Annotated in this window: 51 protein-coding genes (1 of these 51 only partly in view); 27 read left to right on the top strand and 24 right to left on the bottom strand. The window is 67.8% G+C overall.

What is annotated here, in order from left to right; translation table 11 throughout:
• Positions 1-72: 72 nt before the first annotated feature.
• The 10 genes from JW958_13165 to JW958_13120 form a co-directional block, all read right to left on the bottom strand.
• A complete protein-coding gene (locus tag JW958_13165) occupies positions 73-1,467 on the bottom strand; it encodes an AMP-binding protein (GenBank protein ID MBN1827201.1) in 1,395 nt (464 codons plus the stop codon).
• On the bottom strand, positions 1,464-2,564 hold the full coding sequence (locus JW958_13160; protein MBN1827200.1) for an O-succinylbenzoate synthase: 1,101 nt from the start codon (positions 2,562-2,564) through the stop codon (positions 1,464-1,466). Before JW958_13160 ends, JW958_13165 begins: the two co-directional genes overlap by 4 nt.
• Before the next feature lie 4 nt (positions 2,565-2,568).
• A complete protein-coding gene (locus JW958_13155; GenBank protein ID MBN1827199.1) occupies positions 2,569-3,480 on the bottom strand; it encodes a 1,4-dihydroxy-2-naphthoate polyprenyltransferase in 912 nt (303 codons plus the stop codon).
• On the bottom strand, positions 3,477-4,307 hold the full coding sequence (gene menB, locus JW958_13150) for a 1,4-dihydroxy-2-naphthoyl-CoA synthase (GenBank protein ID MBN1827198.1): 831 nt from the start codon (positions 4,305-4,307) through the stop codon (positions 3,477-3,479). Before menB ends, JW958_13155 begins: the two co-directional genes overlap by 4 nt.
• Positions 4,308-4,404: 97 nt before the next feature.
• Positions 4,405-6,579, bottom strand: coding sequence for a PAS domain S-box protein (locus JW958_13145; protein MBN1827197.1), 2,175 nt, complete (start codon positions 6,577-6,579; stop codon positions 4,405-4,407).
• On the bottom strand, positions 6,576-9,209 hold the full coding sequence (locus JW958_13140) for a PAS domain S-box protein (GenBank protein MBN1827196.1): 2,634 nt from the start codon (positions 9,207-9,209) through the stop codon (positions 6,576-6,578). The genes JW958_13145 and JW958_13140 overlap by 4 nt, the downstream gene beginning before the upstream one ends.
• A gap of 277 nt (positions 9,210-9,486) precedes the next feature.
• Positions 9,487-10,278, bottom strand: coding sequence for an alpha/beta fold hydrolase (locus JW958_13135; GenBank protein MBN1827195.1), 792 nt, complete (start codon positions 10,276-10,278; stop codon positions 9,487-9,489).
• Positions 10,279-10,408: 130 nt separating this feature from the next.
• Positions 10,409-12,169, bottom strand: coding sequence for a 2-succinyl-5-enolpyruvyl-6-hydroxy-3-cyclohexene-1-carboxylic-acid synthase (gene menD, locus JW958_13130; protein MBN1827194.1), 1,761 nt, complete (start codon positions 12,167-12,169; stop codon positions 10,409-10,411).
• Positions 12,166-13,569: an isochorismate synthase gene (locus JW958_13125; protein ID MBN1827193.1), complete on the bottom strand. Its 1,404-nt coding sequence runs from the start codon at positions 13,567-13,569 to the stop codon at positions 12,166-12,168. The genes menD and JW958_13125 overlap by 4 nt, the downstream gene beginning before the upstream one ends.
• Before the next feature lie 187 nt (positions 13,570-13,756).
• Positions 13,757-16,543, bottom strand: a complete 2,787-nt coding sequence (locus tag JW958_13120) for a fused MFS/spermidine synthase (GenBank protein MBN1827192.1) — start codon at positions 16,541-16,543, stop codon at positions 13,757-13,759.
• Positions 16,544-16,736: 193 nt separating this feature from the next.
• Between JW958_13120 and JW958_13115 the strand changes: the two genes are divergently transcribed.
• Together JW958_13115 and JW958_13110 are read left to right on the top strand one after the other, a co-directional pair.
• Entirely contained in the window at positions 16,737-18,029 is a 1,293-nt protein-coding gene (locus JW958_13115) for an NTP transferase domain-containing protein (GenBank protein MBN1827191.1), read from the top strand.
• 46 nt (positions 18,030-18,075) lie between these two features.
• Positions 18,076-19,215, top strand: coding sequence for a glycosyltransferase family 4 protein (locus JW958_13110; GenBank protein MBN1827190.1), 1,140 nt, complete (start codon positions 18,076-18,078; stop codon positions 19,213-19,215).
• 104 nt (positions 19,216-19,319) lie between these two features.
• Here the strand turns inward: JW958_13110 and JW958_13105 are convergent, their stop codons facing one another.
• Positions 19,320-20,417, bottom strand: a complete 1,098-nt coding sequence (locus JW958_13105; GenBank protein ID MBN1827189.1) for a hypothetical protein — start codon at positions 20,415-20,417, stop codon at positions 19,320-19,322.
• Between the two features lie 204 nt (positions 20,418-20,621).
• Between JW958_13105 and JW958_13100 the strand changes: the two genes are divergently transcribed.
• The 3 genes from JW958_13100 (at position 20,622) to JW958_13090 (ending at position 24,599) form a co-directional block, all read left to right on the top strand.
• Positions 20,622-22,427, top strand: coding sequence for a tetratricopeptide repeat protein (locus tag JW958_13100; protein MBN1827188.1), 1,806 nt, complete (start codon positions 20,622-20,624; stop codon positions 22,425-22,427).
• Between the two features lie 269 nt (positions 22,428-22,696).
• On the top strand, positions 22,697-23,635 hold the full coding sequence (locus JW958_13095) for an HNH endonuclease (protein ID MBN1827187.1): 939 nt from the start codon (positions 22,697-22,699) through the stop codon (positions 23,633-23,635).
• 49 nt (positions 23,636-23,684) lie between these two features.
• On the top strand, positions 23,685-24,599 hold the full coding sequence (locus JW958_13090) for an HNH endonuclease (protein ID MBN1827186.1): 915 nt from the start codon (positions 23,685-23,687) through the stop codon (positions 24,597-24,599).
• 303 nt (positions 24,600-24,902) lie between these two features.
• On the opposite strand, the gene JW958_13085 is transcribed toward JW958_13090, so the two are convergent.
• Positions 24,903-25,427 (bottom strand): phospholipase D family protein, encoded by a 525-nt coding sequence (locus JW958_13085; GenBank protein MBN1827185.1) that lies wholly within the window; start codon positions 25,425-25,427, stop codon positions 24,903-24,905.
• A 9-nt stretch (positions 25,428-25,436) separates the two neighbouring features.
• Entirely contained in the window at positions 25,437-26,645 is a 1,209-nt protein-coding gene (locus JW958_13080) for a PP2C family protein-serine/threonine phosphatase (GenBank protein ID MBN1827184.1), read from the bottom strand.
• Positions 26,646-26,890: 245 nt separating this feature from the next.
• Between JW958_13080 and JW958_13075 the strand changes: the two genes are divergently transcribed.
• From JW958_13075 to atpC, 11 genes are all read left to right on the top strand, one after another.
• Positions 26,891-28,069, top strand: coding sequence for a hypothetical protein (locus JW958_13075; GenBank protein MBN1827183.1), 1,179 nt, complete (start codon positions 26,891-26,893; stop codon positions 28,067-28,069).
• Positions 28,070-28,218: 149 nt separating this feature from the next.
• On the top strand, positions 28,219-28,521 hold the full coding sequence (locus tag JW958_13070) for an AtpZ/AtpI family protein (GenBank protein MBN1827182.1): 303 nt from the start codon (positions 28,219-28,221) through the stop codon (positions 28,519-28,521).
• Between the two features lie 84 nt (positions 28,522-28,605).
• The gene (locus tag JW958_13065; GenBank protein ID MBN1827181.1) at positions 28,606-29,058 is read left to right on the top strand and encodes a hypothetical protein; all 453 of its coding nucleotides are present in this window, start codon (positions 28,606-28,608) and stop codon (positions 29,056-29,058) included.
• A gap of 3 nt (positions 29,059-29,061) precedes the next feature.
• On the top strand, positions 29,062-29,931 hold the full coding sequence (gene atpB, locus JW958_13060) for a F0F1 ATP synthase subunit A (protein MBN1827180.1): 870 nt from the start codon (positions 29,062-29,064) through the stop codon (positions 29,929-29,931).
• Positions 29,932-30,014: 83 nt separating this feature from the next.
• On the top strand, positions 30,015-30,239 hold the full coding sequence (gene atpE / locus JW958_13055) for an ATP synthase F0 subunit C (GenBank protein MBN1827179.1): 225 nt from the start codon (positions 30,015-30,017) through the stop codon (positions 30,237-30,239).
• Between the two features lie 22 nt (positions 30,240-30,261).
• Positions 30,262-30,774: a F0F1 ATP synthase subunit B gene (atpF, locus tag JW958_13050; GenBank protein ID MBN1827178.1), complete on the top strand. Its 513-nt coding sequence runs from the start codon at positions 30,262-30,264 to the stop codon at positions 30,772-30,774.
• Positions 30,771-31,334: an ATP synthase F1 subunit delta gene (gene atpH, locus JW958_13045; GenBank protein MBN1827177.1), complete on the top strand. Its 564-nt coding sequence runs from the start codon at positions 30,771-30,773 to the stop codon at positions 31,332-31,334. Before atpF ends, atpH begins: the two co-directional genes overlap by 4 nt.
• Before the next feature lie 6 nt (positions 31,335-31,340).
• Positions 31,341-32,855, top strand: coding sequence for a F0F1 ATP synthase subunit alpha (locus JW958_13040; GenBank protein ID MBN1827176.1), 1,515 nt, complete (start codon positions 31,341-31,343; stop codon positions 32,853-32,855).
• 10 nt (positions 32,856-32,865) lie between these two features.
• Complete coding sequence (atpG, locus tag JW958_13035; protein ID MBN1827175.1) at positions 32,866-33,738, top strand: ATP synthase F1 subunit gamma; 873 nt, start codon at positions 32,866-32,868, stop codon at positions 33,736-33,738.
• Positions 33,739-33,756: 18 nt separating this feature from the next.
• Complete coding sequence (atpD, locus tag JW958_13030; GenBank protein ID MBN1827174.1) at positions 33,757-35,166, top strand: F0F1 ATP synthase subunit beta; 1,410 nt, start codon at positions 33,757-33,759, stop codon at positions 35,164-35,166.
• A complete protein-coding gene (gene atpC / locus JW958_13025; protein ID MBN1827173.1) occupies positions 35,167-35,442 on the top strand; it encodes an ATP synthase F1 subunit epsilon in 276 nt (91 codons plus the stop codon). It begins immediately after the preceding gene.
• Between the two features lie 94 nt (positions 35,443-35,536).
• On the opposite strand, the gene JW958_13020 is transcribed toward atpC, so the two are convergent.
• Positions 35,537-36,025 carry a hypothetical protein gene (locus tag JW958_13020; protein ID MBN1827172.1) on the bottom strand — a complete coding sequence of 163 codons (489 nt, stop codon included), beginning with the start codon at positions 36,023-36,025 and terminating at the stop codon, positions 35,537-35,539.
• A 76-nt stretch (positions 36,026-36,101) separates the two neighbouring features.
• The gene (locus JW958_13015; protein MBN1827171.1) at positions 36,102-36,569 is read right to left on the bottom strand and encodes a hypothetical protein; all 468 of its coding nucleotides are present in this window, start codon (positions 36,567-36,569) and stop codon (positions 36,102-36,104) included.
• A 577-nt stretch (positions 36,570-37,146) separates the two neighbouring features.
• Between JW958_13015 and JW958_13010 the strand changes: the two genes are divergently transcribed.
• Positions 37,147-39,561 carry a hypothetical protein gene (locus JW958_13010; GenBank protein ID MBN1827170.1) on the top strand — a complete coding sequence of 805 codons (2,415 nt, stop codon included), beginning with the start codon at positions 37,147-37,149 and terminating at the stop codon, positions 39,559-39,561.
• Positions 39,551-40,249, top strand: coding sequence for an HAD family hydrolase (locus tag JW958_13005; GenBank protein ID MBN1827169.1), 699 nt, complete (start codon positions 39,551-39,553; stop codon positions 40,247-40,249). The genes JW958_13010 and JW958_13005 overlap by 11 nt, the downstream gene beginning before the upstream one ends.
• A 121-nt stretch (positions 40,250-40,370) precedes the next feature.
• On the opposite strand, the gene JW958_13000 is transcribed toward JW958_13005, so the two are convergent.
• From JW958_13000 to JW958_12985, 4 genes are all read right to left on the bottom strand, one after another.
• Positions 40,371-40,583, bottom strand: coding sequence for a hypothetical protein (locus JW958_13000; protein ID MBN1827168.1), 213 nt, complete (start codon positions 40,581-40,583; stop codon positions 40,371-40,373).
• A gap of 97 nt (positions 40,584-40,680) precedes the next feature.
• Entirely contained in the window at positions 40,681-41,241 is a 561-nt protein-coding gene (locus JW958_12995) for a DUF2179 domain-containing protein (protein ID MBN1827167.1), read from the bottom strand.
• A 72-nt stretch (positions 41,242-41,313) separates the two neighbouring features.
• A complete protein-coding gene (locus JW958_12990) occupies positions 41,314-41,532 on the bottom strand; it encodes a hypothetical protein (GenBank protein MBN1827166.1) in 219 nt (72 codons plus the stop codon).
• 47 nt (positions 41,533-41,579) lie between these two features.
• Entirely contained in the window at positions 41,580-43,010 is a 1,431-nt protein-coding gene (locus JW958_12985; protein MBN1827165.1) for a proline--tRNA ligase, read from the bottom strand.
• Between the two features lie 384 nt (positions 43,011-43,394).
• On the opposite strand from JW958_12985, the gene JW958_12980 reads away from it, so the two are divergent.
• Complete coding sequence (locus JW958_12980) at positions 43,395-43,760, top strand: hypothetical protein (protein MBN1827164.1); 366 nt, start codon at positions 43,395-43,397, stop codon at positions 43,758-43,760.
• 81 nt (positions 43,761-43,841) lie between these two features.
• Positions 43,842-44,411, top strand: a complete 570-nt coding sequence (locus JW958_12975; GenBank protein ID MBN1827163.1) for a hypothetical protein — start codon at positions 43,842-43,844, stop codon at positions 44,409-44,411.
• 44 nt (positions 44,412-44,455) lie between these two features.
• On the opposite strand, the gene JW958_12970 is transcribed toward JW958_12975, so the two are convergent.
• Complete coding sequence (locus JW958_12970; GenBank protein MBN1827162.1) at positions 44,456-45,730, bottom strand: PDZ domain-containing protein; 1,275 nt, start codon at positions 45,728-45,730, stop codon at positions 44,456-44,458.
• Positions 45,731-46,002: 272 nt separating this feature from the next.
• On the opposite strand from JW958_12970, the gene JW958_12965 reads away from it, so the two are divergent.
• Complete coding sequence (locus JW958_12965; protein MBN1827161.1) at positions 46,003-47,148, top strand: hypothetical protein; 1,146 nt, start codon at positions 46,003-46,005, stop codon at positions 47,146-47,148.
• A 19-nt stretch (positions 47,149-47,167) separates the two neighbouring features.
• Here the strand turns inward: JW958_12965 and JW958_12960 are convergent, their stop codons facing one another.
• Positions 47,168-47,740: a helix-turn-helix transcriptional regulator gene (locus JW958_12960; protein ID MBN1827160.1), complete on the bottom strand. Its 573-nt coding sequence runs from the start codon at positions 47,738-47,740 to the stop codon at positions 47,168-47,170.
• A 155-nt stretch (positions 47,741-47,895) separates the two neighbouring features.
• On the opposite strand from JW958_12960, the gene JW958_12955 reads away from it, so the two are divergent.
• The 4 genes from JW958_12955 (at position 47,896) to JW958_12940 (ending at position 52,365) form a co-directional block, all read left to right on the top strand.
• A complete protein-coding gene (locus JW958_12955) occupies positions 47,896-49,188 on the top strand; it encodes an aspartyl protease family protein (protein MBN1827159.1) in 1,293 nt (430 codons plus the stop codon).
• Between the two features lie 146 nt (positions 49,189-49,334).
• Positions 49,335-50,180: a hypothetical protein gene (locus JW958_12950; GenBank protein ID MBN1827158.1), complete on the top strand. Its 846-nt coding sequence runs from the start codon at positions 49,335-49,337 to the stop codon at positions 50,178-50,180.
• 166 nt (positions 50,181-50,346) lie between these two features.
• Positions 50,347-51,537, top strand: a complete 1,191-nt coding sequence (locus JW958_12945; protein MBN1827157.1) for a class I SAM-dependent methyltransferase — start codon at positions 50,347-50,349, stop codon at positions 51,535-51,537.
• 81 nt (positions 51,538-51,618) lie between these two features.
• Positions 51,619-52,365, top strand: coding sequence for a CPBP family intramembrane metalloprotease (locus JW958_12940; protein MBN1827156.1), 747 nt, complete (start codon positions 51,619-51,621; stop codon positions 52,363-52,365).
• Positions 52,366-52,421: 56 nt separating this feature from the next.
• On the opposite strand, the gene feoB is transcribed toward JW958_12940, so the two are convergent.
• Genes feoB through JW958_12925 form a run of 3 tightly spaced genes read right to left on the bottom strand, consistent with a single transcriptional unit; the run spans position 52,422 to position 55,016 of the window.
• Positions 52,422-54,614 (bottom strand): ferrous iron transport protein B, encoded by a 2,193-nt coding sequence (feoB, locus tag JW958_12935; GenBank protein ID MBN1827155.1) that lies wholly within the window; start codon positions 54,612-54,614, stop codon positions 52,422-52,424.
• Positions 54,581-54,802, bottom strand: coding sequence for a ferrous iron transport protein A (locus JW958_12930; protein ID MBN1827154.1), 222 nt, complete (start codon positions 54,800-54,802; stop codon positions 54,581-54,583). The genes feoB and JW958_12930 overlap by 34 nt, the downstream gene beginning before the upstream one ends.
• A gap of 1 nt (position 54,803) precedes the next feature.
• Positions 54,804-55,016, bottom strand: coding sequence for a FeoB-associated Cys-rich membrane protein (locus tag JW958_12925; GenBank protein MBN1827153.1), 213 nt, complete (start codon positions 55,014-55,016; stop codon positions 54,804-54,806).
• 328 nt (positions 55,017-55,344) lie between these two features.
• Here JW958_12925 and JW958_12920 point away from each other — a divergent pair, with 328 nt between their 5' ends.
• The gene (locus tag JW958_12920; protein MBN1827152.1) at positions 55,345-56,289 is read left to right on the top strand and encodes a hypothetical protein; all 945 of its coding nucleotides are present in this window, start codon (positions 55,345-55,347) and stop codon (positions 56,287-56,289) included.
• Positions 56,290-56,397: 108 nt separating this feature from the next.
• Positions 56,398-57,671 carry the beginning of a T9SS type A sorting domain-containing protein gene (locus JW958_12915; GenBank protein MBN1827151.1) on the top strand. The gene runs 6,511 nt beyond the window's last position, so 1,274 of the gene's 7,785 nt are visible here — the first part of the coding sequence; its start codon is at positions 56,398-56,400; its stop codon lies off the right edge, out of view.

The following is a 57,671-nucleotide window of genomic DNA, read 5'->3' as shown; positions in this document are numbered from 1 at the left end:
CGTGGGTTTCGCGATAGCCCGATCCTGCGATTTTACGGTAAGGGGGGCGCGGAAACCACAGGAAAGGCCGTCTCAGAGAGGGCGGAGACGGGAGAGGGCGGCGCGCGCCGCTTCGCCGCGGTCGGTCTTGCCGGCGGCGGTGCGCGGCAGCGCGGGGAGAACGGCGAGGAGGCGCGGGCGCTTGTGCGGGGCGAGGCGCGCCTCGACGTGGTCGCGGAGCGCGCCGTCGTCAAGAATCGCCCCCTCGCGGAGGACAACCGCCGCCGCGATTCTCTCCCCCCATTCCCGGTCCGGCGCGCCGAAGACGAGCGCCTCCTCCACGTCCGGGTGCTCCAGAAGCGCCGCTTCGACCTCGGGGGCCGAGACGTTCTCGCCGCCGCTGATCAGGACCTCCTCCCGCCTGCCGAGAACGTGGAGCCGGCCGCCGTCGTCGAGGAATCCCCGGTCCCCCGTGTCGAACCAACCCTCGTCGTCGAAGGGATCCGCGTGCGCGCCGGCGGGGAAGTAGCCGCTGAAAAGGGTCGGCCCGCGGACCTCGACGCGACCGCCGGGCGCTCGCAACTCCACGCCGGGGAGCGGTGGAGCGGCGGCTTCCGCGTGCGGGACTCCGTCCGGGCGAGCGGTCGCCGCCTGGGCGCATGTCTCGGTCATCCCCCAGGTGGGAAGGACCGGCGCGTGGATTCGCGCGCATCGCTTGAGGAGCGAAGGAAAGATCGGCGCGCCGCCGAGCAGGATCGCCCGGAGATGTTTCGGCGGTCGCCAGGGCGGTTCCCGGTCGAGAAGGCGGGTCATCATGGTCGGCACCAGAGAGAGAATGGTGATCCGGTCCCGCGCCGCGGCGCGGATCAGCGTGTCTGCGCGGAAGGGGGCGGCGACGGCCACGGCGCGCCTGGCGAAGAGGGAGCGGGTGACGATGGAGAGCCCTCCCACGTGGGCGAGAGGCATGCAGAGCCCCCAGCGATCCTCCTCTTTCACGCCGAGAACGCGCGCGCTCGCGGCGGCGGCGGCGGCGAAGGCGCGGCGGGAGAGGAGCACCCCCTTGGGCCGCCCCGAAACGCCGGAGGTGTAAAGGATTGCCGCCGGGCGCTCGTCGTCCGGAAGGGGCGCGGGCGGGATTTCCGGCTCGTCCGGCGCGCGATCGCAGTCGACGTCGCGGGGGAGTGCGATGAGCCGGACCGGCGCCGCCTCTTCCAGCACGAGGCGGCGCTCCGCATCGGTCCATCCGGGATGAAGGAGAAGGGCCGGGACGCCCATCTCGAAGAGCGCCCAGAGCGAGACGATCGAGACGGCGCTCGGAGCGACCTCGATCGCCGCCGGACGGTCGGGTGCGACGCCCGCGGCGCGAAAAGAGCGGATCGCCGCCTCGACCCGGGGAAGAAGCTCTTCATAGGTGAAGACATTTCCGTGCTCCACGAGGGCGGCGCTTGCGGGGCGCTCCCGCGCCGCGGCGTGGAAGGAGAGGTTCATCGCCGGTCCCTCCGCGGATCGACGCCGAGCCCGGTCCGGCCGGAGGGGCGGATGACCGCGGGGCCGATCTGGGGGGGCGGGCCGGCGGGCCACGCCTCCAGCCCCGGGTGCGGGTCGAGCCCGCAGGGGAGGGGCTCGCCGGGGAGGGCGAGGGCGAGTTCCGCCGCCGCGGCGAGGGCGACGGGACCTTCCAGCGCGTGTCCCACCGTCACCCGCGTCCCCGCCCGCTCCGCCGACCGGGCGATCCGGAGCGCCGCCGTGAATCCGCCGAGGAGGGTCGGCTTGAGGACGAGGACGCGCACGCGCTCCCGCGCGCTTCCTCGCAGCAGTCTTCCGGCGGCGCCGGGGAGGAGAAGGGTCTCGTCCGCCGCGACCGGGACCGGCGCGCCGGCGAAGCGGAGCAACTCCTCGGCGCCCACCGGCTGCTCCACGTACTCCGGCGCCGTCTCCGCGAGGACCGCCATCTTTCGCCGCGCCTCGGCCGGCGACCAGGCGCCGTTCGCGTCGGCGCGGAGAAGGATCGCGCCTCCGGCCGCTTCCCGCGCCCGCCGGAACGCCTCCGCCTCCTCATCGAATCGGCCCGGCACGCCCACTTTCATTTTCAGGGCGGCCACGCCGCGCGCCGCCGCCCCCCGCGCCTCCGTGGCGACGCGATCGGGATCCCTCTCCCGAAGGAGCGCGGAGAGGGGGATCGTTCTCTCGGCGCGATCGCCGGCGAGCAGGCGGGAGACGGAAACACCCGCCCGGCGCGCCGCGAGATCGAGCAGCGCGCTCTCGATGGCGAAACGCGCGGCGGGCGCCCCCGGGTCGATGTCACGGAGCGCGGTAACGAGCTGCGGCTCCACCGGCCGATCGGGGCGGAGGGGCGACGGTGGACTGGCGCACGCGCCTCGAAGCGCGCGCGCCGAGCGGGCGATGTCGTCCGGCGAATAGCCGGGGAGCGGGGATGCCTCGCCGGTCCCGACCATACCCCCGTCGTCCTCGATCGTGACGAGGAATCCCTCGCGCCGCCCCCAAGAACGACGCGCGTTCGACGCGGCGCCGATCGCCCCGGAGAATCTTTCGATGCGAACGATCGCGGTCCGCCGGGAGCCCATCGCCCTACCCTCCCGCCGCCAGCCCGATCGCCAGAAGCGCGCCGAACAGGAAATGGAGCCGCGCCGTTCCGCGAAGGGAACGGTTGAGCGCGGGGCCGTCCACGGCGGTCCAGACCGTCCGCGTCTCCCGCGCCGCGAGGGGGAGGGTGAGGAGCGGGAGGAACGCCCACGCCGCGGCGAGCCCCGCGGCGACCGGCACGGCGAGGGAGGCGTAGGCGAAGAGGATGAGTATCGTCAGCTCGATTCTCCCTGCCCGGCGGCCGAAGCGGGCCGGCAAGGTGCGCTTGCCGCTCCGCCTGTCCGTCTCGCAGTCGCGGGTGTTGTTCACCACGAGGATCGCCGTGGCGAGCGCCCCCACGGGCGCGGCGGCGATCCAGGCGAGCGCCGGCACCCGCCCCGCCTGCACGAAGGCCGTGCCGCAGACCGCCGCGTATCCGAAGAAGAGGAAGACGAAGAGATCGCCCAGGCCGTGGTAGCCGAGAGGAAAAGGACCGCCGGTGTAGGCGATCGCCGCGGCGATGGAAAGGAGGCCGATCACGATCACCGGCCAGCCGGCGACGGCGGCGAGATAAACGCCGAACGCCGCGGCGAGGCCGAAGACGATCGCCATCCCCGCCCGCAGCCCGCGCGGGGTGATGAGCCCGTGCTGAGCCGCCCGCGCCGGGCCGAGACGGTCCTCGCGGTCGGTCCCGCGTTCGTAGTCGAAGAGGTCGTTCGCCAGGTTGGAGCCGATCTGCAGCAGCACCGCGCCGGCGAGCGCCGCCGCCGCCGGCCCCGCCCGGAAGCCGCCGGCGTGAAAGGCGCAGGCGGTCCCGACCAGCACCGGCGCGATCGCCGCGAAAAGGGTCGCCGGCCGGGAAGCCAGGACCCAGGCCCGGAGCGATCCGGGCGCCGCCTCGGGAGGGGATGCGTTCATGGGAGCCGCGGAAACCCGCCGAAGTCGGGCGGCCGTTTTTCGAGGAAGGCGTTTCGTCCCTCCCGCCCTTCTTCGGTCTGGTAGAAAAGAAGCGTCGCGTTCCCCGCCAGCTCCTGCAATCCCGCCTGGCCGTCGCAGTCCGCGTTCATCGCGGCCTTGACGCATCGGATCGCCGTCGGGCTGTTCCGCAGGATCTCGCGGCACCAGCGTACCGTCTCTTCCTCCAGTTCCTCCAAGGGAACCACCGCGTTCACGAGCCCCCACTCGAGCGCCCGCCGCGCGTCGTATTGACGGCAGAGGAACCAGATCTCGCGGGCGCGCTTCTGGCCGATCACGCGGGCGAGGTAGGAGGAGCCGTACCCGCCGTCGAAGCTCCCCACGCGCGGGCCGGTCTGGCCGAAGCGGGCGTTCTCGGCGGCGATGGTCAGGTCGCACATCAGATGGAGCACGTGGCCGCCGCCGATGGCGTAGCCCGCCACCATGGCGATCACCGGCTTGGGGAGCGTGCGGATGCGGCGTTGCAGGTCGAGCACGTTGAGACGGGGGACGCCGTCATCGCCGACGTAACCCCCCTCGCCGCGCACCCTCTGATCGCCGCCGGAACAGAAGGCGTCGGGCCCCTCGCCGGTCAGGATCACCACGCCGACGGAGCCGTCGGCGCGGGAGTGGGCGAAGGCGCGATCCATCTCGTCCACGGTTTGCGGGCGGAAGGCGTTCCGCACCTCCGGGCGGCAGATCGTGATCTTAGCGATTCCCTCCGGCGAGCGCTCGTAGCGGATGTCCTCGAAGGCGAAATCCGGAACCGGTTTCCAGACGACCGTCGACACGGCTTCCTCCTTTGTTCTCCGTTCGGGGCGGTGCGGCGCGGCGCGCCTGCGGCTTTCAGGTTAGCACAAGCGGGGTGAGGTTTCGGAGCGGAACGGGTCAGAGGTCGGGGATCGACGGCACTTCGCGCGCCTCCGACTCGGCGCGCGCCTCTTCGGCGGGCGTCTCTTTCGGGGGCGCGCCCTCGCGCGGACCGGGGAGGGTGAAGGTGAAGGTGCTCCCCTCGCCGGGACCGCTCTCCACCCAGACATTGCCGCCGTAGCGGCTGATGATCTTCCGGCAGATCGGCAGGCCGAGACCGGAGCCGCGCGGCTTGTCGGTGAGCACGTTCGACATGATTTGGAAGAAGCGGTCGAAGATCGCCTCGTGGTGTTTCGGGTCGATGCCGGGGCCTCGGTCGGCGATGGAGACCTTCAACCAGCTCTCCGGCTCGGAGGAGCGGCGCGATTGGAAGGGGGCGGCGTGGACCGCGATCGTACCGCCGTCGGGGGAGAACTTGATCGCGTTGTCGAGGAGGTTGTCCACCACCTGCCGGATCCTCTGGATGTCGGCGACCGTTGTGGGAAGGTTCTCTTCCAGTTTCAGGTCGATGGCGATGGAGCGCCCGCGGCACTCCTCCTCGCGGGCGCGGACCGACTCGCGCAGCACGAGACCGACGGAGAAGGGCTCATCACACCACCCGGCGGTTCCCGATTCGATCTGGGAAAGCTCGAGCACATGATCCACGAGGCTCGCGAGTCTTTCGGTTTCGGTGTGAATGATTTCGAGAAAATGCTGTCGCGTCTCGGAGTCTTCCTCGTTCTGGAGTAGGAACTCGGAGAAGGAACGGATCGACGTGAGCGGCGTGCGCAGCTCGTGGGAGACGGATGAAACGAAGGCGTCTTTCATCCGGTCCAACTCCTTCAGTTCCTCGCAGGCCTTCTCCAGCTCGGCGGTCCTCTCCAGCACGCGCTGTTCGAGCCGCTCGTTCAGGCGCCGGATCCGCTCCTGGGCGTCTTTCCGCACCCCGATCTCCTGTTGCAGCCGCCGATTGGTATCCCGCAGGCTGGTCGTGCGCTCGTGGACGATCTTTTCCAGGCGGTCTCTGTGACGGCGCAGATCCTCTTCCGCCTCCTTCCGATCCCGGATATCGATGGCGGTGGTGGCCAGGCGGAAGGCGCACCCCTGCTCGTCCGGCAGGGCGGCGCCGTTCATCAACATCGGGAAGCAAGCGCCGTCCTTTTTGCAGTGCAAAACCTCGGTCGACTCGAAAGCGCCCGTCTCTCGGAGAACTTCCAGGAGGCGGTCCACCTCGGCGTGTTGATCCTCGCAGTGGAAGACGCGCAGGTGACGGCCGACCAAGTCCTCGGACCGGTAGCCGTGCACGGCGGCCATGTAGGGATTGACGTAGGTGAGATAGCCGTCCAGGTCCGCCTCGGCGATTCCGAAATTGGACCGTTCCGCCAACATCTGAAGACGCCGCATCTCCGCTTCGGCCTTTTTTCTCTCGGTGATATCGATCGCGGCGACCTGGTAGGCGGCGTTCCCGAAGAAGTCGATCGGCCAAACGAAGGTGGAGGCCCAGCGAACGCTGTCGTCCTTGCGGACCACGCGGAATTCGTTTGCGTTCGCCACGGCCCGTCCGCCGGCCCGCGCCTGAAAATGCTCGCGGACCCACTCCTTATCGTTCGGGTGCACCATGTCGAAAAGGGTTCCCGGCGGAGCGGCGAGCAGTTCCTCGACCCGCCGGCCGAGCAGTTCCGCGACGGCCGGGTTGGCGAAGAGGATTCGGGGCGTTTCCACGCGCTCGACGATCAGCACCCCCTGGAGGGAACGTTCCATCAGCGCCGCGTATTCCTCGACGTTTTTCCGAAGCGCGCGCTCGGCCCCCCGGCGGGCCGTCACGTTCCGTGCCGCGCCGACCAGGTGCGCGCGGTCGGGTCCGGCGCGGAAAGCGCGTATCCGGAGCCAGCGGTTCGCGTCGGCCGCCCCGTCCCGGCGGCACTCGACGGCGACGGAGTCCCGCCCGGCGTGGAAGTCTTGAAGCGCCTGCGCCGCGACGGGCCGATCGTCGGCATGGATCGCGTCGAGCCAGCCCGGGTGGTTCCCGAAGGGGTCTTCACAGGGGACGCCGAAGAGCTCCTCGAAAAGGGGCGAGACATAAACAAGTTGTTCGGGGGCGTCCGCCGAGGCGATCCAGACCGCCTCCTCCAGACCGTCCAGCAGTTCCGGCGGAAGCGACGCGAAATCGCGACCTCCTTCCGCCCCGTCCCGGTTCCGTAGTCGCCGCGTCATCGTTCTTCCCGTCCCTTCGCGCCGCCCCGGAGCGCGGTTTCCCCTACGGAGGAAGAGGCCGCCGCGGGCAGGGAGAAGAAGAAAGTGCTTCCCGCGCCGCCGCCGCTCTCCACCCAGATCTCGCCGCCGTAGTGTTGGACGATCTCTTTGCAGATCGGCAGGCCGAGGCCGGTCCCCTTCGGCCGGTCGCGCAGGTGTTCCTTGTCCCGGGACACCTGGCGGAACTTGTCGAAGATGATCTGGAAGTCCTCTTCGTCGATTCCGATTCCCTGGTCGGTCACGGAGACGCGGAGCCATTCCGGCGCCTCGCCGTCCCGTTTCCCGGCGAAACGGCGGATGTCGATGCGGATCTCGCCGTTCGGTTCGGAGAACTTGATCGCGTTGCCGACCAGGTTGGTGAAGACCTGCTGGATTCGGTCGCGGTCGGCGAGGACCGACGGCAGTTCCGCGTCGGTTTCGAGGCGGAAACGGAGCGATTTCTCGCGCAGCAGGTGCTCGTGGACCTGCATGGTGCGCCGCGCCACCTCGTCCAGTCGGAGGAGGTCGTCGTGCCAGGGCATCCCGCCCGCCTCGATGCGGGACAGATCGAGCACGTCCTCGATCAGGCGCATCAGGCGCCGGCTCTCGGAGCGGATGATCTGGAGGAATTCCTCGCGTGATTCCGGGCCGTCGTCGCCGTCGAGCAGCAACTCCGAGGAGGAGAGGATACAGGAGAGTGGGGTGCGCAGCTCGTGGGAGACGAGAGAGACGAAGGCATCCTTCATTTTGTCGAGGGCGCGCAGGTCTTCGAGCGCCCGGCTCCGTTCCGTGATGTCTCGCGCGATGGAGATGACTCGGTCGCCCGAGAGGGGGGCGATGCGCGCCTCGAAGGAGCGCCGCCCGACCGGAAGGTCCAGATCGTATTCGACGCACCGGGGCTCGCCCGTCCGGATCGCCGAGTCGATCGCCTCGATCGCCGAGCGGAGTTGGTCCGGGGGGAGGCCGGCGTCGCGGATGTTCGAGCCGATCAGTTTCTCTCGGGGGATCGCCAGGGCCCGCTCGTCCCGCGCTCGGAAGTCGAGATAGTTCCCGTTTCGGTCGAGCACGAAAATCAGGTCGGGGATCGCCGCGATCAGCGCTTCGTTCCGCCGGTGGCTTTCCTGTAGGTTCTCCTCCGCCCGCATGTTTCCGATCAGCGCGGCCGCTTGGCGGCCGAGGGCGAGCAACGTGCGGATCTCGTGCTCCGTGAATTGGTGGCGGCGGGGGGAAACGAGGTTGAGCGAGCCGATGACGCGGTCTTTCTGCCGGAAAGGGAGAATGGCGAGGGTGGCGAGGCCGAACCGCCCGGCCAGCTCCGGATTGAAATCCTCATAGGCGTCGGTCAGAATCGGCTGCCCGCTTCCGAAGACGGCGGAGTAAGGGGGCTGGTCGAGAGAACGGACGCGCACTTCCTCGACGAACTCCGGCGAGAGCCCTGCGTGCCGGGCGAGACGGGCGACCCGGCCTTTGTCGTCCGCGAGATAGACCCCGCCCGCCTCGAAACCGACGAGGTCGAGGGCGCAGCGAAGGACCGTGTCGAGTAGCGAATCAAGGTCCTGCGCTCTGTTGGCGTCGATCACGACGCGGCTCAGGATTTCGAGGCTCCGGGTGTGCTCGCGGAGGGACCGTTCCGCCCGTTTCGCGGGTGAGATGTCGGTGTGCACGGCGATGGAGCCCGCATAGCGCCCCTCCGGATCGGAGAGCGGCGCCGCCGAAACCTGCACGGGCAGGCGCCCGCCGCGCCGGTCGATGAGCTCCAGATCGTAGATGCCCGGCTCGTGTCGGCGGCGGTTCTCCATCTCCCGTCGCAGGAGGGCGTGGTGCTCCTCCGCCACCACTTCCTCGGCGCTCCTGCCGAGCAGATCGCTTTTCTCATAGCCTGTCATCTCGAGAAAGCGCCGATTGACGTAAACGAAAGCCCCCCCCTCGCTCAGCACGGAGACGCCGTCGTTCAGAGCCTCCAGAAGGTTGAGGTATCGGTTTTCGTTCTCGCAGAGGATGCGTTCGGTATGCTTGCGCGCCAGCGCGCCGGCGAAGATCTCGCCGGCGATCCGGAGCAGAGCGATCGAGTCGTCGTCCCAAGTCTTGGGGGCGTGGACCGCGTCGAAACCGAGAAAGCCGATCGTCGATCCGCCGCAGACGATGGGCACGTTGAGAAGGGAGCGGATTCCTTCGAGCTGGAACTCGACCCGCTCGGCCGTCGCCTCTTCGGGCAGGTCGCTTGTGTCCGGCAGGTGAACCGTCTCGCCCATACGCAGGCGCCCCATGATCCAGGGGAATTCATCGGCGGGCAGGTCGACAAGCCGGTCGATCATCGTCTCCACGCCGGGGGCGCACCACTCGTGGGTGTTGGAGATGCGGGCGCCGTCCCGGGTGAACTGGAAGAGGTAGCAGCGGTCGACGCCGGAGAAAACCCCGATCCTCTCCAGCGCTGAGTCGATCACGTGATCCAGCTCGGCGAGGGGGCGGCGAACAAAGTCGGTCGACACCTCCATGATGAGCTTCTCGAAATCGAGGCGGTGGCGGAGGATTTGCTCGACGGACGCAAAGGTGAGCGGGTGCGTGGCGCCGGCGACGTCGTCGATGCGGTTGTTCGTTTCGTTACGATTCATGGCGGTCCGCCGCCCGAAACGGGCTGGGGGATGCGTCCCGCGTCGCCGCGCGACTCGTGCTTTGTTCTTGATACCGCGGCGCGGCGGTCGTCCCGTCGGATTCCGGCGCGCGCAATCGATCTAACTTCTTTATCGGAGGAATATTCGGGGTTCTGAAGGGGTAAGGGCGCGGACGGGTTTCCCGCCCGCCCGCCGCCGGCGCAACGCGTTGTGAAATAATGGATTGTACCCCGCCGTTCGGCCCGCCGCCCGCCGCGGAGAGGGGTGTTCTCCCTGTTCAATATAGAGAGCGGATGAGGCGAGCCGTTTCGTCCGGTCGTTCGAGAGGTGTGTTGTGCCCGCATCCCGGGACGGCGAGGAAGCGACCCCGCGGGGCGATCGCCGCCGCCTCCTTACCGAGGCGGACGAAGCGAGGATCCTCGTCGCCAGCGACGAAGAGGATCGGCGCGGCGACGCCGGCGAGCCCGGGGCGGAAATCGGGCATCCGCGAGAGGCCGAGCGCGCGCATCGCCGCGGCGAGACTGTCCGGATGTTGTCGGAGGCGGACGAGGCGCTGGGCTTTTCGCGTCTCTTCGGGGAGGCGCTCCTGCGTGGCGAAGAGGGGGAGCCTCTCCCAGGCGTTGACGAATGCCTCGATTCCTTCTTCTTCGAGCAGGGTCGCCCAGCGTTCCTCCCACCGCTCTCTCTCCCGCCGTTCCCCGTCGCTACCTATCCCGGGGTGGACGCCGATGAGCAGGGCGCTTCGGAACGCGCCGGGCCGGCGGAGGAGGAGGGCGAGGGCGACGCGCGCCCCCATGGAGTAACCGACGAGGCGAAAGCCCCCCGCCGGCGCCGGTCCGATGCGCTCCGACATCTCGTCGACCGGGTGGGCGAAAGGAAGGCCGGACATCGGCGCCGGGGGGCCGTTGTGATGTCCGGGAAGCGCGGGCGCACGGACCGCCGCTCCCGTGCCGATCCCCGGGAGGGTCGTCGTCCAGCTCTCCGGCGCGCCGGCGAAACCGTGGAGCAGGAGGAAGGTTCCCTCCGCTTCGCCGTCACGCAGAATGTCATTTCTTCCGTTCCGGTTCATCGGGCTCTCCGCGCGGATCATTATAACGGTTGTCGCCGTTCTCCGGCCCTGCTCGTGCGCGCGCGCGAAAAACGGAAAGGCGCCGCTCGCGCGGTCGAGAGCGAACACAAAGACGAAAAGCAATAACGACCTAAAACGGTTTCGGGGCGCGCGGAGGGATCGTCGCTTCGATCACCGTGGCGCCCCGGCGGGCGGCGGCGGCCCCGAGCGCTTCGCGCAGCCCGTCGTCCGAGACGGCCCGGTGGAAGGGGAGGTCGAAGAGGCGCGCCGCGTGGGCGAGGTCCGACCCGTGAGGCATGATCATGTAGCGCTCCAGGAAGGGCGCCGCCTCCTTCGACGAGCCGAGCCCGTGGCTCTCGAAGATGCGGCCGCCGTCGTTCCGGACCACCACGATCGCGAAGGGCGTTGTCGCTTCGCGCGCCGCGGCGAGACCGCTTAGGTCGTGCAGGAAAGAGAGGTCGCCGAGGAGGAGGGTGACCGGACGGCCGGTCGCGACGGCGGCGCCCGCGGCGGCGGAGACGAGGCCGTCGATTCCGTTCGCTCCTCTCTGGGCGAGCACCGGGGCTCGCGCCGTCGATCCCGGGCAGTAGCGGTCCACCGTGCGAATCGGATTGCTGTTGCCGACGGCGAGGAAGGCGCCGTCCGGGAGCGTCTCCGTCACGGTACGGGCGACGCGCGCCTCGGAGAGGACGGGGCCGCCGGCCAGGCGGCGCGCCTCATCCAACGCCCTCCGGTTCGGTGCGGCGAAGAGCCCCGCCCACTCTTCCTCGACGGAAGGCTCCACGCTCTCCATCTCTCGGAGGAGACGCGCCGCGATCCGCTCCGGTGCGCCGTGGAGAAAGAGCGCCGCGCCCCCCGGCGGATCCGGCCGGCCGAGAGGCGCGACGACCAAGCGGTCCGCCCCGCCCGTCGCGGCGAGCCAGCGCCGCGTCGCGGCGGAAGTGGGGTAGGCGCCGAACTGGAGCACCAGGTCCGGGGCGAGCGTCGCGGCGGTCTCCTCCCACGCCAGGAAGAGGTCGTGCCCGTCGAAGCGGAGGGGATGATCTTCACCCGTGAAGCGATATTGGCTCGCCCCCTCGGCGAGAATCGGCGCGCCGAGGCGGCGGGCGAGACGCTCCACCGACGACCACGCATCGCCCGCGGCGACCGGAGCGGGCCCGCCGAGGAAGACCGGCCGGCGCGCTTCGCGGCAGAGACGGACGGCGCGATCGTAGCTCTCCCGGTCCGGCTCGACGACGGGAGGGCGCGACTCCGGCGCGGGACCGCCGACCACGGCGGCGGCGGCGCGGGCCATCGACTCTCGGTCCGGCGCGCCCGGCTCCGGCCCGAGCGGCTCCGCGAAGGGGGCGTTCAGATGGACCGGCCCGGGGATGGGGTGGAGAGAGTCGGCCACGGCGCCGAGCGCCTTGCGGTGGAGGGCGCGCAGGGCTTCCGCGTCGCCGCGCGGCATGCCGAGTTCCACCGAGCGGCGGGCGTGGACGCCGAAGAGACGGGTCTGGTCGATGGTCTGGGGGGCGCCGCAGCCGTGCGACTCCGGCGGCCGGTCGGCGGTGACCGCCACCAGGGGGACGCGCGATGCGGCCGCTTCGATCACCGCGGGATACCAATGCGCTCCGGCCGTCCCCGACGTGCAGACGAGGAGCGTCGGGCTGCCGGTGGCGCGCGCCTGTCCGAGGGCGAAGAACGCGGCGGCGCGCTCGTCCGCGACCGGCGTTACGTGGAGCGATTCGTGCTCCGCCGCGGCGATCACCAGCGCCGCCGAGCGCGCCCCCGAAGAGACCACCGCACGGCGTACGCCCGCGCGCACCAGTCCGTCGATCAGGACACTCGCCCAGATCGTCTGTGGGCTCGCGCCGGCCCGGTTCTTCCTCGCGTGATCGTCTCCGTTCAATTCGCGATCCCCAGCGCCCGAAGGAGGGGCGCCATCTTGATCCGGGTTTCGTGATACTCCTTCGCCGGTTCGGAGTCGCGGACGATTCCCGCGCCCGCGTAGATCCAGGCGCGGTCGCCACGGATCACGCCGGAGCGTATCGCGGCGGCGAAATCCCCCTCGCCGCCCGCGTCGAACCGGCCGACGGGCGCGGCGTACCATCCGCGCCGGTGCGGTTCGTGATTGCGGATCCAACGGAGCGCCTCGGAGGCGGGGAGGCCGCCCACCGATGGCGTCGGATGCAGCACGCCGACGAGATCGAGGATGTGCGTCGGCCGGGCGAGGAGGCCGGCCATGGGCGTCTGGAGGTGGATCGCGTTCTCGAGCTCCCTCACCTGCGGGCGGGGCGGAACGGTGAGGCGGAGGCAGAACGCCTCCAGGATCCGGCGGATCGAGCCGACCACGATGTCGTGCTCGCCCAAATCCTTTCGGCTCTGAAGGAGCGTGAGGATGCGCGCGTCCCGCTCCTCGATGGGGCCGTCGGCGGCGATGGTGCCGGCGAGCGCTTCGGTGGCGACATGCACCCCCCGCACCCGCACGAGCCTCTCCGGCGTGGCGCCGACGAACCAGCCGTCGCCGCTCCGCACGGCGAAACGGTAGCAGTCCGGGTAGGAGGCGCCGAGGCGTTCCACGACGCCGATCGGGTCCGCGGGGGCCGCGAGATTCACCCGCGCGCGGCGCGCGAGCACCACCTTGGCGAAGCGTCCTTCATGGATTCCGTCTCGGATCTCCTCGACCAGGTCATCCCAGATCGCGCGTTCCGGCTCGCGCTCGATCGTCCCCCCCGGCGCCGCGCCCCCCTCGGGACCGGCGTCCTCCTCGATGGCGGCGAAGAGGCGCGGGAGTTCCTCGATTCGGGCGCGCAGGTCGCACCGATCGTCGTCGCCGCCGCGGGTGAGGGCGAGCCACGCGCGCTCGCCGTCTCGGGCGTACCACCAGCGCGGGAGGAAGAAGAAACCGTCTTCGAAACCGACCCAAGGTTCCTCCTTGCCGCCGCCGGCGTCGAAACCGAGACCGCCGAAGAGGGAGGGGACGAAGGGGGGGCAATCGGAGTGGAGGGTGACGTCGAGCGACTCCAGGAAGTCCGCCGCCCGATCACGGAGCGCGTCGAGGCGGTCCTCGCCGTTGTGGCGAAGGACGAAGGATGCGCCGACCCCCGCCGAGACCGCTCCCTCCGGCGGCGCCCAGAGGAAGGCCGGGTCGCCATCAAGGGCGCGGAGCAGCGCTTCGGGCCGGCCCACGGGGGCCGGGACGGCGACCAGAGCCGGCGTGGAACGGAGAACCGCTCCCGGCTCGATCAGCCGCTCGGCGAGGAAAGCGGCGGCGGCTTCCGCGAATCCCGCGAACGGTATGGGGCTCAACTATCACCGTCCTTTCGTCGATCCCGGCGCTCGCCGCGCGCACGTTCGCCCGGGCGCCGCGGGGCGCGCTCGTGCCGTCTTGGCGCCGGAACGCGGACGTGGGCGGGTGGGCGCGGTCTACTCCGCGAGTATATCCACGGTCGAAGGGGGCTGTCCAGAAGGGTGAAGGGTCGCGGCGGATCGCCGGTCAGGGGGCTTTCGCGCCGCCGCCGATCCGATCGAGGCAGGCCGCCAGCGCCCGCTCGGCCCGCTCGTTGGAAGGATCGATGCGGAGCCCCTCCCGGTAGGCGAGCGCCGCCTCGGCGAGACGTCCCTCGCGGAAGAGGTTGTTGGCGAGCCGGAAGTGGGAGTCCGCCTCCCATGGGACGACGCGGACCAGCTTCTCCAGGATCGGCACGACCGCCGCGGCGTTTCCGTGGGTCGCCGACGTCGCCGCCCGCTGCACCAGGTGCTCTCCGTAGATGCGGGCGACGCCGCGGTTTTCCGGATCGACGCGGAGCGCCTCCTCCCAGGCGATCTCCGCCTCGCCGCCTCGTTTCTCCTTGTGCGCGCGGATCGCCTCCCCGTCCCACGTCCAGGCCAGGCGTATCCGGGCGACCCGCTCGGCGAGCGCGCCGGCGTCGAGGCCGACCGCCTCCGGCCGCAGGCAGTACGCCGCCGGGTCCGGCGAATGGGAGCGGGCGATCTCCATCGATTCCACGGTGGTCATCCGGTCATGCCCCCGCGCCTCGGCGTAGCTGTTCCGCGGGTGCGCGTCGGTGTTCACCGGTCCCGGGCCCGCGGCGCGAAGCATCCCCTCCCGGTCCAGGCCGACGGCGGCGGCGATCCGCACCGGGTCGTCCAGGTCGACCGACGCGAGATCCCGGCGGACCGGCTCGTTCCCCTCGATCCGCTCCTTGATCCGCTCCAGGTCGAGACGGATCGGCGCCGGCGAACCGACCAACACGGAGTGGCGGGCGACCGAGAAGAGCGCCGCCTCGGGAAAGGCGCCGGCGAAGGTGCGAAGGATGGTCCGATAGGTCGCGCGGTCCACGCCGTGATAGGGGAGCCACTGGCAGAAGAGACCTTCGGGGCCGAGGCGGGAGAGGACGAGCCGGTAAAAATCTTCTGTATAAAGCACCCAGCTGTCCGCCGATCCGGGATGGGTCGCGTCGGAGACGATCACGTCGTAACGCTCGTCCGAGAGGAGCAGCCGGTTCCGGCCGTCGTTGAACAGAACGCGCACGCGGGGGTTTTCCAGGACGCGGTGGTTCTCCTCGGCGAAGAGTTTCGCCCCTCCCTCCACCTCGGGACAGATCTCGACGCAGGTGATCGCGTCGAAATCGTGGAGCGCGAGAGAACCGAGGGCGATGCCGCCGCCGAGGGCGACGGTGAGGGCGCGCCGCGGCTCCGGGTGGACGAGCGGACCGATGTTTCCGAGCAGGCGGAAAACCTGGAGCGACGGGAAATCGGTGGGGACCTCCCAGATGCCGTTCACGCAGAGCAGCTTCGTCTTGCGGACCCGGTCTTCGTGGACGGTGACGGTGGCGGTCGGGCCCTCGTCGGCGTAGACGAGTTCGTAGCCGGGCGCGGCCGCCCCGTAGATCGGCGGGAGGATCCTCCCGCCGCCGAGAATCGCGAGCGCCGCCGCGCCGGCCAGCGCCGCTCCCCCCGCGGTTCGCCGCACGCGGCCGCGGGCGAGAAGGAGGGCGACGCCGCCGATCGCCAGGTTGATCGACGAGAGGACGACCAGCGTTTTCTCGACGCCGAGGAGCGGCACCAGCACGAATCCCGCCGCCAGCGATCCGGCGATGGCGCCGAGAGTGTTCACCGCGTAGGCGCCTCCCACCTCGCGGCCGACCCGCCGCGCCGAGGCGGTGACCAGATGCGCCACGGCCGGGAAGGTGGCGCCGATGAGGAGCGTCGGAAGCGCCATGGTCATCGCCGCCGCGGCCAGCCGGAGGACGAGAAGCCCGTGCCAGCTCTGCAGTCCGAAGGCGCGCACCAGGCGGTGCGTCATCGGGTTCACCTCGCCGAAGAGGCGGAGCGTGAGGAGCGCCGCCAGGGCGATCCCGATCTCCAGCGCGCCGAAGAAGAGGAGCCGCCCGCCCCGCTTCGGCGGCAGCAGTCCGTAGAGCGCGCCTCCCAGGGCGAGGCCGGTGAGGAACGTGGCGAGCATGATGGCGAAGGCGAAGATGGTGTTGTTGCCGAGAAAAAAGACGAGCACGCGCACCCAGGTCACCTCGTAGCCGAGGGAGGCGAAACCGCTGAGCGCGAAGAGGAAGAGGATCGCCCGGTGCGGCGGCGCGTCCGGGAGGGAGACTTCACGCCCCTCCTCCAACGCCGCGGGTTCCTCCGCGATTCGCGCCGGCGCGCCTCTCCTCTCCCCGCGGGCGAGCAGGAGCGCGCCGAATCCGACGAAGACGTTGATCGCGACGCCGACGGCGATCGACCCGTGCAGCCCGAGGAAGGGGAGCGTGGCGAAGGCGGCGAGGACCGCGCCGAGCACCGCCCCGCCGGTATTCAGGAAGTAAAGCAGTCCGACGCCGCGACCGACGCGGTCCAGCTCGCGCACGATCACCCGCGAAAGGACCGGGAAGGTCCCTCCCATGAGGGTGGTCGGCAGGAGGAGGGTGAGAAAGGCGAGGGCGTAGCGGACCGGCACGAAGAGCGCCGTTCCCTCCAGCGCGGGCGCGGCGCGCAGGAAGAGCGCCCGCCCGGCGAGAGTGAGCGCCGGCACGAGAAGCGCCGTGACGGCGATGCCGATTTCGATGGCGCCGTAGAGGCGGAGCGGGTCGGGCGAGCGGTCGGCGCGGCGGCCGAAAAGCCAGCTCCCGAGGGCGAGGCCGGACATGAAGCTCGCCAGCACCGTGGCGGTCGCGTAGGAGGAGCCGCCGAACACGAGCAGCAGCAACCGATTCCACACGACCTGGTAGAGAAGCCCGGCGACGCCGGAGAGAAAGAAGATGAAGTAGAGCCGACCCTTGCGCTTCATCGGTGCCCCGTCGCTCCCCGCGGAGTGCGCGGGCCCGATCGCCCGCGCGTCCAATCTACCACGGCCGCCCCGGGTTGTCGATTCGCGCCGTCGGGCCGCGCCGCCCGCCGTTGACAGGGCGCGGCCGTTGTGGTGCAGTTAGCCGGTCCGGGCGGCGGCCCGGGCGGCGCACGCACCGCGCGGGAGGTTCGGGATGTATCGAGGCGAGGCGATCCTGAAACGTGTGGCGGTGGTCATCCTCGGCGGCGGCCGCGGCACGCGCCTCTTTCCGCTCACGGAGAGGCGGGCCAAACCGGCGATCAGTTTTGGCGGCAAGTATCGCCTCATCGACATTCCGATCTCGAACAGCCTGAACTCGGGGATCCGCAAGATCTTCGTGCTCACCCAATTCCTGAGCGCCGGGCTGCACAGCCACATCTCGCGCACCTATCACATGGACGGGTTCTCCGACGGTTTCGTGGAGATCCTCGCCGCCGAGCAAACCCCGACCAGCAAGGATTGGTACCAGGGAACGGCGGACGCGCTCCGCCAGAGTCTCCGTTATCTCCTCCGCACGCCGGTCGACCACGTGTTGATCCTCGCGGGCGACCAGTTTTACCGGATGGACTTCCGGCTCCTTCTGGAGACGCACCTGCAGACCGGCGCCGACGTGACCGTGGCGGCCACTCTCGCGCCGGAAGAGGTGGTGCCGCGCCTCGGCGTGCTGGAGGTCGGCGAGGGGCAGAGGCTCGCGCGGGCGGTGGAGAAACCGGCGGACCCGGAGGCGATCGCGCGCCTCGAGGCGCCGGAGCATGTACGGTCTCTCTTCACCAGCGGCTGGTGCCGGGGCCGGCACCTCGTCTCGATGGGGATCTACCTCCTTCGGAAAAACGCCCTCGTCGATCTTCTCCGCGAGGCGCCGGGCCAGGACTTCGCCGGCTCGGTGGTCCCCGTCGCGGTGGAGCGCGGTCGCGCGGTCTACCACCCCTTCGCCGGCTACTGGGTCGACGTGGGGACGCTCCGCAGCTACTTCGACGCGAACCTCTCTCTGGTCGACACCGTGCCCCCCTTCAACCTCTACGACCCCGAGAACCCCCTCTTCTCGCGGCACAGGAACCTGCCGGCGCCGAAGGTGACCGGCACGCGGGTGGACGGGGCGCTGATCGCGGACGGCTCGATCATCGAAGGAGCCGAGCTGGCGCGCGTGGTGGTCGGGCTCCGGAGCGTGATCCGTCCGGGAACGAAGATCCGCAACTCGGTTCTGATGGGAAACGATTACTATGCCCATGAAGTGCCCGCGGCCGAAGGACGCCCGGCGGAGCCGGGGATCGGCCGGGACTGCGTGATCGAAAACGCCGTGCTCGACAAGAACGTGGTGGTCGGCGACGGTTGCCGCATCGTCGGGCGCGCCGGCGAACCGGACCGCGAGGGGGACGGCTGGACGGTGCGCGACGGTATCGTGGTGATCCGCCACGGCGCGACCCTGCCGCCGGGGACGGTCGTCTGAGCGGGCGGGCGGGACGGGCGGCGCGACCGGCCGCCGGGCGGGAAGCATGCGCGTTCTCTACCTGATGGACGACATGGGGGGCGGCACCGGGAACCACGTGTTCTCTCTCGTCCCGCGCATCGAGGGGGTGGAACCGGTTTTCGCCACCACCGGCCGGCGCGTCCGCACGCGCCTCAACGTGGACGACTCGACGGTGTACAAGGTGCCGCCCAAGGGGCGTTTCGACCCGCCGGTGGTGCACCAAGCCCGCATGCTCGCCGACCTCCGCCGCTTCGCCCTCTCGGCGCGCGTCGATTTGATTCATTCCTATTTCTTTTGGTCCATCTTCTTCGGCCGCATTTTAAAGCGGATGCTCGGCGTTCCGTTGGTGGAGAACCGGGAGGATCTCGGTTTCCAATGGGGGACGCTGGAATACGCGCTCCTTCGAATGGGGTCCGGCGCGCCGGACCGCGTGATCTGCGTCGCCGAGGCGGTGCGGCGCCAGGCGGCGCGCCGGGAGGGGCTCCCCCCCGCGCGGACGACGACGGTGTGGAACGGGATCGACCCGGAGGAGCTGGACGCGGACGGCGGCGAGGGAGATCTCCGCGCCGAGCTGGGCGTTCCCGCGGACGCGCCGGTCGTCGGTATCGTGGCGAATTTCCGCCGTGTGAAGCGCGTGGATCGTCTGATCCGCGCCGCGCCGCGGCTCCTCGATCGGCTCCCGGATTTGCGCGTGCTGATCTCCGGCCGGGGCGTGGAGGAGGAGCGGCTGCGCGCCCTCGTCCGAGAGATGGGTCTCGAGGAGCGCGTTCTGTTCGCCGGTTTCCGGCGGCGGCTCGCGCCGGTTTACCGCGCCGCCGATATCACGGTCCTCACTTCCGAGACGGAGGGGTGCTCCATCGCCGTACTGGAGTCGTTCCACTTCGGCCGGCCGGTGGTGGCGACCGACGTGGGCGGAAACGGCGAGCTGGTCCGGAATGGAGAGAACGGCTTCCTCGTGCCGGAGTGGAACGAGGCGGCCTTCGCGGACCGGGTGGTCCGGCTGCTCACGGACCGGGCCTTATTGGAGAGGATGGGACGGGCGGGGCGGGAACTCGTCCGCGAACGCCACGGGATCGATGGCGTCGCGCGTGAGTACGGGCGAATCTACGAGGAAGTCGCGGCGGAAGGTGCCCGGCACCGGAAAGATCCTTCCGTCGAAAAATAAAACGGGGGGCGCCGGCCCCTTCTTCCGTTGCCCCTTCCTGCGCTCACGGTTTCATTTCGAAAAGAGAGAAGGCGAGGTCCGCCGGCGCGATTGAAACGACGAGGTCAACGGGCCCCTCCGCCGCGCGCCATTTCGAGGCGCGTCGCGATCGCCTCCGCCGCGACGGAGCAACCGGCCGCGCTCGGGTGGATGTTGTCGATGAAGAGATCCCCCTCGGCGCGCAGGAAAGGCTCGATCAGGCTGATGATCGGCGATTCCGTTTCCCGCGCGGCGGCGACCACGCCGGGTTGGTAGACGATCAGGTCGGCGCTCCCCTCCTCCTTCTGTTTCCGGTAGGGCCAGATCAGATAGATCACCGGCACGCCCCGGGCGTCGCAGAGACGCTTCATCTCCACCAGGGTTTTCACGAAGTCGCCCGGCGGGAGGCGGGGCGTTTCCCCGGCCGGCTCGTCGGAGTCCGCGCCCCGTGAATCGTCGTCGCCGCGGAGGCGCCGCGCGGTACGGGACAAGGCGGCGGCGAGGGCGCTCCGGCGGAGGAGGGGCGCGGCGAAACGCTCCGCGTCGAGCGCGCGGGCGGTCTCGCGGTCGGTGCGGGAGGCCCAGGTCGCGGCGTCGTTGAAGCCGAAACAGAGGAGCACCAGGTCCGGGTCGAGGGCGAGACCGCGCCGCCCGAGCCAACGGAGCCCTTGATAGGCTGTATAACCGGGGACGCCGGCGTTCACCACCTCAGCGTCCGGGCCGTGGAAGAGGCGCATTCTCTCTTCGAGGAGCCGCGGCCACGTTTGATCGTCGCCGACGCCGACGCCGAAGGTGCAGGAGTTGCCGAGGGCGATCACGCGAAAGGTGTCGCCCGATCGGAAAGGCGGCGAGCGGTAACCTTCGTCGTTGGTCGACGCGGTGAAGTCGACGCCGTAGCCGCCGAGGGCGCCGGCGATCCTTTTATTCCGCACGCCGGCGCGCAGTTTCCAAAAGAGCACGGGATCCGGTTCGAGGATCTCGGTCAGACCGGGGAGGCCGAGCACGCGGATCAGCTTCTCGTGTTCCCGGTGGGTCGGCGCCTCGTCGGGCCGGAGGAGGAGTCGGGCGGCCCCTTCGAGCAGCAGGAAGAAAAGGACCACCGTGATCACGGAGAAGAGGAGCGTCTTCCCCGGAGAAATCGGTGGCCGGCGGTCCTTGCCGTCGATGGTGGGCTTCACGCGCATAGGACCTCGTCGGCGAAAGGGGCGCGGGGCCCGTAGTCCGGACACCGCATCGCCGTCCGTCCTCTATTGTATGCGGACGCCGTGGGCGCGGGCAAGGGGGACGCGGCGCGGTTCTCTCGCCGCCGCGCGACGGTCGCCGTCTCCCGTCCTCGACCGGGAGGAGCCGGGCCGTTAGAATGAAACGATCGGAAACGGGGAAGAGGGATGATGGCACGAGGCACGATCGCGGTCGCGGCGCTGGCGCTGATCGCCGCCGCGCTGATCGCGTACGCTCCGGCGCTCCGGGGCGGGTTCATCTGGGACGACGACTCCTACGTCACCGCGAACCCGCATCTCCGGAGCGCGGCGGGGCTTCGCGCGATCTGGCTTCAACCGGGCGCGACCACCCAGTACTACCCGTTGGTTCACACCGCTTTCTGGATCGAGCACCGCCTTTGGGGGCTCCGCCCCTTCGGTTATCATCTGATCAACGTGTTGCTCCACGGCGTCGGCGCGGCGCTCCTTTTCCTGGCGCTGCGGAGGCTCGGCGTTCCGGGAGCGTGGTTCGCCGCGGCGATCTGGGCGCTCCATCCCGTGCAGGTGGAGTCGGCGGCGTGGATCACCGAGAGGAAGAACGTCCTCTCGGGCGCGCTCTACTTCGGCGCCGCCCTCGCCTGGTTCGCGCGGCGGGAGAGGATCGAGAGGACGGGGCGGGGGGGGCGCGGGCTCTACGCGCTCTCTTTCATTCTCTTCGTCGGGGCGCTGCTCGCCAAAACGGTGACCGCCTCGCTCCCGGCGGCGCTGCTTCTCGCGGCGTGGTGGAGGCGCGGGCGGATCGATCGCCGCGAGGCGTCGTCGCTCCTCCCCTTCTTCGCGGTGGGCGCGGCGGCGGGGCTCTTCACCGCCTGGATCGAAAGCGACCTTCTCGGCGCGCGCGGCGCGGAGTGGTCGCTCACGCTCCTTCAACGAACGGCGCTCGCCGGGCGAGCCCTCTTCTTCTATTTGGGAAAGCTGGCGTGGCCGGCGCGCCTCTCCTTCATTTATCCGCGGGTCGTCCCCGATGGCGGCGCGGCGTCGCTCTTCCCCGCGGCGGCGGCGCTGGGGATCGTCGTCGCGCTCCTTCTCCTAAGGCGGCGGATCGGCCGCGGGGCGGCGGCGGCGGCGCTCTTCTTCGGCGGCACGCTCTTGCCGGCGCTCGGGTTCTTTGATGTCTATCCTTTTCGCTTTTCCTTCACCGCCGATCATTTTCAGTATCTGGCTTCCGCCGGGCCGATCGTTCTTTTCGCGGCGGGATGCGCTCGTCTCGGCCGGTGGGTCGGCGGCGGTGAGCGGGCGCGCACGGGCGCGGGTGTGGGCGCGGCGGCGAGGACGGCGCCCCTGTTCGCCGCGGCGCTCCTCCTTCTTCTCGGAGGACTCGCCTGGCGGCAGGCGGGAGCCTACCGTGACCTGGAGACCCTCTGGCGGGACACGCTCGAGAAGAATCCGGGCGCGTGGATGGCGCACGTCAACCTGGGTGAGATGCTCGCCGCGCGAGGCGACGGGGCGGAGGCGGCGGTTCATTTCCAAGAGGCGCTTCGTCTCGACCCGGAGAACGACAAGGCGCACAACAATCTGGGGAATCTGCTCGCGGCGGCGGGACGGCGGGAGGAGGCGATCCGCCACTATCGGGAGGCGATCCGGATCGAGCCGCGATCCGTTTCGGCGAGGAGCAATCTGGGGCTGGCGCTCCTCGACGAGGGGAGGCCGGAGGAGGCGATCGAGCAGTTCATCGAGGCGCTCCGTCTCCGCCCCGGCGCGCCGGAGCCCGCGACCAATCTGGGGGTGGCGCTCCTTCGCGCCGGCCGGCCGGAGGAGGCGGAGAGGGCGTTCCGCGAGGCGCTCCGCGCGCGGCCGAACGACGCCGGCGCTCACTATCGTTTGGGGGTCGCCCTCGCCGCCATGGGCCGCCCCGCCGAAGCCGAGGCCGCCTTCCGCGAGTCGCTTCGTTTCGACCCGAACCACCCCGGCGCACGCCGGGCGCTGGGGGAGTAGAGGGGGCAAGACAGACCTCGCGAGAGATGGGTCTTTCTATTGGTAAAATAGTTGGTTCCGCGTTTGCACTCTGGCTGTGGCTTAAGCACTAAAAACGGCGCCACACTCCGATATACATCGCCTTGTGTGGCCCAACCCCCGTAATCCGACGGACACAACGAGGGCCGGTCGATATTGTGTTGGACCGGCGATAGAATTTGCTAGCACTTTATTTGTCTTTGAAGCATAATTTAAAAGCTTTACGGAGTCCGGCAAAAAGAAGTGGAGTTATGCGCACCTGGATCGCCAATACCGATTTCGAATGGTATCGGTTCCTGTCTGGCCGAACGGATCCGGAGGAAGTTAATTTCTGGCAACCCTCCGAGTCGAAGAATTTTCATGCGATTCCACCGGGCGCACCCTTTCTATTCAAACTAAAGTCTCCGCACAGCGCGATAGGAGGTTTCGGATTTTTCGCGACCGCGTCCCGGCTTCCCGCCTCCTTGGCCTGGGAGACCTTTGGCGAAATGAATGGCGCGCCGACTTTCGAGAAGATGATCGAGCGAATCTTCCGATATCGAAAAAGTCCATACGATCAACGGGAAGATCCCGTAATCGGTTGCCGGATCGTGGGCGACGTCGTCTTTTTCCCTGAAAGCCACTGGGTGAAACAGCCGGAGGATTGGAATCGGCACATTGTTCAAGGCAAGACATACGATACAGCCCAAGGCGAGGGGCTCCGGGTATGGCAAGAATGTCTCGCCCGGGCGGCCGACCTTAGAAGTGATTGGGTGAATGATCCCGCACTCCGGGAGATCTACGAGGGAGCGCGTTTCGGCCGGCCCGTTTCAGTGAGGGGGCGACTGGGCCAGAGAAGCTTTCGTATCGCAGTGTTGGACGCCTATGGCCGTGCATGCGCCGTCACGACGGAGCACTCTCTCCCCGTTCTAGAGGCAGCCCATATCAAACCCTATTCCGACGGTGGGCCGCATGATTATGGTAACGGCATTCTCCTCCGGTCGGATATCCACCGGCTTTTTGACAAAGGATACGTCTCCGTGGATCCAACCTACCGGTTCCACGTCAGTCGAAGGCTCCGTGAGGAATGGAAAAACGGGGAGACATACTATCCCTTTGAGGGGCGCCGAATCCTGTTGCCGCGGGAAGAGAGCTTTCAGCCGGACAAGAGAATCCTTGAGTGGCACTATGAAGAGATCTTTCGGAACTAGCGCACGCATCGATTTATAAAGAGCTTTTCCTTTCGGCAGGGGGTACGCCTTGGATCGTTCCGAAGTCAGACTCGCGGCGTTCGAGTTTTTGAAGGAACAAACGGCCCTGCACGGCGAAGTACTGCCCCACCGGATCCTCAGCCGCGGATTCGAGTTCGAAAATAGGCGGGTTCCTCTGCTAGGACCGCAGGGTATCTTCAAGCCGGCGGTGTTGCCGAGAATTCCCCTGACGATCCGCACTGCGCCGATCGTGCCGGGCAAGCCGAGGCCTTACGACGACAGGATCGACGACGAAGGGACGATCCGATATCGCTACCGCGGTACGGATCCCGATCATCACGACAACGTCGGACTTCGACTCGCCTGGAAACACCAGTTCCCGCTTATCTATCTGTACGGCGTAATCCGCGGGGAATATCTCCCTTTCTGGCCGGTCTTTATCGTCGGCGACGATCCGAAGAACCTCTGTTTCACCATCCGCGTCGACGACGCGGGCAACGCCTTCCACACCGACCTCAAAGGTGTCGCTGAGGCCGCCACGGAGGAGCGCCGCCGGTACATCACGGTCGTCTCGCAGAGACGGATGCACCAGCAGGGATTCCGCCGCCGTGTGCTGAACGCATACCGGGAAAGTTGCGCGATTTGCCGCCTACGGCATCAAGAGCTACTGGACGCTGCCCACATCCTCCCGGATCGGGATCCTCGTGGGGAGCCGCTCATCAGTAACGGCCTCGCACTCTGCAAAATACACCACGCCGCATTCGATAGGAATGTCCTCGGCATCCGACCCGATCACCGCGTCGAGATCCGGACCGACATTCTCGAGGAAGAGGACGGCCCCATGCTCCGACACGGTCTGCAGGATATTCATGGAGAGGAAATCTTTACCCCCCGTCGCCCGGAATGGCGGCCCAACCCAGACTACCTTGCGGCACGATATGAGATCTTCCGGAGAACGGCGTAGGGAGAAGACGCCCCGCGTAAATGGCAACGTCACTTTGTGACACCGGCCATATACCGTGCGCGGCGCTCACGGAAAGAAAATCCGAGACCTCCGCGTCCATTGAAGCCAGTCAAACGAAGCGCAGGGCGAAAGAGGGTGAACCGAACCCTCACACCGCCCGTCTCCCGTTTCTATATCGGAACGGGGGGGATTTTGCGCCCGAATCCCTTTTCTCTCTCCGTGTCTCTACGAAAGTCACTCTTTCTCTCCCGTCGGAATATTCGAACCGGAGGAGGAGAAGAAAGAAAGGACTGCGGCAAACCCCTACTCGCAGTGCTCGCGCCGGCCGCACTCCTCGCAGAACTCACCGCTCCAGATTCTCGTGAAGAGATCGCGATAGGGAGCAATCATCTCGGGGTCGGTGGTGAGGAAGCCGGTCTCGAAGTTGCGGCGCGCCGGGGATTTGGCGCCGAGGCCGGCGCCGGTGAGGTTGGCGCTTCCCGCGTAGAGGAGAGAGTCGTCGACGAGGATCATCTTGAAGTGGGTGCGGGGGCAGAAGAGCATCTCGAAGCGTTCGTCGCGGGCGAGGGTGGAATGAGAGGCGAGGGATTCGGCGAAGGGGCTTGAGGGGCGCGCTCCGTGAAGAACGCGGATCGCCACGCCCCGGTCGACCAGATCGGCGAAGATATCGACGATGGAGCGCGATTTCCGACCCCTTATGACATGAAGGTTTTTGAGGTTGGCCGTGGCGATGTGGAGGGAACGGCGCGCCGCGAGGACCCCCTCTTCGACGACGCGGGCGTAGTGATCTTCGTTTTGGATGAACTCGATGGCGGGGTGGTCGGTCATCGCCCCCCCCTACGGCGCGCGTTTCACCACCACCACGGTGGCGTCGTCCTGCCAGCGCCCGATGCCGTGGGAGCGCGACGCCTCGAAGATCGCCTCGACGAGATCGACGGCGGAGCAATTCCGGTGGGAGCGGATGATCTCCCAAACGCGGTCCTCGCCGAACTCCTCGTCCGACGGGTTGACGCGTTCCACGATCCCGTCGCTCACCGCCACCAGGACGCCCCCTCTGTCGAGGTGCATGAAGCCCCGTTTGAAGCGGATCTCCGGCAGCGGCCCGAGCACCGATCCGCCCACCTCGAGGCGGAACTCGCCGCGCTCCTGCAGCACGAAGGGGGCGATGTGGCCGGCGTTCACGTACATCAGGTTGCCGTTGTCCTCCAGCTCGCCGTAAAAAAGCGACACGAACTTCGTGGATAGCGTGGAGCGGTGGATCACCTGGTTCAGTTTGCGGAGCGTGGGGGTGATCTTCATGTCTTTCTCGACGCCCATCCGGAGGCCGGTCACTACGTCCCGCACCAGAAGCGCCGCCGGAAGGCCGTGGCCGCTCGCGTCGCCGGTGGCGATGCCCAGAACGTCCGAGTCGAGGGGGATGAAGTCATAGTAGTCCCCGCCCACCGACTCGGCGGTCAGCACCCGCGCCGCCAGATCGTAGCCGGGGAAATCGGGGAAGCTCGCCGGAAAGAGCGAGCGCTGGATCAGCCGCGTCTCCGCGAGGTCCGCCTCCAGATAGGCCGTCTCCAAAGTGTGATTCAGCACGTTACGAACCGTGTTCAGTCCGAACTCGATGCTCTCGCGCTCCCAACCGTCGACGAGACCGAAGGCGAGCACGTGCTCCGTCTCGCGACCGACCACGATCGCGACCGAACTCGTCCCGCCGCTGATCCGGTTCTCGAAATCCGGATCGAGGCCGGGGGTGGAGCGGTCGAAGAGATAACAGCGGTGCTTGAAGAGAAGCCGCACCGGCTCGTAATCCATGGAGACGCCGAGAGAGTCGCTCTCGTTTCGTTTCGTCCCCAGCTCCCAGATGAGGACCAACTCGCTCCCCTGCACCTCATAGAGGCGGCCGTTCCGGATCGAGAGTTCGGTGCCGAATCTCTCCACCAGTTCGCGGATCACGTTGGTGAGCAGCTCGCGGCGGTCCGTTCCCGGACCCATCTCGATCTTGGAGATGAGCGTGTCCAGCTTGCGGTAAAACTCTTTCGAGTCGTGAACGGGCATTCCGTCGATTCTCCTGTCGTGGCGGCTCCCCCGCGATGATCGCCCCGATCGCCCGTGCGCGCAACCGGTTTTCGAGAGGAACGGGATGGATCGCATCAATCGCGAGCGCGCGCGAGAGGGACATTACGATCTCTTTTCCGAATCTCCCGGCCGGGTTACAATAGAAACCGGAAAACACACGGCACCGGAACGCGAATCGCGAGGCGCCGGCCCGGCGGGCCGGGCGCGCGGGGAGGGAGCGGGTTTTGCGCGGACGACACACGGCGATCGGCATCACGGGAATCGCTCTGATTGGGTTTCTCGCGGCGGCGCCGGCGGCGCGCGCGGAGCTGCGCACCGGCCCGATCGGCATGGAGGGCTTCTGCGGGAGCGGCTTCGAGCCGGGGGGCGTGGCGGTGGGCGACTGGAACGGCGACGGCGCGGCGGACGTCGCCGCCTCCTATCCCAAGTACGGAGTCGTCGTTCTCTGCCTCGGCGACGGCGAAGGCGCGTTCACGCGCGCCGGCGATATCGCGCTGGAACACGGCGTGACCCGCCTGGAGTTCGGCCGCCTCGGCGGCGCGGACGGCGCTCCGCCCGAACCCTTCCTCGCCGCGTTGAATCCCTCCCTCGGCCGGATCGACCTCCTCTTTCCGGGTGAAGAGGGCTCCCTCGCCGTCCGATTCCCCTCATTCCCGACCGGCGACGACCCGGTCGACATCGCCGTCGGCTACCTCGACAAGGAGGAGCGGACGCCATTCGTCGCGGCGGCGAATCAACAATCCCAGGACGCGACGCTGATCGTCTGGAGAGACGGCGCCTTCCACCGGGAGACGATCGACCTCCGCGAGCCGGGGCGCCCGGAGCCGCGTCCCTCGGCGATCGCCGCGGGCGACCTGGACGGCGACGGCCGCCGCGATGATCTCGCCGTGACCGCGCAGAAGTACGACCTGGTCGTCACCGTGATAGGCGATGATGAGGGGCGGATGGAGCGCCGCTACCAAGAGGTCCGCACCGGGCGCGCGCCGAACGCCATCGCGATCGGATGGCTCGGCGAGGAGAGAACTCCCTATTTCGTCGTTACCAGCGGGCTCAAGGGCGGAGCGCTCTTCTTCCGCCGGGATCCGGAGAGCCGGTTCGGTTTTCGGCGGTTCGCAGCCGTCGACGGCGGCCGTCGGCCGGTGGCGGCTGACGTCTTGAGCGCCGGCGAAACGGGCGCCTCCTACTTCCTCATGGTGGAACGCGGCGCCGAGAGATGGGTGGCCCACCTGGTCGATTGGGCGGGCGAGGTGCGCGTGCTGGAGCAGATGCGTGACGTGGACCCTCGGCTCCACGACGCGCGGCTCGGCTGTTTCCGCGGCGTGGACCAGCCGTTCCTCGTCGTCGCCGGGGAGAAGCTCCTTCTTTTCCCGCTCTTCGTTCTCGACGACCGGCGGATGTACTGACCGCCGGCCGCCGGCCGCCCCTCTCTCGCGCGCCCTCGGATCCCCGCGCGGTTCGAAGCCGCTCCGCCGGCCGCCCCGCCGCCTCCCGTGGCGGTTTTCCCTTGCCTTCACGGGCGGCGCCGGGGAAACTCGAAACTCGGGACGTGTGAATGGAAGAGAAGAGAGACCGGGACCGGACCGGAAAGCTCCGGAAGGGCCTCAGCGCCCTCAAGGGGGCGCAGCGAACGGAAGCCGCGGCGGGGCGTTACATGCACCTCGGCGCGACCCTCGCCGCCTCGACGCTTCTCTTCCTTTACGGCGGGTACAGGCTGGACGGGTGGATCGGCACGCTGCCGCTCTTCACCCTGATCGGAACATTTGTGGGCGGCTTCGGCGGCTTCGTTTATCTCTATAGGGAGTTGACCGCCGGAGAGCGCAGGCGAAAGCGGGAAGGGAACGGCGGGCGGCGGTAAGGACCGGCAGGACCGGCCGCGTCCGTCCCGCGGGCGGCGGAAATCCCTCTCCGGCCGCCGCGGACCCCAACGCGCAGGGAACGGATGGCAACCTCGAGCGCGAGGCGCGACTCGGCCGGGTCGACCCGGCTTTTTCTGATCGGAACGATCGCGGCGGCGGCGGCGCTCTTCGCGGTGCTCCGTCCGCTCTTCGCCGCGCGGATCGCGCCCGGGCCGAACGCCACGCTCCTTTTCGGGCTCGCGGTCTGTCTCGCCGGCGTGATCGGCAGCTACTTCATGATGCGCCGCGCCCTCGCCGGAACGGCGAAAAACTTCCTGGCGGGGTTTGTCGGCGGGATCGCCGCGAGGTTCTTGCTGTTCGCGGCGGCGATCGCCTTCGCCTTCGCCCACCCGGCCCTGGACGGGCGGGGGACGGCGGTGGCGATCCTGGCGGCGTTCCTTCCGCTCACCGCCATCGAGGTGTACAGCGTGGTCCGCGACGGATCGGTGCGCGTCAAGCGCACGCGCGACCCGGGCCGCGGAGAGGAGAACGGCTAGGCCATGTCCGGACACGGGGCGGCGGGCGCCGCCGAAGAGACGGTCCAGCAAGCCGGTCACGCCGAGCAGGCGGCGCAAGGCGCCGGGCACGCGGCGGAGCACTTCGACTTCGTCCACGTGTTCCACCATCTCCAGGACCAGGTGCTGGTGCCGCTTCCCACCTTCCATGTCGGCGGCGTCGCCGTCGATCTCTCCATCACCAAAGCGGTTCTGATGATGTGGATCGCCGGCGCGCTCGCGCTCGGTTTCTTCGTCCTCATCGCGCGGCGGCTCCGCCGGAGCGACGTCCCCCGGGGGACCTTCGTCAACCTTCTCGAATCGATGGTGCTCTTCGTTCGCGACGACATGGTCTACGACGTAATGGGGAAGAAAGCGGGCCGGCGCTACACGCCCTACTTTCTCTCGCTCTTTTTCTTCATCCTCTTCTGCAACATACTCGGCCTGGTGCCGTTCATGGCGACCGCCACCGCAAACATCGCCGTCACCGGCGGCCTGGCCCTCCTTTCCTTCCTGGTGATTCAGACGAGCGGCATCCGCGAGCAGGGGGCCGGTGAATACATCAGGAACATCGTGCCGCCCGGCATGCCGATCTTCCTGCTTCCCATCATGATCCCCATCGAGATCGTCGGCCATTTCATCAAACCTTTCGCGCTCACCATCCGGCTCTTCGCCAACATGACCGCGGGGCACGTGGTGATCCTCAGCCTCTTCGGCCTGATCTTTCTCTTTCGTGCGGTCGCCGTGGCGGTGCCGGCGGTGGCCTTCGTGCTGTTCATCGACGCATTGGAGCTGTTCGTGGCTTTTTTACAGGCATATATTTTCACGTTCCTCACGGTCCTCTTCGTCAACATGGCGATCCATCCGGAGCATTGACGGAGGGGAAGTGGGGCTTCTCGTTTCGACAAAGAGTCCGGAGCGACCGGAGCGAAACGGAAAAGGACAGGAGGACGAAAAAGATGGATCTCGGATTTCTCGCCGCGGGTTTCGGCGCCGGCATTACCGTGTTCGGCGCGGGCTATGGGATCGCGAGGCTGGCGACGGCCGCCCTGGAGAGCATGGGGCGGCAGCCGGAGGCGGCCGGCGATCTGCGGACCTCGATGATCATCGCCGCCGCGCTGATCGAGGGCGTCGCGTTCTTTTCCCTCGTGATCTGCATGCTGCTGGCGACCAAGTCGGCGTAAGGAACGAACCGGCGAGGACGGCATGGATAATCTGCTGAACATCAGCCCGGGGTTGGCGATCTGGACGATCGTGAGCTTTCTTCTCTTCGTGATCCTCCTCCGGTGGTTCGCCTGGGGGCCGATCCTGAGGGCGCTGGAGCGCCGGGAGGAGAGGATCGCCGGCGCCATCGAGTCGGCGGAGCGTTCGCGGGACGAGTCCGCGCGGCTCCTCGAGGAACAGAAGAAGGCTTTGGACGCGGCCCGCGAGGAGGTCCGGGCGATGAATGCCCGGGCGAAGGCGGAAGCGGAGAAGCGGAGCGAGGAGATCGCCGAGCGCGCCCGCGCCGAGGCGGAAGAGATGATCGAACGCGCCCGCTCCGAGATCGGCCGTGAAGAGGGTCTGGCGATCGAACGGGTCCGCCGCGAAGCGGTGGACATCGCCCTCGAAGCGGCTACCCGGCTGATGGAAAGAGCCATGGACGACGACGACCACCGGCGGATGGTGGAGGAGTTCATCGCTCGGACCGCGAAGGAACCGGGGAAGGACGTCTCGTGATGGAGCAGGCGGGAGCGATCGCGCGGGTGTACGCCGGCGCCCTCCTGGAGCTTGCGAAGGAGGGGAACGCCGCGGAGGAGCGGCTCGCCGAAGTGCGGGCGGTTCGCCGGGCCCTGGACGAGGAACCGCGCATGGCCGCCCTGCTCGAATCCCCCCGCCTGGATCCGGTGCGGAAGCGGGAGATCTTCGGCGGAGTGTTCGGCGACGAAGTCTCGCCCGACCTCCGCAACCTCGTGTTCCTTCTGATCGAAAAGAACCGCCAAATGTTTCTCGGGCGCGTGCTGAGCGCTTTCGAGGAAATGTGGGACGAGGAGAGCGGCCGCGTCCGGGGCACGCTCATCACCGCAAAGCCGGTGGACGAGGAGACGACGGCGCGGATCGCCGCGCTCTTTTCGGAGCGGATCGGCCGGGAGATGGTGTTGGAGCGGCGCACGGACCCGGAAATCCTGGGCGGCGCGGTGCTGCGATACGGCGATCACCGGGTGGACGGCAGCCTGCGGAGACGGATCCGCCGCCTGCGGAGGGAGATGCTCCGCGGCGCGGAAGAACGAGAAAGTTAGGTTCCCATGAAGATACGACCGGAAGAGATCACTTCGGTGATCAAGAAACGCATTCAGAGCTTCGACGAGGACGTCCGGATCGAGGATGTCGGCACCGTGCTCGAGGTGGGCGACGGGATCGCCCGCGTGCACGGCCTCCCCGCCGCCATGTCGGGGGAGATGCTCGATTTCGGCAACGACGTGTACGGCCTCGCCCTCAACCTCGAGGAGGATTCCATCGGAGCGGTGATCCTCGGCGACTATCTCCACATCAGCGAGGGGGACGAGGTGCGCTGCACCGGCCGCATTCTGGACGTGCCGGTGGGCGACGCGGTGATCGGCCGCGTGGTGAACCCGCTCGGCCAGCCCCTGGACGACAAGGGCGAGGTGGAGTCGAAGGCGCGGCGTCCCATCGAGTTCCTCGCGCCCGGCGTGGTGGCTCGGCAGCCGGTGAAGGAGCCTCTCCAGACCGGCATCAAGGCGATCGATTCGATGATCCCCATCGGCCGGGGGCAGCGGGAGCTGATCATCGGCGACCGGGGGACGGGGAAGACCGCCATCGCCATCGACACCATCATCAATCAGAAGGGGCAGAACGTCATCTGCGTCTACGTGGCGATCGGCCAGAAGGCGTCCACCGTGGCGGGGGTGGTGAGGCGGCTCCGGGAGGCGGGCGCGATGGAGTACACCACGGTGGTGTTCTCCGGCGCCAGCGATCCGGCGCCGATGCAGTACATCGCCCCCTACGCCGGTTGCGCCATGGCCGAATACTTCATGTATGAACACAACAACGACACCCTGGTCGTTTACGACGATCTTTCCAAGCAGGCCCAAGCGTACCGGCAGCTCAGCCTGCTGCTCCGCCGCCCGCCCGGACGCGAGGCCTATCCGGGCGACGTCTTCTACCTGCACTCCCGGCTGCTGGAACGGGCGGTCAAGCTGTCCGAAAAGAACGGCGCCGGTTCGCTCACGGCGCTCCCGATCATCGAAACCCAGGCGGGCGACGTCTCCGCCTACATCCCGACGAACGTGATCAGCATCACCGACGGGCAGATCTTTCTGCAGGGCGACCTCTTCTACGCCGGTGTGCGGCCGGCGATCAACGTGGGGATCTCCGTGTCCCGCGTGGGCGGCAAGGCGCAGCTGAAGGCGATGCGGCAGGTGGCCGGCTCGCTCCGGCTCGACCTGGCCCAGTACAGGGAATTGGAGGCCTTCGCCCAGCTCGGCACGGAACTGGACAAGGCGACGCAGGCGCAGCTCGACCGGGGCGAGAGGATGGTGGAGATCCTGAAGCAGCCCCAGTACGCGCCCATGCCGGTTTCGGAGCAGGTGGCGATCATCTTCGTCGGCACCAAGGGACATCTGGACGGCGTTCCGGTGGAGAAAATCCGCGCCTTTGAAGAGGGGGTGCTCCGGGCGCTCCGGGAAGAACACCCCGGCGTGCTCGAGTCGATCGCGAAGGAGAAGGCGATCACCGAGGAGAACGAGAAGGAGCTCACCCTGGCGATCGAGCAATTCAAGGAGCGTTTCGGGAAGGAGTAGGCGCGGGGCGATGGCGAAGACGCGCGAAATCAAACGCCGGATCAAGAGCCTGGGGAAGACGGGACAGATCACCAAGACGATGGAGTTGGTGGCGGCGTCCCGGATGAAGAAGACCCAGAGCCGGGTGCTCGCCACCCGTCCCTATGCGAACAAGCTGCGGGAGATTCTTGACGCGGTGGATCTGGAAAACTACGCGGACCGCTTTCCCCTGCTCCGGGCGCACGAGGAGGTGCGGCGCGTCGGCGTGCTGGTGATCACCTCCAACCGCGGTCTCTGCGGCGCCTTCAACGGGAACGTAATCCGCGCCGCCCGGGACATGATGCGGGAACTCGATGGGGCCGGCGTCGAGACGGAACTCCACGTGGTGGGGAAGAAGGGGATCGCCAACTTCCGCTATCGCGGTTACGCGATCGAGTCGAGCCGCGTCGACGTGGGGGACAAGCCGACGCCGGCGCAGAGCGCGGAAATCGCCCGGCTTTTCATGGAGCGTTTCCTGGATGGGCGGATCGACGAGTTCCGCATGGTCTACGCCTCCTATCAGTCCATCGCCTCCCACCCGCCCGTGATGGAGACGGTCCTTCCCCTGCCGGTGGAGCGCTCCGGCGGCGAAGAGAAGGCGCCGCGCGCCGAGTTCCTCCTGGAGCCGTCGCCGCGGGCGATTCTGGAGAGCCTCCTTCCGAGGATCGTGGAGATGCGCGTCTTCAAGGCGCTGCTGGAGAGCGCCGCCGGCGAGCAGGCGGCCCGGCGCATCGCCATGAAGAACGCCACCGACAACGCCAACGAGCTTATCCGGATGTTGACGAGACAGTTCAACCGCGCGCGGCAGGCCCAGATCACCAATGAGATCGCGGAGATCGTGGGCGGCGCCGACGCGCTCGTTTAGACCAAAAAGGAGCGACCGATGAACACCGGCAAGGTGGTACAGGTGATCGGCCCCGTCATCGACGTGCAGTTCGACGAGGGGGAGTTGCCGGAGATCTACACCGCCCTGGAGCTGGACGAGACGACGGGCGACCTCCGGATCCGGCTGACCGCGGAGGTACAGCAGCATCTGGGACGGAACCAGGTGCGGGCGGTGGCGATGTCTTCCACCGACGGCGTGCGGCGCGGTATGCCGGTGAAGAACACGGGCGGACCGATCACCGTCCCCGTCGGCGACGTCACCCTGGGCCGCCTCTTTAATCTGCTGGGCGAGCCGATCGACGAAAAGGGGCCGATCCCCGAGGGAACGCAGAGGCGGCCGATCCACAGGGATGCGCCCGCCTTCGACCGGCTGGATCCGCAGGCGGAGCTTTTCGAGACGGGGATCAAGGTGGTGGATCTCCTCGCGCCCTACGTGAAGGGGGGCAAGACGGGCCTCTTCGGCGGGGCCGGCGTGGGGAAGACGGTCATCATCATGGAGCTGATCCACAACATCGCCACCGCTCACGGCGGCTACTCGGTCTTCTGCGGCGTCGGCGAGCGCACCCGCGAGGGGAACGACCTCTATCTGGAGATGACCGAGTCGGGCGTGCTGGAGAAGACCTGTTTGGTTTATGGCCAAATGAACGAGCCGCCGGGCGCCCGGCTTCGCGTCGGACTGTCGGGGCTGACCATGGCGGAGTACTTCCGCGACGAGTCGGGCCAGGACGTGCTCGTCTTCATCGACAACATCTTTCGGTTCAGCCAGGCCGGGGCGGAGGTGTCGGCGCTCCTCGGGCGGATGCCGTCGGCGGTGGGATACCAGCCGACGCTCGGCACCGAGATGGGCGAGCTGCAGGAGCGGATCACGTCGACCAAGAACGGGTCGATCACGTCGGTGGAGGCGATCTACGTCCCCGCCGACGACCTGACCGACCCGGCGCCCGCCACCGCCTTCACGCATTTAGACTCGACGACTGTGCTGTCGCGGCAGATCGCCGAGCTGGGGATTTACCCGGCCGTGGATCCGCTCGACTCCACGTCGCGGATCATGGATCCGAACGTGATCGGCCGGGAACACTACGACGTGGCGCAGAAAGTGAAGGCGATCCTTCAGAGGTACAAGGAGCTGCAGGACATCATCGCCATTCTCGGCATGGACGAGCTTTCCGAGGAAGACAAGGCGATCGTGCAGCGCGCCCGGAAGGTCCAGAAGTTCCTCTCTCAGCCTTTCCACGTGGCGGAGGCGTTCACCGGTTACAAGGGCGCGTACGTGCCGTTGGCGGAGACCATCGAGAGCTTCGCCGAAGTTGTGGAGGGGAAGTACGACCATATCCCGGAACAGGCCTTCACCTACTGCGGCGGGATCAAGGAAGTGGTGGCGAAGGCGAAGGAGATGGGGGTCGGCTAGATGGCTTCGAAAGCGCTCCGCTGCGAGGTCTACTCCCCCGAGGGAAAGCTCTTCGAGGGGGACGCCGAGAAGGTGGTCGCCACCGCCGTGGACGGCGAGGTGGGGATCCTCTTCAACCACGCGCCCCTCGTCATCGCCCTCGGTGACGGGTCCCTCCGAATCACCGCGCCGGGCGGCGAAACACGCCGCTTCACCGCCCACGGCGGCTTCCTCGAGGTGATCCGCAACACCGTCACCGTGTTGACGGACAAGATCGAGGAGAGTAATTCGAACTAATTAGGGACAGTCACCTATTATCTGTCCGGTCATGAAAAACGCCCGCCGGTCGTCGCCGGCGGGCGATCGTTGTTATTGGACTTTCGTTCGGCGTTTACCGTCCGCAGGGGGTTGTGCAACCCGACTGGGAAGCGCATCCCTTTTGCGGGGCGGTCTGGGCCGAGGAGTTCCCCTTCCCCCGGCAGCCGGCGCCGGCTTTGCCGTCATCCTTCCCTTTGCACTGGCCCTGGCACTTGCCGTCGGCGTGGCCCTTGCAGCTCTCGTCGCACTTGCCGTCGGCGTGGCCCCTGCACTGCCCTTCGCACTTGCCCTGGCACTTGCCGTCTGCGTGGCCCTTGCACTGCCCTTCGCACTTGCCGTCGGCCTTACCCTTGCATTGCCCCTGGCACTTGCCGTCGTCCTTGCCTTTACAGCTCTCGTTGCACTTGCCCTGGGCGTCGCCGCAGGGCTGATTACAATCACCGGCGGCGATCCGGGTGTCCGCCGCGACCGCCTCGGAATGGTTCGACTTCAGTTGATAGGCGCCCGCCAAACCGACGCCCAAAATCAGCAAAACAAGCGCGATGCGCGTGATCACTCGCATGAAAACGTCCTTTCTCTGGAGACATTCGTGCGCCCGGCCCGCGCGGAGGCGGCCGGGTACAATGTGCGATCCGGAATCAGGACGCGCGGGGAGGGGGAACCGGAGGCCGCATGTCGATGGAGGGGATGCTCCCGTGGGGTCGGGGGCGGATCGTCCCCGCGAAAGGAAGAGGGGTCCGGGAGTCGTCGTCATCCGTGGGGGCGAAGGCCTCCCTCACGGCGGAGCAGACGCAGCGCGCCCGGTGCCCGTCGCACCCCCGGGACTTTTCGCAATCGCCGCCGCATCCCCGCGAGTGTGCGCATCCCCCCTTCGCCCCTTCGTCGGAGCCGCAGGCCGAGGCGCCCGGACATTCGCCGGAATCGCGGGTTGCCGCTATGGATACGCCCGGACTGCCGATCGTGAAGAGGACGAGGAGAAAAGAGAGAAGAACGCGGGAGAGAAAACGCTCGTCCCACCAGGGGATCGCGCCGAATCGGGCGGCGGAAAACGCGCCCCGGAGGCGAAGCCGGCCTTTTCCCCTCATGGTCCCTTCGGGCAGGTTCATCTCGCGATTTCTCCGGTTCGATAGAGCGGGGGGCTTGAGACGCCCTTCCATTCTACCACAGAAAGATAAGAAGAGTTCCGTCGCGAGCCCCCTCTTTTAACGGATGAACGCGGGCCGATCGGGGGCCGGGCGCTCGTCGCAGAGGGCCCTCCCACCCTCCCGAATCCCGCCCCCCCATTCCCCATTTTTCGGCGGGGAACATGGTGTGGTTTTCGTCGAGAGAGGTCGCTTATCTTGTGGGGGCACTCTGTCGGCAGGGGGTGGGTGGGTCGTTTTGACAGTTGCCCGGCAGAATCGTGCGCTCGTGGATCGTGTGGATAAGTGGAAAAGGGCGAAAAACCGTCCTCGATCGGCGGAATAGCCGTAACCCCTTATTTTTCAACAAAGGAATATTGGCCCCCTCGAAGCGACTTAACCCCTTATCCACAAAGGCCGGGCATCCCGATCCTTAGATGTTCCCGTGATTTACAGAGACTCGACCCGATCCGGGGAGGTTGAGACGCGTTTCGCGGCGGGGTTTTTTCCGGTAGTATTGCACTTCCGGAAAGGGGGGCGGATGTTCCGCGCAGGAGGCCTCGTGAAAGCCTTGTTCTTCGCCGGGATTGCATTCCTGATGGCGGCCGGTCCGTCGATGGGGGCGCGCACTATCTATTCGCGGGCGGACCTGCTCGCCGGGACCGCCCTGGAGTGCTTCGATTCCTTCGATGGGATACGCACGCTCTGGCGCGGCGCCGGTGAGGCGCTTGGGGGGGAGCTTCGGATCGTGGCACCGGAGGGGGAGTGGGCGGCGGCGTGGATACCTTGCGGGGAGTTGTCCCGCGTGACGGTGGTGGAGTGGGAGGGGGCGCGGCGCGCGGGGCCGCCCGAATCGGGCTGGGCGTTTCTTCTCGGTGCGGGGACTGTGGAAAACGGGGGTGTCCGTGTCCTCTTTTCCGGCGGAATGATGGTTCGTGTCGAGCGTTTCGGGGCGGCCGGGACGGAGATTTTAGCCGGCCCGGTCTCTCCGCCGGGGCTTTTCCTCTCCGGATGGAACCGCGCGGCGGTGCGGATCGAGAAGGGACGGATCACGGTCGTCATCGCCGGCGAAGAGGCGCTCGCCGCCCCCCTCCCCGACTCCACATGGAGCGCGATCGGACTCGCCGCCGGTCCCGGGTCCGCATTCGTTTTCGATAACATCGCCCTTCACACGACCGGGGCGGCTCGCTCCCAATCCCCCCGCGCCCCGTCCGTCCGGGCGCTCCTCTTTGACGGATTCGGCTCCGATCGGGGTCTTTGGGCGCGCGGGGCGTTCCCGGTTCTTCGCGGCGCGTTGACGATCACCACCCCGAACCGGGCGCCCCTCTTCGACCTGCTCGCCTCACCGCCCCGAGGCGCGGAGAGGATCGAGACGCTCTTCGCGATCGACGGACCGGGACCGGCCGATTTTCTTCTGGGAGCCCGCGCCGAGGGAGACGACTTCCGCGGGCTCATCTTCCGGGTGATGCCGTCCGGAGAGGTGTTCCTCCTGGAAAGAAGCGGCGGGACGGACCGTCCGGTTCGTTCCCTCTCCGGGCTGATCGTCGACCTGCGCCACGGTTGGAACCGCCTCGCCGCGCGCCTGGAGAACGGGGAGGCGGATATTCACCTGAACGGACGGCCGGTGATGCGTGTCGCGATGCCGGACGGTTTGAGGGGCTTCGGCGTGCGCGCGGAACCGGGGGCCGCCTTCGCGCTCGATGATCTGCTCGTTTTCGGCGAGTCGGCGGGGGACACGGCGCGGGCGAGATCGGCCTGGCGGGCCGCCCGTTTTCTCGACGGGAGCGCCGGCGCGGACGAAGGGGCGACGCGGGTCGAGCGGATCCGGGAGACGGCGCTCGCGCTCCCCGGCCTGCCGGGGGTTCTCGATCTGCTTTTCCGCGAAGCGGTTCTCGCCGGGGATGTGGAGACGGCGCTCGCGGCGGCGGCGGCCTCGCTCGAGGAACGCCCCGGCGTGACGGAAAAGGAACAAACCTGGGCGCTGGCGCTCCTTCTGGCGGGGCGACTGGAGGAAGCGCGGGGGGCGCTCGCCCGTTTCCGCGCCCTGTTTCCGGAGGATCCCTTCGGGCTCGAGAACACGCTGCTTCTCCTCGACAGGAATGGCGAGAGGGAGCGTTTGGTTCGGGAATACCGCGCGGCGCGCGTAGGGGTGGAGCCTCTCCGCGCCGCCGCGCACGGGGTCGCCGCGTGGGCGTACCTGCGGGACAGGCTGACGGCGGAGGCGGCGGAGGCGCTCGCCGAGGCGCTCCGTCTCGGTCCGGGCCGCTTGGATCTGGAAATCGTCGAGGCGGACCTGCTCCGCGCGCGTGGTGACGCCAGGGCGGCGCTCGCGCGCTACGCGTCTTTTCTGGAGAGGGAATTGCCGCCGGAGGTGGAGGGAGCGGTACACGCGCGCCTGGCGCTGACCTGTTTCGAGTCGGGCGATTTCGAGAGGGCGGCGCGGGAATTGGCGACGCTCGAAACGGCGGAGGATGAAAGAGCGGAAAGGGCTCGGCGGATCCTGCGTTCGGTCGCCCTCGTGAGGACAGGGGAGACGGTGGAGGGGGAGGCGGGGCGCGCGGCGCTTCTCGAGGGGCGGGCGCTGGCCGAGTCGACCCTTGCCGACCCGCCGGGAACGGAGGACGCGATCCTCTTCGACCTTTTGGGGAGGGTCGAGTCGGCGCTGGCGCTGCTCGATTTTCAGTCGGACGGGGACTATCGGGCCTATCGAGAGCATGGGCGGCGGGCGGACAGGTTGCACGCGCGCTCGGCGGCGCTCGATCCCCGTTTCGCGTCGCCGCCGGGGGCGGCCGGCGAGGTGGGGACGCGCCCGGCGCCCGACCCGGGGCGCTATGCGGCGCTCGTCGCCGCGGCGCTTCCCGACGATCATCCCGTGGGAGGTTTCACGGAGGACCCGCAGCGCTGGGCGTCCTGGCGCGCCGTGGACAGGCGCGCGGACCTGGCGGAGCGGGCGATCGAGGAAATCCTTGGACAATAAAAGGAAATCGCCGGCGCGACCGCGCGGGCTTCTGATCTTCGACCTGGACGGCACGCTTTTCCGGGGGGATCGGGGAACGGCGCGGGCGGTGTGGGAAACCTGTGACCGTCACGGCCTTCCGCGCCCGAGCGCCGATGCGATCAACGGCTACTTCGGCCGTCCGGTGCACGAGTTCCACGACTGGTTCCGCGGCATGGCGCCCGGCCGGGACATGACCCTCTTTCTGGAGGAGATGGACCGGCGCGAGTTCGATCTGGTCGCCGAAACGGGAGAACTCTATCCCGGGGTACGGGAGATGCTCGAGCGCTTCCGTCGCGAGTTCCGGCTGGCGATCTGCTCGAACGGGTCGAAAATTTACATCGATACGGTTTTGGAGAGTCGGGGGATCACCGGATTGTTCGACCGGGTCCGCCACAGGGAGCGGCCGGAGGAGAGCAAGCCGGAAATGGCCCGGGAAGTTCTGGGGGAGATCCCGGCGAGGCCGGCGGTGCTGGTCGGAGATCGCCGGGACGATTTCCGCGCCGCCCGCGACAACGGCATCTTCTTTATCGGCTCGGCTTACGGGTTCGGGGCTCCCGGCGAGATCGACGGCGCGGATGCCGTCGTCCGGGAGGCGCGGGAGATACCGGCGGCGGTGGAGCGGCTCCTCGCGGGATTCGCGCCGGACGCGAACACCGCCCGCCCGTAGCCAGCCGTACCATTTGCGTGTATACTAGTCACATAAAACCGATCCCCGCCGGCTCCGTGTTCCGTCTTCTGCTCGTCCCCGTCGCCGCACTTCTTTTCTCGACAGGGTGCGACAACGACGCCTACTCCCCTCGGGATGTTTCGGACGGAGCGGTCTGCCTCTTTGTCGACGAGGGATTCCTCGATCCGATCTGGTCGCCGTTCTCCGCGGGGTCCGGAGCGCCGATCGACGCGTTTCGATCGACGACGGCGCCGCAGGAACACCGCACCGTCCGGTCGAAGGCGAAAAGCGTCGAATCGTACTGCCTGCCGCAACGCGGACAGGGGATCGCCATGGCGGGCGTCCTCCTTCCGCCTATCAATATAGAGCGAATCGAGCGGGAAGCCGATCGCCGGCGCGGGAAACGGGTGGAGCGGCGGGCGGGACCGGGACTACTTCCGCTTGCCGATCCCCCGCCAGCCGGTCCGCGGCGTGAGAATGGGGCGGCGGATCTTGCTCACCGTGCCGGCCTGCTCGGTCAGATAGAACGCGTCCGGATCGATGCGGTGAACGACCGGCAGGATGACGGGCAGGTCGCGCCGCCGGCAGGCCACATACAGCTCCGTGATTGGACCGGACCGCCCCTCTCCCGTGAAGGTGGTGACGGGAAAGCCGATCTCACGAATCTCGGCGGCCATCTCTTTTCCCATGTGCGGCGTGATCACGCGGAGCACGGTGTGGCCGAAAGCCAGACGCCGCTCCAGTTTGATCCCGACGACGTTCCCGGTGGAGAAGCCGAGGGCGTAGAAGAGGGCGAGGATCGGCTGTTCCATCACCTGGTTCACTACGGTGGTGACTACGAAAAGCCAGAGACAGACCTCGACGAAGCCGAGGAAGAAGGCGGCCCGCGTCTTCCCCTGCACGATGCTGATGGTGCGGATCGTCCCGAGAGAGACGTCGCCGACCCTCGCGAAAAAGACGATCACTCCGGTGAGCAGCACGGTCCAATCCATGGTTCGGTCTCCGGCCGCCGGGGCGGGGAAGGGGGCGCCGTCCGCGGCGACGGCCTTCCGCGCCGGCGGTTTCTAGCCGGCGTCGATGTTGTTGCGCTTCATCGCCTCGCGCCACGCCGCCTCGTCCATGACCTCCGACTCCTCGACGAGCATGATCGGGATCTCGTCGCGGATCGGGTAACGGCGACGCGTGGCGGCGTCGGTGGAGACGAGCCAGTCCCCATCCTGGACCACCGGCGCCTTTGTTTCGGGGCAGGCGAGGATTTCGAGAAAGTCCTCGGGGATTTTCATCGCGTTTCTCCGTTCTGTCGTGATCGGGTTTCGCCGGGCCGCCGGCGTCAATAGGCGCGCGCCCAGATCACCCGCTGCGCCGAGGGTTTTCCGGAGCGGACGCAGGCGCCCGGCTCCTTCTCTCCATCGAAGGGAATGCAGCGAATGGTCGCCTTGGTCTCTTCCTTGACGAGCGCCTCGGTTTCGCGCGTACCGTCCCAGTGGGCGAGCGCGAAGCCTCCCTCCTCGACGATACGCTTGAGGTCTTCATAATCATCGACGATGTGGGTGTGCTCCTCGCGGAACTTCAGCGCGCGGTCGAAAAGCGCTTTCTGCAACGCCTCGAGCCGCTCCGGGATCACCGTGGCCGCCCCCTCCATGGGCAGGAACTCCTTCTCCCGCGTGTCCCGGCGGACGAGCACCATCTGCGACTTCGCCACGTCCTTGGGGCCGATCTCGATCCGGAGCGGGACGCCCTTCTGCTCCCATTCGGCGAACTTCCAGCCCGGTTTGTACTGGTCGCGATCGTCCACCTTGACGCGCACACCGGCGCCGGCGAGCGAGGCGCGCAGCTTTTCGGCGGCGGCGAGCACCGTCTCGCGGTCCGCGTCGCCGCTGTAAATCGGAACGATCACGGACTGGTGCGGGGCGATCCTCGGCGGCAGGATGAGACCGTTGTCGTCGCCGTGCACCATGATCACCGCGCCGATGAGCCGCGTGGACACGCCCCAGCTGGTGTTCCAGGCGTGACGCTGCGCGCCGTCCTTGTCCTGGAAAACGAGGTCGAAGGCGCGGGCGAAGTTTTGCCCCAGGTTGTGGCTGGTGCCGCACTGGAGCGCCTTGCCGTCCCGCATCATCCCCTCGATGCAGGTGGTGTAGAGCGCGCCGGCGAAACGTTCCGCGTCGGACTTGAGGCCCGGGATGACCGGCACGGCGAGAACGTCCTCGGCGAAACGGCGGTACACCTCGAGCATCTTGCTCGTCTCTTCCCTCGCCTCCTCTTCGGTGGCGTGGGCGGTGTGCCCCTCCTGCCAGAGAAACTCGAGGGTGCGGAGGAAGAGCCTCGGCCGCAGCTCCCACCGGACCACGTTCGCCCACTGGTTGATCAGGACGGGAAGGTCCCGGTAGCTCATCACCCATTTCGCGTACATGTGGTAGATGATCGTTTCCGATGTGGGCCGGATGACGAGCGGCTCCTCCAGTTTCTTGCCGCCGCCGTGGGTCACCACGGCGCATTCCGGCGCGAAGCCCTCGACGTGTTCCGCTTCCTTTTTCAAAAAGCTTTCCGGGATGAGGAGCGGGAAATAGGCGTTCACGTGACCGGTATCCTTGATCATCCGATCGAGCGCGTCCCGCATATGCTCCCACAGGGCGAAGCCGTAGGGACGGATCACCATGCACCCCTTGACGGGGGCGTGATCGGCGAGTTCGGCCATTTGGACCACGTCGGTGTACCACCGGCTGTAGTCCTTGCTCATGGGCGTCACTTTCTGAGCCACGGGGCTATCCTCCTGGAAGAGCACGAGTTGGGGGGCGGTTCGGCGGTCGCCGCGGCGCCGGCCGGTTCCCCCTTCCCCCGCTCGGCGGTTCTCGGTTTTCGCAAACCGTGATTCTAGCGCGATCACGGCGGTGGCGGCAAGGAGGGGCGGAGGGTCCGCCCGTTCCCCGTGGTCGTTTCCGTCCGCGCGGGGAGGTGCCCCGGCGGGCCCGTCACGGCGATCGGATTTCGGCGATTCGCTCCGGCCGCCGCTCGCGCGGAGCGCTTCACGATCCCGCTCGGCGTCGGGCGGATAATCGTTTACACTGATGATAACCGGCATCCATCCCCGGCCCGGCGCCCGCTTCCGGGAGGGGCGATCCACGATCGATCGGGAGGTTCCGCCATGCCCCACACGATCACTCCGTCGCCGGACCGAACGTACATCGAGCTGAAAGCCACCGGGGAGGTCAACCGAGCCGTGGCGATGCGGCAGAACGTCGAAGCGCACGCCCTGGGAAGGAATCTCGGCATTCATCGCTATCTGGTGGACATGACGGAGTGCCGGAACACCGAAACGGAGCTGGACACCTACTCTTTCGCCTATGAAGACATGATGACGGAAAGGGTCGACAAGAAAGCGCGGGTCGCTCTTCTCGTCCGTCCCGACGATCACTCCCACGATTTTGTAGAGACCGTTTCCCGAAACGCCGGGCTGGACGTCACCCTTTTCCGCGACCGCGCGCTCGCGGAGAAGCATCTGCGCGACTGATCGTTCCCGAGATTCGGCGGAGACGTTCGGCGCCGCGACCGCTTGATTCGGGGCGGGCAACCCGACGAGAGGAGGCAGACCATGTCCGGAAGAGAGCTGGGGATCGGGATACCGAAAGGGATGTCGATCCGGCACGACGGGGCGCGGCTCGTGATCGTACGGAGTTGGTTCAGCCCGTCCCTTCTCTTCCTGACCGCTTTCGTGATTGTCTGGGACGGTTTTTTGGTCTTCTGGTACCGGCACGCGCTGACGACCGATGCCACGGCGATGAAGTGGTTCCCCCTGCTCCATGTGGCGGTGGGGGTCGGCCTGACTTATCGGGTGATCGCCGGCTGGCTGAACCGGACCTTCGTGAAGGTGGGGGGCGGAGAGATCGTCGTTCGCCACGCGCCGATTCCCTGGCTGGGCAACAAAACGCTGAAATCGTCGGAGATCGCGCAACTGTATTCGAAGGAGAAGGTCTACTCACACCGGCAGGGGAAACCGGTGGTTTACGAGGTGCGCGCCATAACCCGCGCGGACCGGAACCGGAAACTGGTCGGCGGCCTGGAAACGAGCGAACAGGCGATCTGCATCGAACAGCAGATCGAGAAAGCCCTCGGCATCAAGGCCCGCCGAGTACCGGGCGAGCTGGGGGATTCCGCCGGCTGATCGAGCGGGCCGAGAAGGGGGACGAAGAGAGGCGCGGCCGCCGCTCAGATCAAACGACGGAGCCGGAGGACGATCACGATCTCTCTCTCGGTTCCGTCGCGGGAGAGGCGGAGGCGGAGAGCGGCGCCCGCCCTCCGGAAAAGCGGCCGGAGGTCGTCCCTCCCGAATCCGTCCGCGGATTTCCCGTCGATCCGCAGGATCCGATCTCCCGCGCGCAGCCCCGCCTCCTCCGCCGGCGTTCCCGGACGCACCGAGGCGACCGCCCACGTCCCGTCCTCCGCCCTTCCGAGCCCCATGCCGGACATGTCGTGTTCGAACGGTTCGGCGAAGCGACCGTTCGGCTCGATAAAGAGGCGCTCCCGCGCGTAGTCGAACACCAGATTGAAACGGGAGAGGAGTTCGAAGCCGATGTATGCCTCCCGATCTTCGCCGTCCAAGGCGGGCGGATCGCGGAAGCCGGCCAGCACGCCGGCGACCTCGTAAGGACCGATCCGAACGCCGGCGATCCGGCCGAGCCGTCCGCGCACCTCTCCCTGCACGCCGAAACCGAGCGAGACGGCGAGCGTGTTTTCGGGAAGGGGCGCGGTCCGGGGAGACGGGGAGGGGAGCTGCAAGGCGTGGGAGCCGCCGAGATCGATGCTGAGTTCGCCGGGATGAAGCGCACCGCCCTGATAGCGCAGCGTCGCCGGTAGCGTGTAGGAGCCGTTCGGCATCGGCCGCATGGGAATCGCCCCTCCTCCTCCTCGGTATTCGAAATCGTCGGGAGGGATCAGAGTGATCGTCATCGCGTCGAAATCGATGTCCACGACGAAATGTTTGAAGAACGCGGCGCTCACCTGTCCGTCCGCTCCTTCCCAGAGATCGGTCAGGCCCGATGCGTAGGGGGTGACGATCGCCTCCTGCCCCGCGAACTCGACGCCGGCGAATCGGACCGCCACGTCCCGCGCCATGAGCGAGACCACCGGGTCTCCGTCGCCCGCGCCGCCCACGAGGATGGTGTCGCCGTAAGCGAGCTCCAGGGAATCGATGCGCGGGCTGCCGAAAAGAAGCAGCTGATCCCAGAGGACGCCGTTGTCGAGCATCAAACGGAGTTTTCGCCCGCCGATTTCGGCGTCCATCAGGATGTCGCCCCGGAAAATCGTGAAGGGAATGCGCGCCGCGCCGTCTTCGGATAGGACCTCGTAAGAGCCGGGGGGCGGCGTGGGCCACCGCTTCGATGCGTCGGGCGGCGCGCCGGGCGAAGCGAACGCCCGCGCGTCCGCGGCTCCGAAAAAGGCGAGTGCGAGGAAGAGAGCGACGGCGACTCCGGTGCTGCGCATGAAAGACTCCTCGTGACGGCGCCCGCGCGCTTCGCCCGCGCGGAAAATCTTCGGGGGAACGGTCGAGGGAAAGACCCGCCGCGGAGCCGAAAAGTCGCGGGAAAATAACGGATGCGACGAAAACCGCAGATCCGATCCGGGGAAGCGGTCTCTCCCGTCGGGCCGCCTCGCCTCCGCCATTGATTCGCCCCCCCCGCTCCGCATATCTTCGGGTCGGCGGTTGCCGCTCGACCGCCCTCGGTATTCCAACGAACCTTGGCGAGGAGTGACTCATGCGTATCCCGGTCCATGCGTGTTGCGCGGTTCTTGTTCTGCTTCCGTTTCTTTTCACGGTCGGATGCGGCGGCGACGATCCCGGCTCGCCGGAAGGAAACGGTGGAGCGGAAAACGACGCCCCCGCGATCGCGGCGTTCGTGGTGAACCCGCCGATCCTCCGCCCCGGCGAGGGCGCGGCGCTCGCCTGCGTGGCCGTGGACCCGGACGGCGACTCCCTGACCTATGCATGGGGAGCCGCGGCGGGGACGTACGCGGATTCGACGAACACCGGGAATGAAGCCGACTGGATCGCGCCGGGCGTAGAGGGGACCGTGGATCTCTGGGTGACCGTTTCGGACGGAGAGGGTGAAAGCGACGCGGACACCGTCGCGGTCGAGGTGGTCGCCGGAACCTTTCTGACACGAACCAACGATGGAATCACGGCGCTCGACTTCAGCGGGAACGGTTTCGTGTTGAGTGAATCGCGCGCGTTCGTGGAGGTGCTCGGCACGAGGATCTTTCTCAAAGACCATGCCTCGATCACCGAGATCGATCACCAGGGAAACACGGTCGACGTCGTGCCGGTCGCCGCGGCGAACGCGAGGGGCTATGATTGGTTTATCCACCCCGACGGGGGATTCACCTTCCTGGACAACGCCACCGATTCGATCTTCTGCATGTCCGTGGACGGATCGCTCGCGGCCGCCCTCGCCATGCCCGACTCGAGCCCCGACGAGTTGCAGAGCCTGGACGGCGTCGTCGTGGGCGGGCACGCCTACATCTCCGAGACGGGGAATAGCCAGCTGATCGATCTCGATCTCACGACCCTCACGGCGACCATCTTCCGCGAGATCGATCCGACCGGCGGGTGGCTGGGCGCGATCGACTACGGAAACGGCGCGTTCAGTCTGGGCCGCTCGAAGAAGATCCACCGGTTCACGGCGGAGGGCGACGTGACCGATCTCTGCACCCTCCCCGCGGGGAACATCACCGGCTTGGCCACCGCCGGTTCCTACATCTACGCGGTCGTGAATTTCTCCGGTGAGCTCTATCGGATCCACTCCGTCACGGGCGAATACGCGGTTGTCGCCGACAGCCTCAATTATCCCAAGGATCTGGAGTTCCTCCCGGCGGTGTTGGAGTCGCCGGCCGTGGCTCCGTAACGGGAGTGCGCCGCGGCCGTCAGCGATCCAGCTCGGGTACCCGGCTCATGGCGATGGTGAGAGTCACGGGGGCGCCGCCAGCCCCGCCGCGCCGTCCGGCGTGTGCCGAAACGCGGTCGAGCAGACGGTTCAAACGCGCGAGCCCCTCGGAATCGAGACGGAGGACGAGGCGCCGGATCATCAGGTCCCTTTCTTCGCCTTCCAACCGGACCTCCGTCGCCGAGGCGGCGGCACGATAATCCCTCTCCGCGCGGCGGAGGAGGGCGGCGCAGCTGTCCGCCATGGCCCGCCGGTACGGGACGGAACGCTTCTTCGGGTCGATGACGAGCTTCCCCGCCCGAAGCCGGTAGGTTTTCTCCATGCGCCGTCCCGTCCCCCGCGTCGCCGCCTCTTCGAGGATGCCCACCTTCTCCAGCACGCGGATGTGATAGTAGAGAGAGGTGACGGAGCAGCCGGCGCCGACGGCGATCTCCCGAACGGAGGAGGCGCCGCGCAGGGCGAGGATGTCGACGATCCGGAAACGGACCGGCGAGCCGAGCGCGGCGACCTGCTCGGGCGAACGGAGCACCATCTTGTCCCGCGGCGCGCTCATGGATCGATCCTAAACGATCCGAGCGGGGCGTCAAGGCAAACCGTTTAAAAATTCAAAATTATTTGAACAGACGTTCGATTCCTTTCGTCGGAGAGAGTGAGCCGGTCGGAGGAATGCCTCCTCCGGCGGGCCGACGAAGCAAAGGAGGTGCGGCGATGCGAAGAGTATGGATCGGGTGGGCGTGCCTCGCCCTGGCGGCGGTGGCGCTTCGGCCGGTTTTCGCCGTCGCCGCGAGCGGGGCGATACCCGCGGACAGTCTTTTTCGGGCGGGCGATTTTGCGCGCGCCGAGGAGGCGTACCGTGCGGAATACGAGAGAGACGGGGACGACGGCGGAAGTGCGTTGCTCCGTCTGGGCGAGATCGCTCTTCTGGAGAACCGTTTGGACGAGGCGGAATCTCGGCTCCGCGCCGCGACGGATCTCCTTCCGGAAGAGAAGCGCCCGAAGCTCCTTTTAGCGGAGACCCATTATCGCCGGGACCGTTTCACGGCCGCCGCGCCTCTTCTGCGCGCCGCCGGGCGGACCGCCTTCGCCGATCAAATGGAGAGCTTCGAAGGAGAGGCGCCGTACGAGATCGCCGGAACCGCCGACTCGGCCGTCCTCCCCTTCCTGGAGGGATTTCCTCTGCCGGTCGTCACGATCCGTGTCAACGGGCGGACGGGGCGCTTTCTGATCGACACGGGAGGATCGGTGCTCTCCTTGGACCCGGCATTCGCGGCGAGCGCGGGCGCGGGGAGATCCTTCGGCGCCGAAGAGGGCGTTTTCGCCGGAGGACGCCGGGCGATGTATGAATACGGCCGCGCCGATTCGATCGGTCTCGGTGGATTTACGGTGAAGAACGTGCCGATCCATCTCAAGGGGATTCGTTTTCCTCCCGGTCCCGGCGGATCGATCGACGGCGTGATCGGAACGGTCGTCCTCTATCACTTCCTCTCCACCATCGACTATCCCGGCGAGAGGCTCGTGCTCCGGCGGCGCGCGGAAAGCGCCTCCGCTCCGCCGGGGGGCCACGAGATCCCCTTCCGGATGGCGGGGGATCATTTCATGGTCGCCCGTGGAACGGCGAACGGCGCCGGCCCTTGTCTTTTCCTGGTGGACACGGGACTGGCGGGCGGCGGATTCGTTCCGGCCGATTTCCTGATCGACGAGGCGGGAATCGAACTGTCCGAGGAGACGATGACGGGCATCGGCGGCGGCGGGCCGGTCGAGATCCGATCCTTCACTCTCGACGAACTCTCTCTGGGGGGCGCGCGGCGCGAGGGAATCCGGGGCCTGCACGGGGGATTCCCGGGACCGCCGGATCGATGGGGTTTTCTCCTCGCGGGGATCATCTCGCACGACTATTTCAATGCCTGGGCGATGACCTTCGACTTCGACCGGATGCGGATCGTCCTGACCGCGCCGAAAGGAGACTCCCGAGCAACGGGCGCAGCGCACGCTCTCCGTTGAATGGAATGGCGCGTTTGCTCGTCTTCATCAGAGAAGCGTCTTCCGCCCGTTTTCCGGTCCGCCGCGACCCACCGAGCGGCGGCCGGGACGCCGGCTATCGACGAGCCGCTCTGGAGCCCCTTTCCGAGACCCCGCGGAGATGGACGATGCGCACCGACCCGCACCTCCGGTTTTTCATCACCGCGATTCTCTGCGCGGCTTGCCTTTTCTCCTGCGATCGCGAGCCCTCGCCGAAGGCGGGGACGCACACGATGACTTGGCTCCCCGGCGAATCGATCGACGGCTATCTGCTTTGGATTCCGGAGGGCTATGATCGCTCTCGCTCCTGGCCGCTGCTCCTCGCCCTGCGTGAAGCGGGGTGGTGGGGGGGGCGGTCGGGGGGGGACATCATCTCCGGCCCCGCCCGCGTGGTGGAGACCATGGACCGGAAGGATCTCGCCTTCCTGCGCCGGGACTTTCTCATTCTCTCGCCCCGTTTCACGGGCGTCCGGGAAGAGGATGGTCCGCGGGAGGATCGGACCGACCGTTTAATGGAGCTGGTGGACGACGTGACGCGCGCATACCACGGAGACCCGCGGCGCGTCTATCTGACCGGGACCGGCGGCGGTGAGTGCGGCGTCTGGGTTTGTCTCGAGCAACATCCGGACCGCTTCGCCGCCGCGGCGCCCCTGGGCGGTCTCCCCCGCGCCGCCGCGATCAGGCTCGACTCGGCAGACGCGCGGTCCGCCTTCGAAAAACTACCGATATGGATCATTGAAAACAGAGACAATCCGGCCGCGCCCTCGGATCTTCTGATCGAGACGGTGAGGCGGATCGAGTTTTTCGGCGGCGACCGTTTCATCCGAATCGACGATCCGGGCGGTCTCCGGGAGACGCCCCGGGCACGACGCATCCTGTCGATACGGACTCCCGAGAAAAGCAACGCGGAGAACATCTACGAAAACCCACGCTTCTACCGCTGGCTGCTCCGCTGGGAGAGGGGGGAGCGCTAGGGCGGTCCATCCGGGCGAGGTCCGGGCGATACGTCCTCTTCCCCGCGACCGCGATTTTCCGCCTTTCCCTTTTCGCGCTTCCCGTCGCGCCCCGCCCTTCCTATGATGGACGGCGGGAGCACGGCCCCGCGCGACCGGAACGGGCCGCGCGCGGAAAGGGAGGAAGATGGCCCGTCTATTTCTGAAAGCGGGGCGAGAGCGTTCCTTGCTCCGGCGGCACCCGTGGGTCTTCTCGGGAGCGGTGGAACGCGTCGACGGCGACCCGGAATCCGGGGAAACGGTGGAGGTGATCGCCGGGGACGGGAGCGCTCTCGGCCGCGGCGCCTGGTCGCCCCGCTCGCAGATCGCGGTTCGCATGTGGACCTTCGATCCCGAAGAGGAAGTAGACGGCTCCTTCATCCGCGCCCGCGTCGCCCGCGCGGTCCGGTTGCGACGGGAGCGGGTCGAGGCGGAGAAACTGGACGCCTACCGCGTGATTCACGCCGAGTCGGATGGTCTTCCGGGGGTCACGGTGGACCGTTACGCCGGTTTCCTGGTCTGCCGTTTCACCTCCGCCGGCGCGGAGCGGCGGCGCGGAGAGATCCTGGACGCCCTCGGAGACGCCCTCCCATCGGCCGGTGTCTACGAGCGTTCCGACGGGGCGGCGCGGGAAAAGGAGGGACTCGAGCGCCGGGAGGGTCCTCTCGCCGGGTCGGAGCCGCCGGAGACGATCAAGATCCGCGAGGGGCGCTGCCGCTTTCTTGTGGATGTGCGGCGCGGCCACAAGACCGGGTTCTATCTGGACCAGAGGGAAAACAGGGCCGTCGCGGCGACCATGACCGGCGGCGCGGAGGTGCTCAACGCCTTCGCCTACACCGGCGCTTTCGCCGTCGCCTGCGTCGCCGCCGGCGCGGCCCGGGCGACGAACCTGGAGTCTTCGCGGGACGCGCTGGAAACGGCCCGCCGGAACGCCGAAAGGAACGGCATCGGAGAGGACCGGATCGAGAACCTGGAGGGGGACGTTTTCGAGGTCCTCCGGCGCTTCCGCGACTCCCGCCGCTCCTTCGACGCGATCGTCCTCGATCCGCCCCGGTTCGTCGAGGCGAAGAGTCACCTGGAACGTGCCGCACGGGCCTACAAGGACATCAATCTTTTGGCGTTCAAGTTATTGCGGCCGGGCGGGCTGCTCTTCACCTTCTCCTGTTCCGCCCTCATGGAGGAGCCGCTCTTTCGGAAAGTGGTGGCCGGCGCGGCGCTCGACTCGGGCCGTGAGGTCCAGGTGCTGCACCGCCTCGGCCAGCCGCCGGACCACCCGGTTTCCCTCGCCTTTCCGGAGGGGAACTATCTCAAGGGACTCGTCTGCCGCGTCGCGGAATAAGAGCCGGCGCGGATCCCGGAGCGATCCCCCCTTTCGCTCGCGAGGAACCCTCCGGTAACTCGCCGGGGAAGGAGAGCGCGCATGCCCGAGGAGATGGAGCGGCAAACGAGCCCGGAGGAAGGCCGCCTCTACGGCCCGGTCTCCACGCTCGCCGTGGGGCTGCTCATCCTGGCGCTCAGCCAGATCGTGCAGATCCCCCTCCTGCTCGGCGCGTTGATCGACATGATCCGGGAGGGGCGAAGCCCGAACGCGGAGAATCTTCTTCTGGGCGGCGCGGTGCTGGAGCGCGGCGTGATCGCCGGCGCCGTGGTCGGGATCGCCCTCACCGCGCTCTTCACGCTCCGCCGCCGCCCCTACCCGGCGGCGAAATACCTGGGACTCCTGTGGAGCGGCTGGGGACGTTTCCTCGCCGCCACGGCGATCGGCGCGGTCGCCTTCATCGCCATCGAGATCTTTCGGACGCGGCTCGGCGGCGAACCGGTACCGGAGTTTCTCCTGCGGGCCTACCGGAGTTCCCCCACGCCGATCGTTCTCTGGTTCGCCATCGCCGTCGCCGCTCCCCTCTTCGAAGAGATCCTGGTGCGCGGGTTTCTGCTTCACGGGCTCGCCGCCTCCCGTATGGGCTGGATCGGCGCCGTCGGAATCACCTCTCTGCTCTGGACGCTCCCGCACATCCAGTACGGCCCCACAGACATGACCACCATCTTTCTGAACGGAATCGTGCTCGGTTGGTCCCGGCTCGCCGCCGGCTCGATCTGGCCGGCGATCCTCCTGCACGTGGCGGTCAACGCCGCCGGCGTCGCGCAAGTGGCGGCGCTGGCCGGTTGACCGGGAAGCGGCGCGCGAATGATCGAGCGGATCGGCCTCGGCATAAAAAATAATATCTAAAGGATGCGGACGAAGATCTGGTGGGTGGCGAAGGCGCCGAGCCAGGCGATGGCGGTCATGTAGCCGAAGGTGAAGAGGGGCCATCGCCAGGAGACGGTCTCTCGGCGGATCGCGGCGAGGGACGCCCCGCATTGGATGCAGAGGGCGAAGAATACCATCAGCGAAAGCGCGACGGGGATGGTGAACGCCGGCGACCCGTCGTCCCGCCGCGCCGACCGAAGCGTTCCGATCAGCGCCTCCCGGTTCTCCGCCCCGTTCCCCAGGTCGTAGATCACGTTCAGCGTGGAGACCACCACCTCCCGCGCCGGGAAGGAGGCGAGCGTCGCCATGCCGATTTTCCAGTCCCAGCCGAGGGGCGCCACCACCGGTTCTATGAAGTGGCCCGCCCGGGCGAGAAAGCTCTGCCGCAAAAAGGCGCCGTCCCGCTCACTCTCGATTCGGAGCAACTCCTCTTCCCGCTCCGCGCCGTCGAGCCTCTCCTCCGCCGAGCGGACTCCCGCCTGGTAGTCGGCGGTGATCGATGCGGGGCGGGGAAAGTAGCCGAGCGCCCAGACCACGATGGACATGAAGAAGATGATCGTGCCCGCCTGCTTCACGAAAGCCCAGGCGCGCTGGTAGACCCGCATCGCCACCGACCGCGGGTTCGGCGCCGTGTAGGAGGGCATCTCCATCACGAAGGTGTTCCCCGCGCCGCGCAGCAGCGTGCGCTTCAACACGATCGCCACCGGGATCGCCACGATCACGCCGACCACGTACATGGCGCCGAAAACCAAGCCCTGAAGCGGCAGGAAGCCGGCGACGTTTCGGGCGGGAATGAAGGCGGCGATCATTAACGTATAAACCGGAATGCGGGCGGAGCAACTCATGAGGGGGGCGACGAGGAGCGTGGCGATCCGGTCCCGGCGATCGGCGATCACCCGCGTCGCCAGGATCGCCGGCACGGCGCAGCCGAAGCTGCTCAGCAGCGGAATGAAGCTCATGCCGCTCAGCCCGAAGAGGCGGAGGATCCGGTCCATGAGAAAGGCGGCGCGGGCCATATAGCCGCAGTCTTCCATCATGGCGACGAAGAGGAAGAGGAAAACGATCTGCGGGAGGAAGACGAGCACCCCCCCGACGCCGGCGAGGGCGCCGTCCACGATCAGGCTTTCCAGCGCGCCTCCGGCGAGGGATGTGCCGGCGAAGAGGTGGACCACGGCGTCGCCGATCCCGGCGAACCATCCCGAGATGGCGGTGGTGAAGGGACGCGCCATGCCGAAGATGGCGAGAAAGACGACGAAGAGCACCGCCGCGAAGATCGGCATGCCGAAGAGACGGTGGACCAGCACGTCGTCGATCCGCTGCGAGAGCGACCGGCCGTGCTCGGTCTCCGCCAGGAAGGGGGCGATCGCCCCGCGGATCCATGTGTGGCGCATCGCCGATTCCAGCCGGACCGGCGTGGAGCCCGTCGCCCGGATCCGGACGCGCGCGTCCTCGAGGGCGGGGAGAAGCGTGCCTCCGCTCCTCGCGTCGAGAAGGCGCTCCACCGAGCCGCCCTCGTCGATCAGCGCGCGACCCAGAAGAAAGCGGTCGAAGAGGAAGCGGGATTCGAGCGCCTCCAGCTCGCGCCGGATCGGCTCCGGCCAGGACCAGCCGGGATCGGGGGGGGGCGCGTCGAGCTGTTTCACGATCACCGAGCGGAGTTCCTCGGCGCCGAAGCGCCGGCTCGCCACGGTGGGGACCACCGGGACGCCGAGCGCCTTGGCGAGTCCCCGGGCGTTGACGTGCACGCCCGCGCGATCCGCCACGTCCACCATGTTGAGGACGATCACCACCGGGAGGCCGAGCTCCATCACCTGCGTGGCGAGATAGAGATTGCGCTGCAGGTTGCTCGCGTCGATGACCACCACGACCAGGTCCGGTTGGGGTTCCTCCTCTAAGTCGCCGAGAAGGACGCGGACCGCCACCATCTCGTCGGGGCTGCGGGCGGCGAGGCTGTATGTGCCGGGGAGATCGACCAAATCCACGCCGGGCGCCAACACGCCGGTGGTTTTATCCACCGTGACGCCCGGGTAGTTGCCCACCCTTTGCGAAAGACCGGTGAGCGCGTTGAAGACGCTCGATTTCCCCGTGTTCGGATTGCCGATGATGGCGACGCGGTGCTGTGTTTTGACCGGGATCAAAAGCGAACCTCCACCGCGCGCGCTTCCGATTTGCGGAGGGAGAGGCAATAGTTTTGGATCTCAAGTTGCATCGGGTCGCCGAGAGGGGCGACGCGTAGAACCCGGAGGCGGGCTCCCTCCACCAGCCCCAACTCCATCAGCCGCTGGGCGACCGGCCCGTCCCCGTTCACGCGGACGATCACCGCCGTCTGCCCCGGTTTGCAATCGGAGAGAAACATGTCAGCTCTCTCCTCGGTCGCTGCTCGATACGCGGTCACGGATGGCGAGACCGTCCCGCCCGCACGATTGCGGGCACGCCCCGCTCGAAAGTCCCTCACATCCCGCGCAGGAGTGGGACTCCCGCCCCCGTGCGGACCGCCACGCGCGTCGCAGAAGAAAAAAGACCGCCCCGGCGATGGCGACCGCAACGATAGTTATCTCTATTCCAGACAACAGATTGTCTCCGCTCGTCCATGCGCGGACCGTGGGCGCCTCTCTCGGATTATCGTCTCTCCCAAGGCGGCGCTTGAAGTCCAAGACCCGTCTAACAAACTATAATCCTACTTGAACATAATAAGGAAGGTCAAGGCGGGGCTTGCGGATTGAGGGATTGGGCGGGCAATGGGCGAGGGGGATGCGGTGTGCGCGGCGACTCACCCGCGGAGGCGATGGAAGAAACCCCCCGGCACCTCCGTTCCCGCCGCCCCCCTTCTCATCCGTCCCGTGAAGGTGTAGCATGGTGTGCGGGGCGACACCGCCCCGGGGAGGCGATTCTTCAGCCATGGCGTTCTTTGCACGAAAATCGGCCCGCGCGGCGCTCGTCGCGGCCGCCCTCGCCGCCGCGCTCCGTCTGTCCGGCTGTCTGGACGCCGGACCTCTCGACCCGGCCGGTGAAGCCGGCCTCGACGTGCGCGTCCAGGTCTTTTCGGGTGACGACGCCCGAAAAACACAGGCGACCGATTCCCTCTCCGTCCGTCTCTACGACATCACGGGCGATCGTTACACCGACGAGCCCGAGTCTTTCCCTCTCGCCGCCCGAGCCGACCTCGTCTCCCAATCCGAGGACGCGGTTTATCGCGCTCCCCTTCGGGTCGACCTGACCGAGGAGCGTGTCTTCCGCGTGGCGACCCGCTTCTCCTACGTCGGCGCCATCGGTCGCGAGAAAGTGGCGGGGGAAAGGACCGTTACGCTCGCACCCGGCGACCGGAAGAACCTGACCATGGTGCTCACCGAGCCGGGCGCGCCGCCCGCCGACGCCTTCGGGCTCTCCGTGGCGAACAGCGAAGCGGTCTCCGGCGCCAGGGACCACGGCCTGCCGATCGTGCTGAAAAACGGAGCGGCCATCGGCGGGCTCCAGTTCCAGATTCGTTTCGATGGGAGGACGATCGAATCGGTGGAGGGGATCGAGGTCGACCCTTCGAGCCGTCTCTTCACGGGCGCCTCGGCGGACTCGCTGATCGGCTCCCACTTCGCGCAGCCCACGGATTCCACGCTGCGGGTGGTGACCGTCGACCTCAGGGGGGACTCTCTTTTCGAACCGCTCCAATCGATCCCGCCCGGCAACGACCTGCTCTTCTTCGTGCGGGTGGACCTCGGCGACCAGTTCCCGGTCTTGCCCGACACGATCCGTCTCTCCCTGGAAGACGTGTTCTTCTCCACGCCGTCGGGCAGCTCCGACATCGCCGTCACGGACACGACCAACGGCCTGCTGATCATCACGGAGTAGAGGCGCCGCGTCGCCCGGGCGCGCCGGGGGCGATTGACCAACTCGTGGTCGTTCTGATATAATTTCAATGAGTTATAGCGTTCAACCTGCCTCATCGGAGCCATTCGCATGAAACGCGCGGTCTTTATCGCCCTCATGGCGGCGCTTTTACCGTCGTTGTCGGCCGCCGAGGGAGACCTTCCCCCGCCGACCGGCCTCGCCGCGTCGACCGACAGCTGCTGGGGGATTTACCTCTCCTGGGATTCGCTCCCGGACGCGGACTCTTTTTATGTGAGGCGCGGGACGAACGTCTTCCACGTGCAGGATCTTTTCTTCCGGGACACACTTGCTCCGGCCGGTTCGAGCCAGTACTGGGTGGCCGGCTTCGGCTCCCACGGCCTCGGCGACAGCGCCGACGTGACCGGTTTCCGGCCGTCGACCCCTTCCGCTCCCGCTTCGATCTCGGCGAGCGACACCTCATGCGCGATGGTCCGTTTGGATTGGAGCGCCTCGGCGGAGGCGGACAGTTACCGGGTATGGCGGAACGGCGCGCCGATCGCCACGGTGGACGCCACGGTCCTCTTTTACGAGGACGGGCCGCCGCCGGGACCGTACCTCTATGGCGTCTCCGCCGGGAGCGCCTGCGGGTGGTCCGACTCGGCGACGGCGACGGGTGAGCGGCTCGATCTTCCCGCGCCGCCGGGGAGCGTCGCGGCGTCGGACACGAGCTGCCACTTCATCCTCGTGACCTGGACGGACGCGCCGGACGAGGAGGGATACCGGATCTACCGGGACGGCGCGGCGACTCCCGTCGCCGAGCCTCCGGCGGACGCGACCGCCTGGGCGGACGAGACGGTCGAGGCGGGGGTGACCCACTCCTACCGGGTCGCCTCGGTGAACCGTTGCGGCGAGGCCTCGGGGGGGACGGCGGCGGGAGAGAGGATCTTCGGTTATCCCGAATCGCCGGTGAACGTCGAAGCCTCCGACGGCCGGTGCGACAGCATCGTCGTGACCTGGGCCACGGCGACGGAGCCGGCCGGCGCGGACAGCTTCATCGTCTATCACCGCGAGGTGGGCGGAGCGCCCGCGTGGATCCGCGTGGGCGCGGTGACGGCGCCCCCCTATCGGGTCGCCCACGCCCCGGCGCCGGGGACATACGCGTATTACGTGGCCGCCTGCAACCACTGCGGCTGCACCCCCGCCGCGGCGGCGAGCCAGGACGAGGGGAGCCGCGACGCCCCGCCCGCCGGCGCGCCCGCCTTCACCTCCGAAAGCGACGCCGAGGGGTGCGCAGGCGCTCCCTTCCGGCTCGTCTGGAAGGGCGTCCAAGGCGCGACCTCCTACACCGTGATCGAGGGCGCCATCGAGACCCCGGTCGGCGCCGACACCTCCTGGGTCGGTTC

Source organism: Candidatus Eisenbacteria bacterium (assembly GCA_016930695.1).
GTDB lineage: Bacteria > Orphanbacterota > Orphanbacteria > Orphanbacterales > Orphanbacteraceae > JAFGGD01.
The sequence above is the reverse complement of the archived record's forward strand: the minus strand, read 5'-3'. Positions and strand labels throughout refer to the sequence as shown.

Bases quoted from the DNA above. Each gene is read 5' to 3' on its own strand.
- JW958_13070 (MBN1827182.1), top strand. From the start codon at position 28,219: ATGGAAGAGAAGAGAGACCGGGACCGGACCGGAAAGCTCCGGAAGGGC.
- JW958_12920 (MBN1827152.1), top strand. From the start codon at position 55,345: ATGGCGTTCTTTGCACGAAAATCGGCCCGCGCGGCGCTCGTCGCGGCC.
- JW958_13105 (MBN1827189.1), bottom strand. From the start codon at position 20,417: ATGCGCGTGAAGCCCACCATCGACGGCAAGGACCGCCGGCCACCGATT.
- JW958_13100 (MBN1827188.1), top strand. From the start codon at position 20,622: ATGATGGCACGAGGCACGATCGCGGTCGCGGCGCTGGCGCTGATCGCC.
- JW958_13085 (MBN1827185.1), bottom strand. From the start codon at position 25,427: ATGACCGACCACCCCGCCATCGAGTTCATCCAAAACGAAGATCACTAC.
- JW958_13155 (MBN1827199.1), bottom strand. From the start codon at position 3,480: ATGAACGCATCCCCTCCCGAGGCGGCGCCCGGATCGCTCCGGGCCTGG.
- atpD (MBN1827174.1), top strand. From the start codon at position 33,757: ATGAACACCGGCAAGGTGGTACAGGTGATCGGCCCCGTCATCGACGTG.
- JW958_13160 (MBN1827200.1), bottom strand. From the start codon at position 2,564: ATGGGCTCCCGGCGGACCGCGATCGTTCGCATCGAAAGATTCTCCGGG.
- JW958_12930 (MBN1827154.1), bottom strand. From the start codon at position 54,802: ATGTTTCTCTCCGATTGCAAACCGGGGCAGACGGCGGTGATCGTCCGC.
- JW958_13015 (MBN1827171.1), bottom strand. From the start codon at position 36,569: ATGAACCTGCCCGAAGGGACCATGAGGGGAAAAGGCCGGCTTCGCCTC.
- JW958_13080 (MBN1827184.1), bottom strand. From the start codon at position 26,645: ATGCCCGTTCACGACTCGAAAGAGTTTTACCGCAAGCTGGACACGCTC.
- JW958_13140 (MBN1827196.1), bottom strand. From the start codon at position 9,209: ATGAATCGTAACGAAACGAACAACCGCATCGACGACGTCGCCGGCGCC.
- JW958_13115 (MBN1827191.1), top strand. From the start codon at position 16,737: ATGTATCGAGGCGAGGCGATCCTGAAACGTGTGGCGGTGGTCATCCTC.
- JW958_12960 (MBN1827160.1), bottom strand. From the start codon at position 47,740: ATGAGCGCGCCGCGGGACAAGATGGTGCTCCGTTCGCCCGAGCAGGTC.
- JW958_12940 (MBN1827156.1), top strand. From the start codon at position 51,619: ATGCCCGAGGAGATGGAGCGGCAAACGAGCCCGGAGGAAGGCCGCCTC.
- atpG (MBN1827175.1), top strand. From the start codon at position 32,866: ATGGCGAAGACGCGCGAAATCAAACGCCGGATCAAGAGCCTGGGGAAG.
- JW958_12995 (MBN1827167.1), bottom strand. From the start codon at position 41,241: ATGGATTGGACCGTGCTGCTCACCGGAGTGATCGTCTTTTTCGCGAGG.
- JW958_12950 (MBN1827158.1), top strand. From the start codon at position 49,335: ATGCGCACCGACCCGCACCTCCGGTTTTTCATCACCGCGATTCTCTGC.
- JW958_13040 (MBN1827176.1), top strand. From the start codon at position 31,341: ATGAAGATACGACCGGAAGAGATCACTTCGGTGATCAAGAAACGCATT.
- atpB (MBN1827180.1), top strand. From the start codon at position 29,062: ATGTCCGGACACGGGGCGGCGGGCGCCGCCGAAGAGACGGTCCAGCAA.
- JW958_12955 (MBN1827159.1), top strand. From the start codon at position 47,896: ATGCGAAGAGTATGGATCGGGTGGGCGTGCCTCGCCCTGGCGGCGGTG.
- JW958_13095 (MBN1827187.1), top strand. From the start codon at position 22,697: ATGCGCACCTGGATCGCCAATACCGATTTCGAATGGTATCGGTTCCTG.
- JW958_12990 (MBN1827166.1), bottom strand. From the start codon at position 41,532: ATGAAAATCCCCGAGGACTTTCTCGAAATCCTCGCCTGCCCCGAAACA.
- JW958_12970 (MBN1827162.1), bottom strand. From the start codon at position 45,730: ATGCGCAGCACCGGAGTCGCCGTCGCTCTCTTCCTCGCACTCGCCTTT.
- JW958_13135 (MBN1827195.1), bottom strand. From the start codon at position 10,278: ATGAACCGGAACGGAAGAAATGACATTCTGCGTGACGGCGAAGCGGAG.
- JW958_13065 (MBN1827181.1), top strand. From the start codon at position 28,606: ATGGCAACCTCGAGCGCGAGGCGCGACTCGGCCGGGTCGACCCGGCTT.
- JW958_13000 (MBN1827168.1), bottom strand. From the start codon at position 40,583: ATGGCGATCCCCTGTCCGCGTTGCGGCAGGCAGTACGATTCGACGCTT.
- JW958_13110 (MBN1827190.1), top strand. From the start codon at position 18,076: ATGCGCGTTCTCTACCTGATGGACGACATGGGGGGCGGCACCGGGAAC.
- atpF (MBN1827178.1), top strand. From the start codon at position 30,262: ATGGATAATCTGCTGAACATCAGCCCGGGGTTGGCGATCTGGACGATC.
- atpE (MBN1827179.1), top strand. From the start codon at position 30,015: ATGGATCTCGGATTTCTCGCCGCGGGTTTCGGCGCCGGCATTACCGTG.
- JW958_13145 (MBN1827197.1), bottom strand. From the start codon at position 6,579: ATGACGCGGCGACTACGGAACCGGGACGGGGCGGAAGGAGGTCGCGAT.
- JW958_13020 (MBN1827172.1), bottom strand. From the start codon at position 36,025: ATGCGAGTGATCACGCGCATCGCGCTTGTTTTGCTGATTTTGGGCGTC.
- JW958_13120 (MBN1827192.1), bottom strand. From the start codon at position 16,543: ATGAAGCGCAAGGGTCGGCTCTACTTCATCTTCTTTCTCTCCGGCGTC.
- JW958_12965 (MBN1827161.1), top strand. From the start codon at position 46,003: ATGCGTATCCCGGTCCATGCGTGTTGCGCGGTTCTTGTTCTGCTTCCG.
- JW958_12980 (MBN1827164.1), top strand. From the start codon at position 43,395: ATGCCCCACACGATCACTCCGTCGCCGGACCGAACGTACATCGAGCTG.
- JW958_12945 (MBN1827157.1), top strand. From the start codon at position 50,347: ATGGCCCGTCTATTTCTGAAAGCGGGGCGAGAGCGTTCCTTGCTCCGG.
- atpC (MBN1827173.1), top strand. From the start codon at position 35,167: ATGGCTTCGAAAGCGCTCCGCTGCGAGGTCTACTCCCCCGAGGGAAAG.
- JW958_12975 (MBN1827163.1), top strand. From the start codon at position 43,842: ATGTCCGGAAGAGAGCTGGGGATCGGGATACCGAAAGGGATGTCGATC.
- JW958_13165 (MBN1827201.1), bottom strand. From the start codon at position 1,467: ATGAACCTCTCCTTCCACGCCGCGGCGCGGGAGCGCCCCGCAAGCGCC.